Source organism: Paenibacillus sp. CAU 1782 (assembly GCF_054551715.1).
Window position 1 is genome coordinate 1792 of record NZ_JBTOLL010000011.1, and the last position, 57671, is coordinate 59462.

The following is a 57671-nucleotide window of genomic DNA, read 5'->3' on the forward strand; positions in this document are numbered from 1 at the left end:
CACCACCCCCCCCCCCGAAGCGGTGTGGCCGAGCAGCAGCGCATCCGGCCTCACCGCTTCAATTGCTGCGCCCAGCATGGAGGCATATGCCTCGGGCGTATAAGCCTCCAGGGCAGGATCGTCGGCGATATGCACGACGTCCGCGCCCCTCGCGGCGAGCGCGGCGGCGTCCTCCGCCGCTCCGCCGGAAGCGGCAATGACGGCGTGCACGGTGCCGTCATCTCCCGCGAGGCGTCTGGCTGCGCCGAGCGCCTCGAATGCCACGCGGCGCAGGGCTCCGTCGCGCCGCTCCGCATAAACCAATATCGTTCGTGCCATTGCATACAGCTCCTTTCTGTCCTGTCGGTGCTACTGCAACCGCCTAAGCTCCCCCGATATACACCACAAAAACAAATCCATTTCCAGTTTTCTCCCAGCATATTGTACAGACAGTACGAACCTATTTTTTCTCCAAAGCCTCTTCCAACACATCATGCAGCTCGCGCGCAAGCTCTTGTGCCTGCTCTTCGGGCGAGCCGGTCAGCCTTTTCCCGGCGGCGCGTGGAGGCGGGGGGGATAGTTTTGTCCGGTATGTCCTCGCAGACGGGACAGAGAAGACATCCGCTGCAGTTGGAGCTTCGGAATTCCCTTCAGGCGTTGCTCTTTGAACATAAGCGTCGCTTAACGGCTGATAAGGCTTCAACTCTGATGGTTCAATGACGATTAAAGGTTTGCGTTTGGCCTTCATAATGCCGGGCAGAGATGGGTAGCGAGGTTCATTCAGGCCTTGCTGCGCGGTAATGCACGCGGGAAGCGGCAGCGATACCGTTTCCAGATCGCCCTCCACATCCCTTACGGCAAGGGCGTGGAGACGTTCGTCTCCCGGTTGAATTCCGAGCTCCGCCGCACTGCCGATGGACAGCTTTACAACAGCGCCGGCATGCGGCAGGCCCAGCAATTCCGCTGTTTGGAGCGCTACGCTGCCAGAGCCTGTATCGACGGCAAAAAGCCCCGCCAACAGCAAATCCGGCTGAAGGGGAGCGATTGCGGCTGCAAGAACCTCTCCAATAGCGCCGCTATCGTCGGGAATACCGTCCGAGCTGACGCGAATCGCTTGATCCGCCCCCATCGCAAGCGCGAGCCGCAGCGCTTCATGGGTCCGCTCGGTTCCGCAAGTAACGGCGATAACCTCTCCTCCAAGCTGCTCCTTCCACCGCAAGGCTTCCTCCAACGCGTATTCATCATAGGGATTGATGACCAGCTTGACATCTTCTTCCCGAATTCCATCCTCCGTAAAATAAATTTTTTCCTCCGTATCAAAGGTTTGCTTCAGCAGCACCACCCATTTCATAGAAGTCCCTCCCTCCAAAATGCAAAGAATCACATGGCACCAGGAGCCAATGGCGGGTACCCGCCAATGCTACCATATGATGCCGGAGTCCCCGTTATACCTGGTGGATAACGCTTTCATGACGCATGCGGGCAGGATGGCGCTCATATACTTGAATAGTCTTCCGCTCAAGGAGAATGTGATGAAATCAACAGAGACGGCAAGGGGGAGAGATGAATGGCGAGGGACCCGATCTTCTGGTTTTGGGCAAAATGGTTCCTGTTTACCGCTCTTGTTCTGTCGGCGTTATGGTTATTTGCGGCAGTTGTCCGCCTTCGCATTACTTATATAAAGCTAGGCGTGCCGGTTCCGTTTCGGCGTTGGAGGCCGCTGGTAGGCCGCGCGGGAAAGGGCGAAACTGACGCGCAGAAGACAGGAACAGACACGAGAAAATCCGCAACCGTCCCGCAAAAAACTGGAGCCGGGACGGGAAAAGCCGCAACCGTCCCGCAAAAAACTGGGGCCGGGGCGGGAAAATCCGCAACCGTCCCGCAAAAAACTGGGGCCGGGGCGGGAAAAGCCGCAACCGTCCCGCAAAAAACCGGGGCCGGGGCGGGAAAAGCCGCAACCATCCCGCAAAAAACTGGAGCCGGGGCGGGAAAAGCCGCAACCGTCCCGGAACAAGCAGGAACCGATGCGAAAAAGAACGCAACGGGCCTTGCGAAGCGGCAAGCAAAGCGTGCGGAGAGCGGCTTTGCGCGGGAGGTATTGGGGCACTCAAAGCTGTTGAATGATGTTCGCAGCGGCGTGATGCACCTTATTTATTTTTATGGCTTTATTATGCTTCAATTTGGAGCCGTCGACCTGATTTGGAAAGGGTTGAACGGGGGGGCGAATCTTCCCATTCCCTTATATGGCTGGTTTGCCTGGTCGCAGGAATGGACTGTCACGCTGGTGCTGCTGGCAGTTTTGTACGGCGCGTACCGTCGCTACGGGGAGAAGCTGCCTCGTCTGAAGCGGGACTGGAAACCGTCGCTTGTGCTTTGGTTTATCGGAGGGCTGATGCTGACAGTTCTCCTCGCTTTAGCCTTTGAACGGCTGGCAGCGGACCATGCAGAATCGTCTTCCCAAACAATGCTGGCAGCCGACCATGCAGAAGCGTCTGCCCAATCGCACCTAACGTCTGAGCAATTTGAATTGGCCTCGGAGCAGCCGGCAGTGCTGGGCGACCATGCCATACTAGCCTCCGGCCAGCCAGCAATACCGTCCGGTTCGCCTGAGCCGCCGTCCGTCAAGACCGAGCTGGTAGGCGCGCAATATGCGCCGGTCAGCGCTCCGCTTGCTGCATTGCTGGAGAAGGCGGGAGTGATTCCAGGAAGTTGGGCGGCGCATGCCGGCTATGAGCTGTTTTGGTGGCTGCATTTGCTTGTGCTGTTGGCTTTTTTGGTGTACGTTCCGCAATCCAAGCATTTTCATTTGATGACGGCGCCGGTCAATTTGTGGTTCCGCCGTTCCGGTCCAAGAGGCAGACTGGCGCCGCTGGATCTGGAAAATGAGGAAGCGGAGTCATTTGGAGCGGGCGACATTTGGCATTTTACGCAAAAGCAGCTGTTGGATCTCTATGCTTGCGTGGAATGCGGCCGATGCACCAATGTGTGCCCGGCGTCCAATACCGGAAAATTGCTTTCGCCCATGCACCTGATCGTCAAGCTGAGAGATCATTTGACGGAGAAGGGAGCGGCCGTTACATCGACCTCGCCATGGCTGCCAAGCGGCTTGCGCAGGGGGAGGCTGCCCCCGCCGCATGGCATGGGACCCGTATTGCCCGTGAAGGAGTCGCCATCTCTTGAAGGCGGGAGCGGCGCGAAAAAAAAACTACTGTATACCGGGGCTATCCACGGGACGATGGAAATGCAGGCGGCAGCCTGGCTGCCTAGGGAAAAGGCGGAGGCGGAGTCGCTGGAGCTTGTGGGAGACATCATGACGGAGGAGGAAATCTGGTCTTGCACCACTTGCGGCAACTGCGAGGAGCAATGTCCCGTGGGCAACGAGCATATCGACAAGATCATTGATCTCCGGCGGCATTTGGTGCTGATGGAGGGCCGGCTTCCCGCCGACAGCCAACGTGCCTTGCAGAATATCGAGCGGCAGGGCAATCCCTGGGGTTTGCCGCGCGGTGAGCGCCAAAGCTGGATCGAGGATTGCAAGCTGCGAACCGGGGTTGCCGTGCAGACGATGAAGGAGTGCCGGGAGCGCGGACATAAGCCGGAGCTCCTGTTATGGGCTGGAACGATGGCTGCTTATGACAATCGCAGCCGGCGCGTGCTTTTTGACCTGGTAAGGCTTCTGGCGGAAGCCGGATTGGATTTTGCCGTATTGGGGGGCGAGGAGCGCAACTCAGGGGATACCGCAAGGCGGATGGGCAACGAAATGTTGTTTCAGGAGCTCTGCCGCGAAAATATCGCGACGCTTCAGAAGTATGGTGTGCGCCATATCGTCACTCCTTGCGCCCACACTTACAATACGTTGCAAAACGAATACCCCGATTTTGGCCTGGGGCCGGAAGTGGAGGTCGAGCATCATACGGAACTTCTGGCCAGGCTGCTGGCGGAGGGCCGTCTGAAGCCATCCCATCAAGTGGACGAAGTGGCCACCGTGCATGATTCCTGTTATCTGGGACGCCACAACGGGATTTATGAAGCGCCGCGCGAACTGCTGAGGGCCATCCCCGGCATCAAAATAAAGGAAATGGAGCGCTCAGGGCCAAACGGCATGTGCTGCGGTGCCGGAGGCGGGATGATGTGGATGGAGGAGCGAAGCGGGACGCGTGTCAATTATGCCCGGACCGCGCAAGCGCTTCAGGTAAAGCCGACCGTTATCAGTTCGTCGTGTCCCTACTGCCTGACGATGATGGAGGATGGCCTGAAGGCAATGCCGGAGGGGGATGGAACGGCGGCCCGGGATGTGGCGGAGCTGCTGGCGCAAAGCGTTTTTGGCAGAGAGTGACAATCATTGCGTGTTCAAAAATCCGGTTATTCATTAAGCGAAGGGAAGGTGGTCCCAAACGATGCCGCTGCAAGCTACTGATTCCAAACGTGCGGGAGCGGTCAACACCGCGGCCGTCATCGGCGCAGGCGTTATGGGAGCGGGCATAGCCGCCCATCTCGCCAATGCGGGAATGCGGGTTCTGCTGCTGGATGTTCTTCCTCAGGGTAGAAGCGAAGGAAAAGACGGGGTGGCAAATCCTCAGCACCAGCCAGGAGGCGCGCGAGAAACTGGCGGGCAAGACAGCCGCCAAGACAACCGCCAAGACAACCGCAAAGACGGTCGCCAGGGTAATGGTCAAGATAGCCGCCAAGGCAAAATCCAGGACCGGAATGCGCTTGCGGCTGCCGCGATAGCGGGCATGGCAAAGGCGGCTCCGCCAATGCTGTATGACCCTGCATGGGTTTCCCGCTTAACACCGGGCAACCTGAGCGATCATGCCGCCGCGCTTGGAGACGTCGACTGGATCGTGGAGGCGGTGACGGAGAGGCTCGACATCAAGCGCAGCGTGCTGGAGCTGATCGACAACCACCGGCGGCCCGGCTCCATTGTCAGCACGAATACGTCCGGTTTGTCCGTTGCGGCTATGGCGGAGGGAAGAAGTCAAGAATTTCGTCGCCATTTTGCCGCGGTTCATTTCTTTAATCCGCCTCGCTACATGAAGCTGGTGGAGGTTGTGCCGACAGCCGATACAGACCCTTCCGTGGTGGAGCTGCTGACCGAGCTTTGCGAAAAACGGCTTGGGAAAGGAGTTGTCGTTGCCCGGGATACCCCAAATTTCATTGCCAACCGGATCGGAGCTTACGGCATGCTGACGACGCTGCGCGATACGGAGCGGTTTGGTCTGACGATCGAGGAAGCGGACGCGTTGACCGGTCCGTTGATGGGCAGGCCGCGTACGGCGACCTTCCGCATGCTGGATATGATCGGGCTGGATACGCTGCTCCACGTGGTGGATAATGTCCGGCAGCGCGCCGAGAGCCAGCGGGATCTTGAGCTGTTTGTCCGCCCTCCGCTTCTGGAGGCGCTTGTGGCAAAGGGCAGGCTTGGCGCCAAAAGCGGCGAAGGCTTTTACCGGAAGCTGAGGGAAGGCGACGGGCGCAGCCTGATTCAATCGCTTTCTCTGGACACGCTGGAGTACAGGCCGCAGCTGTCCGTGTCATCTCCGGCTCTGGACGCGGCAAAAGCGGTCAAGGGAACCGGCAACAAGCTGAAGGCGCTGCTGGCTGCCGGAGGTCGCGAAGCCGACTTTGTCTGGTCGACGCTGAAATCTCTCCTGCTTTATTCGGCGGAGATGCCGGGTGTTATTGCCGATTCCATCTCCGATATCGACCGGGCGATGCGATGGGGCTTTAATTGGGAGCTGGGTCCTTTTGAGCTGTGGGACGCAATCGGTCTGCCGGAATCCGCCGCAAAAATGACGGAGGAAGGCGAGACTTTGCCGGGATGGGTGGAGTCGTGGCTGGCAAGCGGCCGGACGTCCTTTTACGAGACGGGCATGGGCAAACGGTACTATGCGGCGGAAGGCGGCAAGCTGGCCGAGGAGCGGGAGGATGGCGATACGTTGTCCCTTGCGCCGCTGAAGGCAAGCGGAAAAACAATTTGGAGCGGCCAGGGAGCAAGTCTTGTCGATTTGGGCGACGACGTGGCGTGCCTGGAATTCCATTCGCCGAACAACGCCATCGGGGGCGATATTTTGTCCGCCATTCGGCATGCGGCAACGGAGGTTTCGCGCAATTGGCGGGGTTTGGTCATTGCCAATGAAGGCCGGAATTTTTCGGTAGGCGCCAATTTGATGCTGCTGTTGATGGAGGCGCAAAACGGCGATTGGGAAGAAGTGGAGGATATGATCCGACACTTTCAAGGAAGCATGCTGCAACTGAAGCAGCTGGATCGCCCCGTCGTCGCCGCGCCTCATCGGATGACTCTTGGCGGCGGAGTGGAGGCATGTCTTCCGGCGGATATAATCGTGATGCCTCCGGAAACGTATTTTGGGCTGGTGGAGACCGGGGTTGGCCTGATTCCCGCTGGCGGGGGCTGCAAGGAAGCGGCGGCGCTGGCGGCGCTCCGAGCGGAATGGCCCGCAACGCAGGCCGGGTCAGGGAATCCTGCGGCAAGCGCGGACGTATCTTACGCTCTGGCCAGGCTGCAGCCCCAATTGACGGCGCTTTTTGAAACCATTGCCATGGCCAAATCCTCTGGAAGCGCCCATGAAGCCGTAAAGCTGGGACTGCTGCGTCCGCAGGACAGAATCATCAGGCGTCAGGATACCCGTATCGCGGAAGCCAAGCGGGCGGTGCTGGAGTTGGACCGCAGAGGCTATTCGGTGCCGGGTGAAGAACGGATTCCTGTGGCGGGCAGGGAAGGAAAAGCGCTGCTGTCTCTTGCGGTCCGTTCGCTAAGGCTGGGAGGGCAGATCAGCAGCCACGACGCGCTGATCGGAAACAAGCTGGCTCATGTGCTTAGCGGCGGCGATGTTGCTCCCGGCACGACCGTGAGTCCGCAGTATTTGCTCGATCTGGAATGCGAAGCGTTCCTCAGCCTGTGCGGAGAACGGAAAACGCAGGACAGGATGAGTCACATGCTGGCAACGGGGAAGCCGCTTCGCAACTGACCGGCTGGGTTAGGTACGGAAAGGGGGAAGGGACATGACTGAAGTAAACGGCTCGCCGTTTCATGAGCATGACCGGGATGCGGTCCTTGTAGCCGCCGTGCGCACGCCGGTGGGCAAAGCCTTCAAGGGCAGCCTGGCGGGGGTTCGCGCCGAGGACTTGGGCAAAACCGCGCTTGACGGCGCGTTGGCGCGGCTGCCGGGGTTAAAGCTGGCGGATGTGGAGGATGTGATTATCGGCTGCGCGATGCCGGAAGGGGAGCAGGGGCTTAATCTGGCTCGTGTTATCTCGCTGTATGCCGGCTTGCCGCCATCAACTCCAGCCGTAACGGTCAACCGCTTCTGCGCTTCCGGTCTGCAGTCCATTGCTTACGCGGCGGACCGGATTACGGCGGGTGGCGCCGACGTGGTGGTGGCGGGAGGCGTGGAGAGCATGAGCCATGTGCCGATGACCGGCTTTCGAATGTCTCCGCATGCCGGCATTGCGGATACCATGCCTGAAATTTATATGGGCATGGGACATACGGCCGAGGAGGTTGCCCGCAAATTCGGCGTGTCGAGGGAGCGTCAGGATGAATTTGCGGCGGCCAGCCATGCCAAAGCAGCGGCGGCGCTTTCCGAAGGGCGCTTCAAGGGCGAGGTCGTTCCCGTCACGGCAAGGCGCTGGGGAAGTCATGATTCCGGCAGGCCATGGGAGAGCAGCTTTATTTTCGATACCGATGAAGGGGTGCGCCGCGATACCGATATGGCGGCATTGTCCAGACTGCGGCCGGCTTTCGCCAGAGAGGGGACGGTTACGGCGGGCAACGCCTCGCAGATGAGCGACGGTGCGGCCATGACCGTTCTGATGAGCCGGGCCAAAGCCCGCGAGCTCGGGATTACGCCGCTGGCCGTGTTTCGCGGGTTCGGCGCCGCGGGCGTTGCGCCGGAGCTTATGGGAATCGGCCCGCTGGAAGCGGTGCCCAAGGCGTTGAAGCATGCTGGCTTGGAGCTGGGGCAAGTGGATTTGTTTGAACTGAATGAAGCGTTCGCCGCGCAATGCATTCCCGTCATAGACGGGCTCGGCATTGATCCCGCGCGGGTCAACGTCAACGGCGGCGCAATTGCGCTAGGCCACCCGCTTGGCTGTACCGGAACCAGATTGTCCGTATCGCTGGTGCACGAGCTTGCCCGCAGGGGAGGCGGTATCGGAATCGTGACCATGTGCGTGGGCGGAGGCATGGGAGCCGCTGGCGTGTTCGAAGTTTATGCGGAGGAGGGGGAGCCATGACCGCAAAAAAAGGATCCTGGAGCGGCCGGTTTGTCGTGGAGGATATGGCGCCTGAATGGATCACGGCGCCGGAGGATTTCACAGAGGAACAGCACATGCTGGAGGATGCGGCGCGGCAGTTTCTGGAGGGCGAGCTGCTGCCGAATGACGCGGATCTGGAGGCTCTGGACTACGAGCTGACGGTCGGCCTCATGCGAAAAGCCGGTGAGCTTGGGCTTTTGGGAGCCGATGTTCCGGAGCAGTATGGAGGGCTGGGGCTGGATAAGGTCAGCACAACGCTGCTTGCGGAAACGTTGGCCCGGGCGTCGTCTTTTGCCCTGTCGGTGGGGGCGCACGTGGGCATAGGCACGCTTCCCATTGTGTTCTACGGCACGGAGGAACAGAAAAAACGCTATTTGCCCGATCTGGCGTCCGGCGCCAAAATAGCGGCCTATTGCTTGACGGAACCCTCCTCCGGCTCCGATGCGCTTGGGGCGAAAAGCACGGCGAGGCTGTCCGCGGACGGCAAGTCCTATCTATTAAACGGCTCCAAGCTGTATATCACCAATGCGGGATTTGCCGATCTTTTTATCGTATACGCCAAAGTGGACGGCAAACAGTTTACCGCATTTATTGTGGAGCGCGGGACGCCGGGTCTTAGCGTGGGACCGGAGGAAACCAAAATGGGCATCAAGGGCTCATCGACCTGCCCCCTTTATTTTGAGGAAATGGCGGTTCCCGTGGCCAATGTGCTGGGAGAGGTGGGCAAAGGCCATCTGATTGCCTTCCATATTCTGAATATCGGGCGATTTAAGCTCGGCGCCGGTTGTCTGGGGTCCGCCAAGGAAACGATCCAGCTTTCGGCAGCCTACGCCAATACTCGCGAACAATTCGGACGTCCAATCTCCTCATATCCCCTCATTGCCGCCAAGCTGGCGGATATGAACATTGGCGCCTATATACTGGAAAGCATGGTGTACCGGATTGCAGGCTGGATCGACGAACAGCTTGGAAGCATCGGCGAGGATGCCCGCAATCATGTCCACCCCCCTGTACATGAAGGCGACCGCAAGGATACAACGCTGGAAACTTCCCGCAGGGAAGCGGGAAGCGCCGACGCGCTTGCGGCAAAAGCAATTGGCGAATATGCGCTGGAATGCTCTATCGTGAAGGTTTTTGCTTCTGAAACGCTGGATGCGATTGTGGATGAAGGCGTCCAGATTCACGGCGGTTACGGCTATATCAAGGAATACAAAGTTGAGCGGCTGTACCGCGATTCCAGAATTAACCGGATTTTTGAAGGCACCAACGAAATTAACCGTTTGCTTATACCCGGGATGCTGCTAAAGAAAGCGGCAAAAGGCGAGCTTCCGCTGCTGGAGAAAGCAAAGGGACTTCAGGGTGAAGTGCTGGGGCCGGTGATGGCGCCTTCTTTTGACGCCCCGCTCGATAAAGAATCCTATCTTGTATCGCAAGCCAAAAAAGTGTTCCTTCTTGTTGGCGGTCTGGCTGTGCAAAAATATGACCTGCGGTTGGAAGAAGAGCAGGAGGTGCTGGGCATATTAGCCGACCTGATGATTTGCATTTTTGCGATGGAGAGCGGCCTGCTCCGGGCGAAGAAGGCGCTGGCGTCGCAGGAGGCGGCGAGCCGGTCAAGTCTCGCGGTTCTGATGGTGGAAACCTTCGTCCAGGAGACTGCCGACAAGGTCCATGGTCTTGCCAAAACTGCGCTGGTTGCCCTGGAGCGGGGGGATGGCCTGCAGCTTCAGCTATCCATCTTGAGGAAGCTGCTGCGTGCGCCGGCGACGGAAATCATCGGCCGAAAACGCAAAATTGCGGCGAAGGTGATTGAAACCGAACATTATGTTAGGTAAAGGGGGAGCCCAGTATTGGAACAGCATGATGAAACGGAACGTACTGTCCACTCCGCAGGCCATGCCGATCCCGTCTCTTCGTCTACGCAAGGCGAGGAGGCGGGACCGCCTTCCGCAAAATCGCCGGAGAAGCCCTGGCTGAAGCATTACCCGGAGGAGGTTCCTCCAACGCTAGATTACCCTGATATCAATCTCACGCAATTTTTGCTGGATGCCGCAGAGTCGTATCCCGACAAAATCGCGGTTCATTTTATGGGCAAAAACGTCACTTATCGCAAGCTGAAGGAAGATGCGGTTGCTTTGGCCGGAGGACTCGTCTCGCTTGGCATTGCTAAGGGGGATCGCGTCGCGATCATGCTGCCGAATTGCCCCCAGGCGGTGACGGCCTTCTATGGCGTTTTGCTGGCAGGGGCGATCGTGGTCCAGACCAATCCGTTGTATGTGGAGCGGGAGCTTCAGGAGCAGTTGAAGGATAGCGGGGCTGTCGCGATCATTACGCTGGATTTGCTGTATCCCAGATTGGCCCGCGCTCGCGGAGAACGGCCGAGGGAAGGTCCGCTGCCCGCTTTGGGTCATGTTATAGTAACTTCAATAAAGGACGGCCTTCCTTTTCCGCTAAACCTTCTGTATCCTCTCAAGCAGCGGAAAGAGGGATTCCGCAGCAAGATTCTCTATGGGACCGATGGCGTTCAGAGCTACAGGGAACTGATTGCCGCTGGACGCAGATCGGAGCCGGAGCTTCTGCCGGAGCTTGGCGCGGGCGATGAGCTTGCCGCTCTGCAATACACGGGAGGAACGACGGGCACTCCCAAAGGCGTCATGTTGTCACATGCCAATCTGGTGGCCAACACGCTGCAAACAACGGCATGGTGCTACAAGCAGAAGCCGGGCGAAGAGATTTATTTGGCGGCGCTGCCGCTGTTTCATGTGTTTGGTTTAACGGTATTAATGAATATGTCAGTGCGCAATGGCGGAAAAATGGTGCTGCTTCCCCGGTTTGAGCCGGATAAGGTGCTTGAAGCAATCCAGAAGCAAAAACCGACAATCTTTCCCGGCGCGCCTACCATGTATGTTGCCCTTATTAATCGAAAGGATGCGGAGCAATTCGACCTGTCCTCCATTCAAGTATGCATAAGCGGCTCTGCGGCTTTGCCTCTGGAGGTTCAAGACAGCTTTGAGTCGCTGACGGGCGGACGTTTGATCGAAGGATACGGTTTGACCGAAGCCTCTCCCGTTACGCATGCCAACCCCATCTGGGGAAGGCGCAAAATCGGCACGATCGGCCTTCCGTTTCCCGATACGGAAGCCGCCATTATGAATCCCGTTACGGGAGAACGTCTTCCTCCGGGAGAGCTGGGAGAATTGATCGTCAAAGGCCCGCAGGTCATGAAGGGCTATTGGGGCCGTCCGGCTGAAAGCGAAGGAGCGTTCAGCGATGGCTGGCTGCGGACGGGCGATTATGCATCGATGGACGAAGACGGATATTTTGCGATCAAAGACCGCCTTAAAGACGTCATTATCGCTGGAGGCTACAATATCTATCCGCGCGAGGTGGAGGAGGTTTTGTTCGAGCATCCAGCGGTGAAGGAAGCCGCTGTGGCGGGCATGAAGGACCAATACCGGGGCGAAAGCGTCAAAGCGTTTATTGTGCTGAAGGATGGCTGGCAAGTATCGGCGTCCCAGCTGGACCGATGGTGCAGGGATCGGCTTGCCGCTTATAAGGTGCCACACCGATATATTTTTAAAGAGTCGCTCCCCAAAACGATGATCGGCAAGGTGCTGCGGCGCAAGCTTACCGAGGATGAGGAGGGATAATTGCAGGGCGGCAAGCCCATTTCCGAACGCCATAAAGAAAGCGCTACCGAAATGTTCACTTTCATAATTGAAATCAAACTGTTATAATAGTAAGAAAAATGAAAACATTGTGACTCATTGGCCATGGAGTTGCCGTACCGAGCGGGGGGTTCTTGCGGTGTCAGAGCCGCATGCGTTCTCGGATCATGCTGTTTAGGACGACCATCCATCGTATAAGGGAGGAGATTTCATGGCGAAGCATAGCCAGAATGAAGTCAAGGAAAGCCTGAAGGAACTGACGAGGATTTTTCAGCCCAAGGACCCGCGCAAATTTGTGAAGGATTATATTCGCAAATACCGAATTACTGGCGGATACGAAGATGAATTAACCTCTCTCGTGGAGGATGAACTCGGCAGGCTTAACTCCTCGGTGGGATGAATCATAATGAATATAGGCTTTGCCCGCGTCCGCGAACGCCGGCAGAGCCTTTTTGTTTGCCTGCGCTCTGTATCACAAAAAGTCTGCGGCTCGGAGATTTCGGCCCAATGCCATATTCGCCGCTGACCATGCCGCCAGACTTGCTGCGTAATGGAAGGTGAACTTTTTGAATAACCTTCAAAAAGTCCATTGCAATAGGCAAATAAATACACTATACTTCACAATAGTGATAATGAGAATTGATATCATATAAGGAGACGTTATGGCTAATTCACATCGGATCAATCCCGCTTTAGAGCGCGGAAACCATCAAAAGCTCAAAAGCCGCCCATGGGCAGCAACGCTCATTATTTTCGGAGGTATTGCGGCTTTGATTTTCGGATTAGGGCTGTCGGTTTCATTTGGAGCCGCTGACATCAAGTTTGCGGTCGTGTGGGAAGCGATCTTTCGTTTTAACCCCGACATAACGGATCATCATGTCATATGGGAGCTGCGTCTGCCGCGCGTGCTTGGCGGCGCGATGGTTGGAGCCAGCTTTGCGGTAGCGGGCGCAATTATGCAGGGCATGACCCGAAATCCGCTTGCGGATTCCGGTTTGCTGGGTTTGAATGCTGGCGCTGGCTTCGCGTTGGCGATATGCTTTGCTTTTTTTCCGGGCTTGCCTTTTATGTATATCATTATGTTCTGTTTTCTCGGTGCCGGCGTTGCCGCGGGACTGGTGTACGGCATCGGGGCGTTGGCCAAAGGCGGCCTTACTCCCATGCGTCTGGTTCTGGCAGGCGCCGCCCTCAGCGCGCTGCTTAGCGCGCTGAGCGAAGGGATCTCTTTATTGTTCCGCGTTGGGCAGGATATCGCATTCTGGTACGCGGGCGGTCTTGCGGGAACCAAGTGGCTGCAATTAAAAATCATGCTGCCTTGGATTGCCGCCGCAATTGCCGGCGCAATCGTTTTGTCCCGCTCGGTTACTCTGCTCAGCCTGGGCGAAGATATTGCCAGAGGGCTGGGCCAGCGTACTAAGCTGGTTAAGCTGGCATGTGCCATCATTGTATTGATTCTCGCGGGGTCCGCGGTTTCCGTGGTGGGAGCTGTCGGTTTCGTCGGTTTGATCATTCCCCATCTGACGCGCAAGCTGGTGGGTGTGGATTATCGCTGGATCATTCCTTGCTCTGCCGTGCTCGGCAGCCTCCTGGTCGTGTTCGCCGACCTCGCGGCGCGGATGGTAAATCCGCCTGAGGAAACACCGGTAGGCGCTTTGATCGCGCTGATCGGCGTTCCGTTTTTCCTCTATCTGGCGCGTAAGGAAAGGAGGGAGCTGTAGAAATGTCGATGGTTACGGCTTCTCAGGTGGAACGGCGCAAGGTAAAGCGCGGAATTATTGTAGTCGGCATTTTGGCCGTACTTATCGTGATCGTGTTTATTATTAGCATGAATACCGGACATATCCGGCTTTCGCCCCTTGATGTGGTGAAAACGCTGTTCGGATATGGCACGGCAAAACAACATTTGATTCTATATGAGTTCCGTTTGCCCCGCATCGTCATTGCGGTGCTGATCGGCGCGGGACTTTCCGTATCAGGCGCTATCATGCAAGGCATATCCCGTAACGCGCTGGCTGATCCCGGCATTCTCGGCATTAATGCGGGCGCCGGTCTGATGGTTATGCTGTTTATCTTTTATTTTCCGACAACGACTGCGGCTCCTGCATTTTTGCTGCCGCTGCTTGCGTTGTTTGGAGCCGGCTTAACGGCCGTGCTTATTTTTTCATTGGCTTACAAACGGGGAGAAGGCATCACGCCGACCCGGCTGCTTCTGACCGGTATCGCGGTAGCGGCGGGCATTAGCGCGGCCATGATCGTTTTGACGCTCAAGCTGGACCCTGACAAATATCAATTTGTCGCAACATGGATGGCGGGCAGCATCTGGGGAACGAGCTGGAAATATGTCTATGCGCTGCTCCCGTGGATTGTTGTGCTGCTGCCTTACGTCATGATCAAGGCCCGGATGCTTAACGTCCTTAATCTTGGCGATGCAACGGCAAAAGGGCTGGGAGCCCATGTCAGCAAGGAACAGCTTAAGCTGATCGCTGCTGGCGTAGGTTTGGCTGGCGCTTGCGTTGCGATCAGCGGCTCCATCGGTTTTGTCGGCCTTATTGGTCCCCACTTGGCGAGAAGGCTCGTAGGTTCCAATCACCGGTTTGTTTTGCCTGTATCCGCATTTCTAGGCGCGCTTCTGGTGCTTACGGCGGATTTGCTTGGCCGTTCCGTATTGCAGCCCAAGGAAGTGCCTGTAGGCATCGTGGTTGCGATTATCGGAGCGCCGTATTTCCTTTATTTGTTGGCTAGATCAAAATCCTGATAACGGAGAGGAAGGATAGAATGAGCGAGCAATTAGAGCTGTTTGACGTCACGATTATCGGAGGCGGGCCTGCGGGTCTGTATTCCGCTTTTTATAGCGGTATGAGAGAAATGAAGACAAAGCTGATTGAAGCCCAGGAAGAGCTTGGCGGACGAATGCTGATTTATCCCGAAAAAATCATTTGGGACGTTGGCGGAGTTACGCCAACCCGCTGTGAAAATTTGATTCAGCAGCTGGTGGAGCAGGGCAAAACCTTTGATCCTACCATTGTGCTTGGCCAACAAATCGTTAGCCAGGAGCGTCAGGAAGACGGGACGTTTATTCTAACGTCCAATACCGGAGAGAAGCACCATACGCGTGCCATCGTAATGGCCTGCGGCTACGGCATCCGCAAGATGGCGAAGCTGGAGATCGAAGGCGCCGACCGCTACGAGGTTTCGAACCTTTATTACACAGTTCAAGATCTGGAGACCTTCCGGGGCAAACATGTCCTGATCTCCGGCGGAGGCGACTCCGCGGTGGATTGGGCCAATGAGTTGGAGCCGCTGGCAGCCAGCGTTACGGTTGTTCACAGGCGCGACGCTTTTGGCGGTCTGGAGCGTAATGTAACCCGCATGAAGGAGTCTTCGGTGCGCGTTCTGACGCCTTATGCGGTTCAAGCGTTGAACAGCAACGACGGAACCAAAATCGACAAGGTCACGATTCAGCATGTTGAGACGGAGGAGCAGCTTCAACTGGAAGTGGATGCCGTCATTGTTAATCATGGAATGAGAAGCGATTTTGGCCCCATCAGGGATTGGGGAATCGACATGGGCGAATGGAAGGCAAACGTTACCCATAAGATGGAGACGAACATACCGGGCATCTTTGGCGCAGGAGACTTCGTTGGTTTCGAAGGCAAGGTTGGTTTGATTGCCGGCACATTCACCGATGCTGTATTGGCTATGAATAGCGTTAAGGTTTATTTGGACCCTGAAGCCGTTCCTTACGCATACGTATCCTCCCACAATGACCGCTTCAAAGAGAAAAACAAAGAGCTCGAAGAGCTGCAGAAGGTATAGGTTTTATATTTGCGAAGCCCGGATTCATCATTGGAATCCGGGTTTTTTGCATGAATACCGGGCATGAGTTCCTCCTTCGCCGAATAGGGTAGCATATACCCCCAAATTCTGCTTTTGGGCATGAAGACGAAGGAGGCTTGCAAACATGTCGGTGGAGCTTAAGACAAGAGAGCATATCAGGGGAATACGAAAGGCAGGCCGTATTGTTGCGGCTTGCCATAAAGCATTGTCCAAACGTTTGGCGCCCGGTGTGACTACGCTTGAGATCGACCGATTCGTAGAACGCTTTATGCTGGATAGAGGGGCGCAGCCCGCACAAAAAGGCTATAAGGGTTACCCTTATGCGATTTGCGCGTCAGTGAACGATGTGGTTTGCCATGGCTTCCCCGATGCCGAACCGCTGGAGGCCGGCGATGTCGTTACCATTGACATGGTAGCAGATTTGAACGGATGGAAGGCGGATTCCGCCTGGAGCTATAGCATTGGCAAAATGACCGCTTCCACGGAAAAGCTGTTGAAAGCCGCCAAAGAAGCTATGCTGGAAGGGATCAAAAAAGCTGTGCCGGGCAATCATGTAGGGGATATTGGCCACGCGGTGCAAACCAGGGCAGAACGCCATGGCCTAAACGTAGTACCCATGTTCGTGGGGCATGGCATCGGGCGCAAGATGCATGAATACCCGGAGGTGGAACATATGGGACCACCGGGCCAAGGCGTAGTTCTCGAAGAAGGCATGGTCATTACGATTGAACCCATTGTGACGACTGGCCGCCCTGATATCCTTATCGGGCGGGACGGGTGGACAGCTCGAACGGTAGATGGCGGATGGGCAGCACAGTTCGAGCACACCATCGCGGTGACCAAAGATGGCCCCATTGTGCTTACCCGCTGGGATTAAACCAGCTGTTCTACGGAAATGAGCCTTCGAAACCACTACGGGAGTGGAACGAAGGCTCTTTAACATTTTGACTCTGTGGTTACTTTCTCAGGGCAAAAATATATGATTTTTGGCTCCAATAGCTAAGCAGAAAAAGCGAAACCTCCGTAATGATTTTGGCAATGGGCAGCGGGATACCGGCCTTTTCGTAGAGCATTAGCAGCAGCAAATAGTTCAAGCAGGCGATCAGCACCGCCAGCGCAGCGTACCGAGGAAAGGCGATGCCATGGCGAATGCCGCTGCCTTTGGCAAAAACAACATTGCGATTAAGCGAATAATTCAGTAAAGCGCTGATACAGCGCGCTCCCCAAACGGCTAATAGAAGGCTGGAGCTGAAACTATGCAAAAGCAGAACCAACACGAAGTCGACAGCTCCCGAGATGAGGGAGGAGCCGCTAAACTTCAGAAACGGGAGATATACGCTTGCCGAGTCCGCTAACGGGCGAAAATGCGAGGACTCGTTGTTGTTCAAATAGACGGTGTCAATGGTAATTTCCTTGATGGCATACCCGTATTTGGCCGCAGCAAGCAATACGTTCATTTCATATTCGAAGCGTTCTCCCGGGATTGCAAGCAAAAATTCCAGCATATCCGCGGAATAACCACGAAGCCCCGTTTGTGTATCATGCACTTTGACGCCGGTGCTGCGGGCATAAACAAAGCGGGTTGCCGCATTGCCAAAACGGCTTCGGAGCGGAACCTTGCCGCTAAAACGGCGGCCTCCCAACACCATGGAGCGGCTATCGCGCTCCACGCTGGACCCCACTCTCATAATGTCCTTGGGCAGATGTTGTCCGTCGCTGTCCGCGCACACCACTTCTCCGCTTGCTCCAATTTCCTTCAGATAAGCAAAACCTGTTTTGAGCGCACATCCCTTGCCGCGATTGGTCTCATGGGTCAACACGATGCAGCCCATCCAGGAAGCGGCCTGAAACAGCTCCCTATAACGGACGCCGCTGCCATCGTCCACCACAATAATGTTGGGCGGCCTGTCGGCTTCTTTTAAACGCGCAATCAATCCAATCAACCGTTCATCCGGCTCGTAAGCCGGTATCAATACGTGCATGCCTGCCCGCCTCCTGTCGTCTTGTTTGCCTTAAGCCTCTTATTCAGCCACATAGAGAATGTCGCTGACGCCGCGTTCCTTTTCTTTACCGGAGGGCTGATTCACCACTCTGCCGTTAAAATACATGGTCGAGGAGCCTCCGCCGTCCAGATTGTAGGCTTCCGAAGCGCCAAGCTCGACAAAAAGATCGGCAAATTCATTCAGCGTCATGCCCCGGCTATAACCTCGGCTTCGTCCGTCAACGACAACAAACAGGTAATGGCCAGGCTCGATCATGCCAAAGCCCGTTCTTGGATTGGCATTTTCAATGGAGCGGTTGCCAAAGTTGGAATCAATCGTGACTTTGTCCAAACCGTCCTCGGCTTTGCCATCCAATACAAGAGCGGGGCCAAAGGAGTACGTGTGCAAGACCTGGCGGGCAAGCAAATCCTGGGACGAAACCTCATTTTCATTGTAGAGCTCAATCGAACCATCGCCGAAAATAGCCATTGCGTCTCTGGCAGGTTCGTCCCGGTATAAGGTGCCATTGCGAATGATGACTCCGTCGTCGCGGAAGCCGTAATAATCTCCGTTAATGGCAAATAATGCGCCGTTGTTTTCCGCGATGGTCGAGGTTGTTTCGATAATATTGCGTCCAAAGCTATTTTTGGCAAAAGCGGCTCGCAGGCTGGATAAGTCCGACAGCTTTACATCTGCCACATAATAGGTGATTTGATCATCTCCCGTACCTTCCTGTACTTGGCGAATCGCTATGCTGATATCGTCGCTGGCATAATTCCAGTCATCCTGAACAATGGAGCCGCTGGATGTTCCCGTATCTTTTTGTCCGGGGTTTTGGTTCCCGGAGCCGGAGCTTTCAGCCGTGTTTGGCGTAGAGTTCTGTGCACCTGTGGATGCGCCTTCAGTTGCTCCGTTTTCCCCGGCTGCGGCACTTCCTCCCGTGGAATTGTCGCCACTAGCGGCAGCACTTCCTTCTGCGGAATTGTCTCCGCCGGTAGGAGAACTTCCTCCTGCGGAACTGTCCGCGCCGGAAACAAAGGAGGGAGGCGTCACGACAAGCTCGACATGTTCGATCAGATAACGGTCGGCGAGCAGGTAGAGTACGGCCGCAACCGCCAGCAGCACACCTCCCAGCGATAGCAGGAGCTTTTTCTTGAGTCCTCGTTTTTTGATGGCCATCGCCTCCTTGTCATATAACAAACCGCTTGCTAGAAGCTTATTCGTTATTGTGACGGGGGAAGGTTAAGGCTGTCTGAAGGCTGACTGAATGTTTGCTGAGGATAGCTAAAGCGTTTAAGTAAGGCCAAAAGTAGAAGATGGAGTACTAGTTCATCATAGCGAGCGAATGTAAATAGAGGGGGAAGTGATAACGAGTGTGTCGTCATCGAGTAGCTATGGAGTGAGGAAGGGTGAATAGCGGAAAGATGACGCGTTTAGCAACAGGAATGAGGTCAAAATGCAGAAGAGGAGGACGGATGCCGCGCCGGCTGGTGTCTGCCGGCGATTGCTACATGTTCCGTCCGTTTCTGCTTTTCTAGAATCTGGCAACCTTATCACTGGGCAGCAGCCGTTGCCGCCCTTTGCGAACGATCGGCCCCGGGGGCATGACGCTGGAAGACATAATGCGTCAGCAGCAGTCCCGTCATGCCCATAATGAAAAAGATGAGAGCCATATAACCGGAATGAAGCACAGCTCCCAGACTGACGGCAATAGCGCCGAAAGCTCCCGCGAATTGACTCAGCAGACCATAGACGGCCAGATAAGAGCTTCGCGCTTGATCATCTACTATTTCAGCCAGATAGGCTTGTCTGATTGGCGTAAATATCAGCTCTCCGATTGTCGCCCCCAGAATGGACACGAGGAGAAGCCATACCGAATTGCTGTAGCCGACAATTGCGTAGCCGACTGTATACAGGAGAACGCCTGTGTACAAGATTCGCGTAGGCTTGAATCGGCGGACAAAAGAGGCTGCCCAAATGGCAAAAACGACAATAACGATGGTATTTTCAATCTGAAGCAAACTGGTCATGCGGATACCGGTTAATTGAAAAGAGTAGTTTTCCAGCAGCTGAAGCTGCCGGGGGGCAAACTCGGCTTGCAGGCGGACGCTGACATAATTGTACAAGTGGACTTCCAGCGAACGAATTAACATGCCGCCTATACTATACACAATAAACAGCTTGTCCTTCGCCACAACCCTGTAATGGAGAGCCATTTTGCGAAGAGGCCCGCGCCCGTCGCGTTTTCTTCTATTAGCTGCAACCGGGAAATGGGTCTCCCGAACAAAAAACAAGGTTAATACAAGCGTTGCCAGGCTGGCCGCAACCATTGCCCCCAGCAGTTCCATTCGGTGAGTTGCGAACAAAAAGCCGCCGATTGGCGCGCCAATCGAGATCGAAAGATTGATCGCCCAGAAGTTTATGCTGTAAATAAAAGCACGATTTTCCTTGGTGCTGACGTCAATAAGCATGGCTTCTGCTGCAGGGTTGAACAAGCCGTTCCCGATGCTGATCAGCAGCAGCATGGAAAACGTCAGCCAGGTAGAATCCAGATAGGGAGAGCTGGCAAGCATCATGATGAGCACCGCGGCAAAGCGCAGAATCTGGGCGCAAGCCATCACCTTTTTTCTCCCGTACAGATCCGCCATATAGCCGCCGTACAAGCTTGCCGCAATTTGCAGCAGCAGATTGGCGAGCAGCAGCAGCCCTGCCAGTCCCGCCCCAAGCCTCTGCGTAAAATAGATCGCCATAAACGGCAAAACCATCGCTTCAACGCATCGGGTCAAAAATGAGGTTAATATCCGAATCTTAATATTGCGGTCCAACTGCTTGAACATGGAGTCGTCTCCCTTCCTGTTGTGTAGCCTTTATTTTAGCTGGGAAAACGAGAATAAAAAGGGTAAGATTGAAAATGTAATTTCACCTTTTATACCGGGCAGCTTAAAACTACCTTTTTAAAGGATGGGTATGAGATGAAGCATCGCGAGCATTACATAGAGCTGCTGCTGGCACACCCCGGTCAACAGCATTCGGGGGCCAGTATTCCCATTACCATTCAGAAACTGACAGCCGTGTTGAATTGTACGGCCAGGAATGTAAAGCTTGTGCTGCGCAGACTGGCGGAAGACGGGTATATGGAATGGAGGGCGGGCGTTGGACGAGGCCATATCTCGCATATGGCCGTTGTGCGGGGGCTTGAGGAAGTGCTAACGGAGTATGTAGGCGAATTGCTGGAAAAAGGAAGAATGAAAGAAGCGCTGGACTGGGCCACAAGGCAAGGGATGAATCCGCCGTTTCGCGGCAGACTGCGACTCATGCTTGAAAAACAGATGGGCTTTCAGTTGAAACAGACGGGAACCTCGGAGCTGGATGTGCTGCGGGTAACGGTTGCCCGGAAGCTCGGCATCTTTGACCCGGCTTTTTCGTATACCGCTACCGAGGTGTTTTTGCTGGAACAAATATATAGCCGTCTGGTCGATTTTGATTCCGTCGGCCAGCGTTTTCTTCCCTCGCTTGCGCATGCATGGGAAAGCAATGAGGATTATACGGTATGGACCTTTTATTTGCGAAAAGGCGTACGCTTCCACCACGGTCTTATCTTTACGGCAGAGGATGTGCGGCATACGCTGGAACGTCTTCGGGAGGTCCGGTCGCCGTCATGCTGGCAATACGAAGATATTGCCGAAGCGGAGGTCGCCGGCGAATATTGCCTGGTATTGCGTTTGAAGAAACCCAATCCGTTTCTCCTTCACTTTTTCAGTTGTGCCACCATGTCGATTATTCCGCATGATGAAGGATTTTCCGAGCAAAAAATGTTAGGTACGGGCGCCTTCAAGGTGGCGGAAAATGCTGCGCAGGTGCTTAGGCTGGAAGCTTTCGACGATTATTTCCGCGAAAGAGCCTGGCTGGATATTATAGAAATTTGGCATATCCCCTCGGATAGTCCGGGTGATAGGCAGTTTTCCTTGCCTCATTCGGAGTCGGTTGCGGGCGAGACTGATACTGACGCTAAACGGGATATGGATTCCATGTTGGACGGCTGCCGGTATTTGATTTTTAACTTTAATCAGCCTGGCATTCAGCATAACCCCGGCTTCCGCCAAGCGATGCGCTTGCTGCTCAACAGGAAGCTGCTAGTCACCGAGCTAGGAGACCCCCGCTCCATGCCGGCCAACAGCTTCCTTGTTGCCAGAAGCAAAAAAGAAGCCCATGAAAGCAACCTGTTTGCAGAAAGAGAGAAGCATCATCGCGAGAACGATTCGTTGCCTGATGCAAGGGATCTGCTGGAGAGTGACTCATTGTCTGAGGCAAGAGAGGATTTGCTGGAAGGCAACTCTTTAAGCGAAGCGGGGTCGCTTTTGCGGGAAAGCGGTTATGCCGGCGAAACGATTAGCCTGTATTATCACGGTCGTCCCGTCGAGCTTCAGGACATGTTGTGGCTTCGCCGGCGAGCGTTGGCGATAGGTCTGCAATTGGAGCTGAAGCCTTATAGCTTTGCCCAATATACGACGCAAAGACTTGGGCAGCACGCGCAAATGATGTTGGCTACGGAGGTGCTGGAAAAGGATACCGAACTGGGCCTTCTGCGGTTATTTTTTAATGAGGACAGCAACTTTCATCACTTTTTCAACGAGGAGCAGTTGGGGGAACTGCGCAGTATTTTGGCATCATATGTTAGTGTAGAATCATTGGACGAACGAGCCAAAATCATTGACGAGGCCGAGGGGCTTCTGCGCCGGGACAATTGGCTGCTGTATCTCTATCACACGCAATTCCGGACACGGCTGCCTCATGCGCTGCAAGGGCTGGCGCATGACTCGTTCGGCTGGCTTGATTTTTCCAAGCTATGGATCAAACCTTAGGCTATATACGCTGTCGAGCCACCAACCCATAAAGACCTGGGGCTGTCCCAAAAGCCGATCCGCGTATCTGATTCAATTAAAAACGCTAATGGACATCCGTGTCCGTTAGCGCTTATTTTTTAACTTTTTGCGTTTGTAACGGACATTGATGTCCGTTACAGTGAAAATTATCCAATAATTACCCATTTTGGGGCTCTAACGGACAAGGATGTCCGTTAGAATTTCAAAATCTGCGTTTTACGCGTCTAACGGACTTCCGTGTCCGTTAGAGCGTTTGACTTTTTGGACAGCCCCAGGTCTTTTTTTGCCACAAATGAAATAGGCCGCCCTGTTTAAGGCAGGAATGAAAAATTAGTCAGTTCTTCATACGTAAAAGCTTGCTTCAGCATTCCTTTATCCAAGCTCCAATCAACAATGCTTTTTACCTGCTCTTCGCTAATGGAGCCGGCATGCTGGAAGCTGTTTTTCAAGCTGGCGAGATAGAGTCCGATTTGCTCCGGGAACTGGTAATCGCTCAAGATGCCGACATACTCCGAAGCATCGGTCTCGTTCATGTAGTCCACGGCGCGATTGTATGCTTTGTAAAAGGCCGCGATGTCGCCTGGACGTTCGTCTACCATTTTGGCTGTGAATTGCAGCGTTCCGCCTTTAATGCCGGCTTCTCGCGATCCCGCCAGCAGATGGGCGCCTTGCTGAACAAGCATGCCCGCTTGGGGTTCCGTAAATACAACGCCGTCCACTTGGTCCGACAATAGCGCTTCCGCCCGTCCGGAGAAGGAAGGGATTTCGACGATGGTGTAGCTATAACCCTTTTGATCGGCAAAATGGTCCATAATGTACTCCAGCAGGAAATTCGGCACCAGCGATACTTTTTTGTCCGCCAAGCCTTCAATGGAGGTGATGCCGGAGCCGGGGGAGGATAAGATTTTGAAATCCTCGCTAATATCGGAGGTGATGACCATATCGATGCCGTTTTGTTTAAAGGCGGCTTCCGTCATGACGTCGCCGATTGTGGCGTCAAGTTCTCCTGCCTGTACGGCCACGTTGCGGTCGTTGGGGGAGGCAAACGCCTTGATGGACATGTCCGCGCCTTCTTCTTTCAAATAGCCCAACTCGTGGGCGAGAATAATCGGAATCGCGCCTTCGGCCGGCAGTATGCCGATCGTAAAGGTTTTGCCTGTTGGTTCGTTGGACAAGGCGGGTTTGTTGTCCGAGCCGCTATTGCCGGCACATGCGCCCGTCAGCAGCAGCACGGCTATCAGAGCTGTCGCAAGCCATTTCTGTTTCATGATGTCTACCTTCTTCCTGTATTATAAAATGCGCGCAAAAGCGTCCAAATCCATAAAGTACGGAACAACGTTCCGCTTCAGCCGGAGCGGGTCGGTGCCCCGATCATTCAGGCCTTGCTCCGTCGTAAACGCCAGCGTAAAGCCGGATTGCTTCAAAACCTCGACATTTCGGCTTTCGTATAGTCCAAAAGGATAGGCGAAAACGTCTCTCGAGTTAAGTTGGGGAAGCTTGTTGCATTCAAGCAGGTCATGCCGGAACTCCTCGTCCGCTGTCAACGTCAGCTTGCTTGCATCCGTTCCCCTTCGCTGATGAAAGTGATGGGTGTGATTGGCGAATTCAAACACATCGGAGATTTCATCCAGTTCATCCGTCGCCAGACAGGTCGATTTAAGGGGATCAAACGGCTTTGGTTCGGCATGAAGCCAGCCGGATACAACAAATGCGACAGCATGAAATCCATATTCCTTCAAAATGGGATAAGCATACGTTTTGAGCGATTGAAAGCAATCGTCAAAGGTCAGCAGCACGGATCGCTCGGGAAGCGATTTTCCCTCGGTGTAATAGCTTTTAATGTCGTCCAGCGTCAAGGTGCTGTATTCCCTTTCTTGCAGATAGGCCATCTGAGCCATGAAGGCTTCGGCCGTTGTGAACAGCGGCGGGGGAAGCACATCCTCGTAGTCCTGACGCACGTCGATGGCGGAAGGATGTTTGGGATTAAATTCATCGGATAGCCGCAGCTCATGATACATTAAAGTTGAAAAGCTCATCGTTGTCCTCCTAGCCATGGGCCATTTCGCAGGTAAGTGTATGATTGATGTCATTCTAACATAGCGTCAAATCAAGGTTCGTGATAATTGTCACAAGATGAATTGTTGCTTTCATTCTGGATTGTTCACTATGTAGACCTGTGTTATCATTACTCGAAAATAGACGGGTTTGGGACAACATACGTTCACGAGGATGCCGCAAGGCTTGTTTTGCTATCAGAAGCGGGTCGCAGGGGTGAAGTCAGTTCAGTGGAAATGAGGGAGGGCATGTCTGCTTTTGTAGAGCTTAGGGAGATCGGTGTCCATTTGGGGGGCAGGGAAATTTTTGCGGGAATGAACGCCAAGCTGGAGCGGGGCGTTTCCTATGCGCTGATCGGAAAGTCGGGTGTGGGAAAAAGCACGCTGCTAAATCTGATTGCGGGATTTTTAATCCCGGATTCGGGCGTTTTGACGGTTGGCGGGAAACCCGTGAACGGTCCGAGGCGCGGAACGGCGTTTCTGCAGCAGGAATTGGGACTGTTTCCATGGCAAACTGTCAGGGAAGCCGTCAGTATGCCGTTAAGACTGGCCGGCGCGACAAACAAGGGAGAAATCGAGGCAAAAACGGAGGGGCTGCTGGCGGAGCTAGGACTTGAAAACGTTGAGGGTTCTTATCCCGATCAACTGAGCGGCGGCCAACGGCAGCGGGCTGCGCTGGCCAGGACGTTGATTGGAGAACCGGACTTTCTGCTGATGGACGAGCCTACTTCTTCGCTTGATACCGTAACGAAGGAAAGCATTCAACTGCTGGTGCAGGAGCAACAGCGCAAACGGGGCGCAACACTGCTGTTTGTGACGCATGATATCGAAGAAGCTGTGCTGCTCGGCGATGAAATTCTCCTGCTGGAGAGCGGAGGAGGGCTTGCCAGAAGGAAAACGCCGGTTTTTGAGGGCGGGTTGGCTCGTGAAGATATCCGCTTTTATGAAACCTGCATCGAGCTTCGCCAATGGATGAATGCTTCGGACGAGAGTCGGGCAGAGCATTCTGATACGGCAGGGCCAAAGGAAGAAAGCAATCGCAGGGGCAAAAAAAGTGACAGCGGCACGGAGGAGCAGTTATGAAGGTGGTTCGGAGGTTTGTCGGAGCACAACTGGTTGGTTTTATCAGTTTCCTTATCCTGTGGCAGTTGATAGGTCTTGCGCTTGATACCCATGTCATTCCTACCCCCGCGGAAACGATAAAATATATGCTGGCAGAATCCGGGGACCTGGTTTTGCATGCGGGAGGAAGTCTATTGCGGGTTTTGACGGCAATTGCCGTATCGCTTGCAATCGCGGTGCCGACAGGATTGCTCTTGGGCGGAAACAAATGGTTCAGAACGTTGGTATCCCCGTTTGTTTATTTCATTTACCCTATACCCAAAGTGGCGTTTTTGCCGGTATTTATGCTGCTGTTTGGTTTAGGCAACGTATCCAAAATTATATTGATGATCTGGATTATCATGTTCCAAATCATGTTGTCGGTGCGGGACGGGGTAGACAGCATTCCCAAGCTTTATTTCCAGGTCATGAAGGGGTTCCGGGCCGGATCATGGCATACGTACCGCTACCTGGTGCTGCCTGCCGTATTGCCCCATATGTTCACTGGCCTGCGAATCAGCATCGGCATTTCGCTGGCATCGCTGTTTTTTGCTGAAAATTACGCAACGACCTACGGCATTGGTTATTACATATTAAGCGCCTGGACCAAAATGAACTACCCGGAAATGTTCGGCGGCATATTGACTCTGGGCATTGTCGGCTTGCTGCTGTTCAAGGGGCTGGATGCGCTGCAAACCAAATGTACGCCATGGAAGGCGGAAAGGCGCTAACAAAAGCTGACCTTGACTCCGCCAACCATGGCGTTTTTTTGCTTTTTATAGATGTCGCGGCCGAAAGGATCGCGATTTGTGACCAAAGCGCAGGGATAGACGGTTTAAGCTTCCGCTGTGGGCCTGCCGCCTTTATCCGGCTGCGTTTTCATCTTGCGATAATCAGCTGGCGTTACGCCAAAGCTTTTTTTGAACATGCGGTGGAAATAAGAGCTGCTGGTATATCCGCATTGCGGCGCAATATCGACAACGGGCATATCGCTTTGCTCCAGATATTGCTTTGCCGCTTCCATTCTCACCTGATTAATGGCATCAACTATCGGCGTCAGCGCGTACTGTTTATACAGGCGGCTGAGATAGATTGGCGACATGCCCATCTCCTCCGCAATACTGTTAAGGCTTAAAGCAGGATCGGCATAACGTTCGCCAATCATTTTGTTGATCCGAACCATGAGCTCCTCATGTCTGGACGAGCGCTTAACGGACAATTTTTCCTGCAATACATCGAACAGGCTGAAGAAGGCCTCCTCGATTTCCCCCAGTGTTTCAACCTGATCCAGCGACGGCAGGTGCAAATAATTGACTCCATCCATTTCGAGATTGTTGTTCTTCTGAATCGTTGCCAGATGGTTGTTGACGGTCATGGACAAATGAGCGCTTGTCATCCGCACAACGTGGAAAGGATACCCCGCCGTTTCCTTCAAAATATCGGACAGCAACCGCTTGGCTTCGTCGCTTTTTCCAGTCATGAGGGCATCGGTCAATTTCTTTTCCCGTTCCAGAGGAAAGACATAGTCATTGGTTTTGAGGGCCGTCACAGACTCGGCGTCAACGAGACAGCCATATCCGTAAAACAGCCTGTGCATCGATGCTTCACGCACTTCCTTGTAAAGAAGGGGGAGCTGCTCTGCGCCTTCGCCTTCGCGGCTGTACGTTATGGATAACCCCAGCTTGAGAAAATCCGATGCGGATTGCTGGATCTGGTTCAACAATTCCTTCAGAAGAGCGGGGTCGTCGGTCGCCGGCGCATCTTCCAGCGGACTTAACAGCAGCACCACGCTATCCTCCTCCATATCTACCGTTTCCGCCTTGAAGTAACGGGCGCTAATCTCCCCGCTAATATTCATGATAGCAAAGCGGTAAGGAAGCAGGTCATCGCCCCTTGTTTCCTTCAAAGCCGCAAAACGGTCAATGCGAATCAGCACAACCCGGTATCCGGCTTGAAAATCGAATGTAATGCCGCTTTGCGCCATTCTCTGCATCTGTCCCGGCGTCTGCAGTTTTTTCGAGCCTTGCATTAATCCTCGCAGCCAGTTTTGACGGATTGTATACGAGGTGTTTCTTCTTTCGTTTTCCAGCATGTTCATTTGGCTTTCCATTAGACGGATTGGCTTGTAAAGCATCCGGGAAAGCAGCCAGGATACAAGAAGTCCTCCTGCAAGAATGCTTACGGCAATCCAGATTGTCCTGTTCACAATAGAGGTAGACCCAGCCGAAATTTCGCTATAGGGTGTAACGCGGACATATTGCCATTCCAGCGAATCCGGCGCGGTGTAGGAAATAAACGATTTTCGTCCTTGAAAATCCGCCACGAAATAGCCGGACGGCTGATTGTCCACCTCGCGCTCCAGCAAGGCCAGATCGTTTGCGGCTAATTGCGCCGGTTCAAGCGTGTCGCCCGACAATAATTGATTCTGGTTGTCCATAATATAGGATTTTGCGCCTTTGGCATTGGCGGTTGCGCCAATATCTCTGTTTATCCATGCGGCGGAAATATTGATAATAACGGCGGAATTGATCTGGTTGCTTTTCCCGATTGCATCATAGCCCAGATACGTATAGGCCCGTGTTGTCCGCTCGCCCTCCAAGAGCTCGGTCGTATAGGTGCGCGGAATCGGAGTAAAGGGACGATAACTCTGGAATTGGTCCAGAATTTCCAAAACTCCCTGATCCGCAAGCTCGGATCGGCTTAATGTGCCGCCTTGCCCCTGGCGCGTGGCCGTGTAGAACAGATCGCTCGTTGAATTGTATACGTAAATCGATTCGATATACGGCATGGAATTCAAATAGTTGTCCAGCTCGTTCATCGCGATCCTGACATCATAATAAGTAGGTTCGGGATAAAGCATCAGCTTCGATATCGCGAATGTCCGGTAAATCTGGAAGGAAAGCGACTGAGCGTTTTCCGTCATGCTGATAACTTCCTTGCTGGTTTGCGCCAGATTGCTGGCATCGGACTGATACGTTTTGCGCAGATCGAGCTGCATATAGGCAAAGAAGTAAAAGAGCGACGATACCAACAGTGTCAGCGCGATGCACAAGGACGTCGTAAAGAGCAGCTTCCCGTAAAGCTTGCCATTGCTCTTCCATGAAAAAGCTGACATTGTAACCCCCCTTTGACCAAACTGGCAGCGAACAGATTTTTACCTGCGCGCCATTTTCGAAAGCGTTTTCTTTTTGTGGTTTTATTATACGGCGCGAGTGAGGTTCAAAACAATGAATTAAATGGAGATTGGTGAACCGGACCCCAAAAGGCACAGTGAACAATTTAAACTTTAATGAACTTTGTCGCTGCGAGTGCCCGTCCCGCGGGCTTTTTTTGGAGCTCCGCCGTTTTGCACAAAGATATAAATTGTTCAATTCGATTTTCTTCTTTTTGTTCACTAACCTTGATATTGTGCTCTTTCGCATATCCGCTCCCCGGTCGTACACTTAAGGCAGTTCAAGCGGCCGATGCGGCGGCTCGGACCAAACACTTGAGCATCACACTCGAGCATCATACTTGCAATCGCATGTATGGACAGCCGCATCAAATTAAATTACGCACGCATCGAAGGGAGAATGCAACACATGCAAAGGAAGAGTGGGTTACTGAAGGAACTGGTGGTAAACCGGCTGCTGTTTCTGATGCTCTTGCCGACCGTTTTATTTTTTCTGATCAATTCGTACACCCCTATGGTGGGTATCTACTACGCCTTCACCCGATTCGATTTCAACACAAGCCTCTTCAATAGCCAATTTGTCGGGTTGCAGAATTTCGAGTTTTTATGGAAATCGGGAATTTTGACGCGGCTGACTATTAATACGATTGGTTACAATATAGCGTTTATTCTACTGGGCAATGTACTGGCGATTGCGCTTGCGATCCTGCTAAGCGAACTGAGAGTCAAATGGTTCAAGAAGCTGACACAGTCCATTATGTTCCTTCCTTACTTCGTATCCTTCGTTATCTTGAGCGTTATCGTCTACAACGTATTTAACTTTGAAAGCGGATTTCTGAACTCCTTTTTGGCAAAACTCGGTTCTGAGCCGCTTGATGTTTACAACATTCCGTGGGTGTGGATTTTCCTGATCATTATATTCTACCTGTGGAAAAACCTTGGTTACAGCATGGTTATCTACCTGGCTTCCATTACAGGCATCAGCGACGAATATTATGAAGCGGCCAAAATTGACGGCGCCAACATCTTCCAACGGATCTGGTACATTACCGTGCCTATGCTGAAAACAACCTTTGTCATGCTCCTGCTGTTTGCGCTTGGAAGCATCATGAAGGGCCAATTCGACCTCTTCTATCAGCTGATCGGAAACAATGGCGTTTTGTACAACACGACGGATATTCTGGATACCTACGTGTATCGCTCGCTGAAAGTAACCTTCGATATCGGGATGTCGACTGCGGCCGGCCTGTATCAGTCCCTGTTCGGATTTATCCTGATCATGACGGTTAATACCATTATCAAAAAAATCAACGACGAATACGCCTTGTTCTAATAGCGGGAGAAAGCGGGAGGTTTTAAAGGATGAAAATAAAAGAAGACGGCTATATGAAGTGGTTCCGGCTGATTGCATTCGTTGTCATTTTGGTCGCCAGCGTAGCGTGCCTGTTTCCTTTTTTGCTAATCATATCAGCATCGCTGACGCAAAACGAAGCCATTATCCGGGATGGCTACAACCTGATTCCTACTGTATTTTCGCTTGAGGGCTATAAAACCGTGTTCCGGTTTCCGGAGCAGGTATTGAGAGCTTACGGCGTTACGGTTTTTGTTACGATCGTAGGTACAGGACTTGGCTTGTTCTTTATGACGATGGCCGGTTACGTCCTGCAGCGCAGAGATTTTAAATATCGCAACTTCTTTTCCTTCATGATTTATTTCACGACCTTGTTTGGCGGCGGTCTGGTTCCATGGTACATCATGATGACCAAATACCTGGGTCTGACCGATACGTATAGAGTGTTGATTTTCCCGGGGCTGATGACGCCATTCCTGATCATTCTGATGAAAAACTTCATCCGCTCCGCTGTTCCGGACGAGGTTGTAGAGTCCGCAAAAATCGACGGCGCCAACGACTTCCTGATCTATAGCCGGATCGTGCTCCATCTATCCATGCCCGGCATTGCTACGGTTGGTTTGTTCCTGGCTCTGCAATATTGGAACGACTGGTTCACATCGTCGTTGTTCATCAACGATACCAGCATGTATCAACTGCAATACTATCTGTACAATGTCATCAACGCGATGAGCTTTGTTATGTCGATGGGGGCGGGAACGGGCATATCTCTCGGAGAAATGCCGACGGAATCCACCAAGATGGCCATGGCGATCATCGTTACAGGTCCAATCCTGTTCCTGTATCCGTTCGTTCAGCGTTATTTTGTCAAAGGCTTGACGATTGGCGCGGTTAAAGGTTAGAACCGAATGGGGCACGGTCATGGCAAGCTTATCGGGCGAATGCGCGGCACGGCCCCCAGCGGCTAACATAGAGGCAAGCACTATAAAAAGGGAGGATTTTCAAAGATGAAGAAATCAGCAAAGGCTTTATCCGTACTGCTATCCTTTGTTCTCGTAGCCGTATTGCTTGCGGCATGTTCGGGCAATGGCGGAACAGCAACACCTTCCAATTCACCAAAGCCGTCAGAAACAGCATCAGGCGAAGGCAGCGGTACCGATGGAGAAGGCGCAAAACCCGGCATCGACATTTCCAAGCCGGTTGAGCTCCAATTCTATATGCTTGGCGATGCGCCGAAGGATCTGCCGGCCATCCAGGATGAAATCAACAAAATGGCTAAAGAAGACCTCAACGCAACGGTTAAATTCAACTATACATCGTGGACTGACTGGGATCAAAAATACAAATTGCTGCTTGGCTCCGGCCAACAGGTCGACCTGATCTTCACGGCTGAGTGGACTCAATATCAATCCTACGCAAAACGCGGCGCGTTCCAGCCGCTTGACGAGCTGCTGCCAGTAGCTGCTCCAGAGCTGTACAAATTCGTTCCGCAGGATATGTGGGAAGCGGTTAAAATCGACGGGAAAATCTACACGGCTCCAGCAACCTACAAAGAGTATGTAACCAACGGCTTCGTATGGCGCGAAGACCTGCGCGAGAAATACAATCTGCCTAAACCGGTTGATATCGAAACCTTCGAGCAATATCTGGAAGGCATCAAACAAAATGAACCAAACATGGTACCGCTTGCAATGGGCGCTGACATGAAAGGCACGTTGTTCGACACGTACAGAAGCATTGCCGCAAAACCGATCGGAGCTACGCCTTACGGTATCGACATTAACTATGACACGCCAACAGAGGTTGTTAGCTACTGGGGCTCCGACGAGCATCTGCAAGATTTGCTCCGCATGAAAAAATGGCAAGACAACGGCTACATGGTGAAAAACGTTCTTTCAGTTAAAGACGTTATTCAAGAGCAATTGACCAGCGGCAAAGCAGCAGCTTTGCTGGGCGACAACCCAACTCGCTTTAATGATTCCGTTATCAAGCTGCAAGCGACTCACCCGGATTGGAAGCTGGGTTACTATCCGTACCCTCTGACCACAGGCCTGGCTACACCGGTTCACCCGATCCACAACGGCTTTGCCGTGCCTGTAAGCAGCAAAAACGCTGAGCGCGCATTGGCGTTCTACGAAAAAATGGTTACGGACAAACGCTACAACCTGCTGACACAATACGGTGTTGAAGGCAAAAACTACGAAGTGGTTGACGGCTACTACACAATGATCGGCGACGCTAACTCCAACGGCTTCCCGCGTGAATCTATGAATGGCTGGGCATGGCGTAACCCTGAGTACATGCTGTTCGACAAAAACTATGACGGCGTGAAAGCGATCTTCGACGAGCTGGACAAAATCCAGGTTCCTGACAAGTTTACTGGCTTCGCTGAAGACTACACGACCTACCAGGTAGAAAGAGCGGCGCTTGAGCAAGTAGAGAAGCAATATCTGTTCCCTCTGATTGCAGGCGTTGTTAAGGATGTTGAAGGCGGTCTGAAAACGTTCATGGAAAAAGCGAACCAAGCTGGCCTTGAAAAAATTCAGACGGAGTACAAAAATCAATGGCTTCAATATGTACAAGAGCAAGGCATTAAGTAACAGTCAAGCAATTAGTGGAGCAATTTAAACCAATGCGGTTTCATTGGCGTCAGCAGGACGCCGGTGAAACCGCATTTTTTCGGTTTGAGTTTCCCCGATGATGCCACATGGGAGCCTCACTATGTTAAAATAATTTCGTAAGGGCATTCACTACTTTTCATAAAAAAAGGAGCTGGAATGTAAGATGTCAGAAAAGAACGTAAAATGGGGCGTTTTTGGTCCGGGCTGGATCTCGTCCAAATTTGTTAAGGACCTTAAGTTTGCCAAAGGAGCGGAATTGATCGCGGTTGGCGGCAGACGATTGGAGAAAGCCGAGGAGTTTGCGAAAACCTACAACATTCCGCGGGCGTACGGGTCGGCCGAAGAGCTGGCGCAGGATCCCGATGTAGATATTGTTTACGTAGGCACGCTTCACACTGTACATAAAGAAAACACACTGGCGCTGCTAAGAGGCGGGAAATCGGTTCTTTGCGAGAAGCCGTTTACGATGAATGAAGGCGAAGCGATAGAGCTGATTCAGACTGCGCGGGAGAATGGCGTGTTTCTGATGGAAGCCATGTGGACGCGTTATTTGCCGCCGATTGTAAAGGTCAGGGAGTGGCTGGCACAAGGAGCGATTGGCGAGGTTCGCATGCTGAAAGCGGATTTTGGCTTTAACATCGGCTGGAATCCCGGCAGCCGCCTTCTGGACCCTGCTCAAGGAGGAGGGGCGCTGCTGGATGCGGGTATTTATCCGGTATCCTTCGCTTCCATGGTGTTCGGCGAACGTCCGGAGAGCATTTCAAGCGTTGCTTCCATCGGAAAAACGGGAGTGGACGAGCAGTTCTCGCTGTTGTTCGGATATTCAGGAGGCCGCAGCGCTGTGCTGAATGGAGCCGTACAGCTTGGAATGGTTAATGACGCTTATATTTATGGCACCGAGGGTCATATCCATATTCCAAACTTCCTGTTTGGCAAATCCGCAACCTTGTTTGCAAAGGATAAGGAGCCGGAGCATTTTGCCGATGACCGCGAAGCGGAGGGTTATGCTTTCGAGGCGGAAGAGGCCATGGCTTGCTTGCGCGAAGGAAAGCTGGAGTCTGGCATAATGCCCCTTGCGGAGACGCAGGCTATTATGGGAACGCTTGACGAGATCCGCAAGCAATGGGGTTTGGTATACAGCGCGGACAAGTAAGAAAAGGGATGAATAACCTAGAATGAATACAATGGCATTGCTGTCCTCATGGACTGAAAGCGATCTGAGGGCATGGCTGGAGCACTTCCGTTCCTTGGGGCCGCTTCCCGGCATCCTGCTTACGTTTATGAAATCATTTGTGCCGCCGCTGCCCACGATGGTTATCATCGGGTTAAATGCCGCTGTTTACGGCCTTTGGCAGGGGTTTCTTTACTCCTGGATCGGAATTGTTAGCGGATGTATCACGACCTTTATGCTGGTGCGCAAGGCCTCGAATTTGCGTTACGTGCAGAGATGGCGGCAAAAGCCCAAGGTGCAGAGGGCTCTGCTGTGGGCCCGGCGCAACGCTTTCAGCTATGTGTTTGTGCTGAGCCTGTTTCCGATGGGGCCGTTTGTGGCAGTCAATGTTGCGGCCGCCGTGTCCGGCATGACAGTGCGCTCTTATCTTGCGGCGCTTCTGCCGGGCAAGGCGATCATGATTTTTTACGTTTCCTATATCGGATACGATCTGGAGCGGTTTGCCCGGCGTCCATGGGAAATCGCATTTGTTGTGCTGTTTGTTGCAGCCTCCTGGTGGGCCAGCCGCAAGGTTGAAGCCCATTTTTCAAGGCCCGGGCAAATGGGCGAGGGTGAGGAAAGCAGCCGATAGGCGACGGGATGGCGAAAGCTGCACGGACAAAAGAAGCATAAAGCAGAGCAGGCCGATGACATGGCTTGCTCTTTCCTGTATTTCCCTATCATTCGACAGCGCCGCGCAAAAAAAGTATAATAGAGATTGCAAAGCTATCAATGATAATGGTGGTGGACCACATTTCTTACGTATTAGCCTTTTTCATTTCGTTTATCGTTGTATACCTGCTGATACCTCCCTTTAGCAAGCTGGCCTTCAAGCTGGATTTTGTGGACAAGCCCCGCAAGGATGTGGAGAGGAAGCTGCATAGAGAGCCCATTCCTCTAACGGCAAGTTATGCGATTTTTATTGGTTTTTTTGCATCGTATCTAATCGTATCCAGAGAAATCAACTGGGAGACCGCAGCCCTGTTTGCAGGCGGCGTTATGCTGCTTGTTATTGGAACCATTGACGACTGGTATAAAACAAAAGGCAAAGATTTTCCGGCGCTGCCCAAGCTGATCGTGCAGGTGTTGGCTGCGGTGCTGGTATATGCATCAGGCGTTGTTTTTGAAGGATTCGTTAATCCTTTCTCCGGAGACTACATAGAGCTTCCCGTCATATTGCAGTTTGTGCTGACCATTTTGTGGATTTTCGGCGTTACGACGGTTATCAATTTTTCGGATGGCCTGGACGGACTGGCAGGCGGCCTGTCGGCAATCTCGGCAGCTACGCTGTTTGTTGTTGCGCTTGCGATGAGCCAATCCAATTCAGCGATTATGGCAATCATACTGGTAGGCGTAACACTTGCTTACCTGCGCTATAACAAACCTCCGGCAAAAGTATTTATGGGCGATGCGGGCGCAACCTTCCTTGGATTTGTGCTTGCGGTAATCGCTTTGGACGGCGCGTTCAAGCAAGCGACGGTATTGTCGTTGTTTATCCCCATTTTGGCGCTTGGCGTTCCCATCTTTGATAATCTGTTCGTGGTGGTCAAGCGGTTTATTCAAGGCAAGTCCATTTACCAGGCGGATGCCAGCCAGGTCCATTACCGGCTGCTGCGCGCAGGCCTGAACCATAAGCAAGCGTTAATGTTCCTCATTTTGCTGAGCACCTGTCTTGGCCTGTCCTCTATCATTTTGATGCTGGTGCAGGGCGTATAAGGAGTAACGCAAACCGCAGCGAAGAGCCGTTTTTAATGGCGCTTCGCTGTTTTTATTGCCGATTTTAGCCGGATTGCCCCTTTAGCAATCGGGAAATGGAATCCAGCGCCATCCAGCGGGACAAGGCATCGCCAAAATTCCATTTGTCCGCTTCGATGAGATAAACGCGTTTGCGTTTGACTGCATCCAGTGTATTCCAAAAAGGAGTGCGAATCAGCTCATGAGTTGCCGCCCGGGAAACCGGATTCCGGCTCAGCAGCAAAAAGATGCGGTCTCCCGCATACAATGGAATTTCCCCTTCGGAAATTTCGCGAAAGCCTTCTTCGTCAGCCAGCATTTGCGCCACCAGAGGCGGCGCCTGAAAGCCGGCTGGATGATAAAGACCAGGCGCAAATCCGGCGCTTCCCATCACAAACAACCGCTTGCCATGCTCATAGAACAGCACAGCCGCCGTTTCGCCGGCAACGCCATCGCTCCCTAGTCCGCGCCACATCATCTCTTCGCGGCTGCGATAACGCTGCAGCCATAGCTCCGCATCGCGCTGCTTGTTCAGCAGCTTGCCCAGTGTCTGCATCCGGTTGTCCAGTGTTGCGAAGGAGTTGAAGGAAACCGTTGGCGCAATCGCAGACACCATATTGTATTTCTGCTCATCGGAGTTGGCAAACAAAATCAGATCGGGCAACCCCTTCTTCAGCATAGCGCTTTGAAGAAAATGCTTTCCGCCAATCATACTGCCGTCCCTGCTATCAGGATTCGCATTGAGCCATCCGTCGAGCAAACCGGCGGCGGGCAGTCCCAGCGCGTTCAAATCGCCGCACACTTCCTTGTGGCATATGATGGATTCCGGATAGGCGGGAATAACGATTTCATGGCCAGTCCAATCTACCACCCGCTGCTTCTTTCGGGCAGCATCTCCATATTGTCTTGGAGTAACCCCGGTCATTTGCCTGAAACGCCGTATAAAATAATATTCGTCCGAAAATCCGACTTCGGCGGCTACATCCCGCAGCGGACGGTTGCTGCTTGCGAGGTATTGCTTGGAGCGGGTAATGCGCAGCTCCGTCAAATATTCGTTTGGTTTTTTGCCGGTAATTTCCTTGAACAATGAACGGTATTGCCATTGAGGCAATGAAGCTTGCTCCGCCAGCGACGCAATCGTCAGCGGCTCCATATAATGCTGCTCCATATAAGCGATCGTGCCGCTCACTGCATGCATGGCATCGGCTTCCGGGCCAGCCGCGGCTCCGTTTTCGAACACATGCAGCAGCAGTTCATGAAAATAAAGCTGCCCCCTAAGAAAGGACAAACCGTCTTTTGCGGCAGTCTCGGAGGCGGGGCTTTCGCCTGCTTTTTGATCCCCGCCATCAGCCTTGACGGGGCAAGTCTCCAGCAGGGATTGAGCCAGCTGCTGGAGACGAGAGGGGGGACTCGCAACCGTATGCCAGCCAGGAGGAAACAGAGAGTGTAGGGAAGTAGAAGCGAGGCCGTTAGAACCCGCATATTCAACGCTGTCAATGTCGCTATTGCCCCCGATAACGTCTATGCTGTTGCCGCGGTCATTGCTGCGGTAGGCATGGAACGAAATACCGTAATAAACCAGGCGGCTGCCTGGGCTGCAATAGATGTGGGAGGAGGTTCCCGGTCCCAAGCAAAAGCAGCTTCCCGGCCCTATTTTGAAGTATTCGCCGTCCTGATCCAAACTTCCGTCGCCTTCTATACAAAGCAGAAGCTCATGGGCTTCGTTCAACGCTTTATGCTGCAGCCAGCTTTCGCTGCGGGAGTGCAGGCGTATACTATTGAAGCGAAATAATGAGGAAGCTGCCGCAATATGGGAATTTTGACGACTCATATCCATGAGGTTGCCTCCTAATGAAAATAATTATCAATATAATTTTAATGCAAGAAAAGAAGCCTTTCAACAAAGGTTATTCACCTTGGCTGAAAAGCTTCATTTGTGCTTTCGGAAATTAGAGCTGCTTGTTTGTAATCAGCTCCGGCATTTTTTGCAGCAGCCATTCGCGCGTTGAGGCATCGCTGCTGGAGTGGCGAATATCAAGGGTGTATACTTTGCCTGCTTTTACAGCGGGCAGATTGAGCCAGATATTGCTCTTCATCATGGCTTCCGTTGATTTCACCGCATCATCCATTGTTGAAACAGGGTTCAGGACAAAAATCAAATCTCCGGCAAGCGCAGGCAACACTTCCATGGACAGCTCCTCAAAGCCTTTGTCCTCATCAATCATTTTTTGAATGTGAGGCGTCGGGGCCAGGTCAAGATCATCAATCAACACTTGCGACAAACCTGCGCGCGCCATCGCGAACAGTCGGTCGCCGGGATAATAAGTCAGGACGGAGATCGTTTCATCGCCTGTAACGCCGACTTTTTTCAACTCTTCCTTAATGCTCGCCGTCAATGTATCATAGCTGGCGAGCCAAGCTTCCGCCTCGCTGCTTCTGCCTAAAATATCGCCCAAGAGCAGCATTCTTTCTTTTATTGGAGCGAAAGTATCGAAGACGAGCGTAGGCGCTATTTTGGAGAGCTGTTCGTATTCGTTGGCATCCATGCTGGCCGTGATAATCAGGTCCGGCTGCAGCTCCAGCAACGTTTCCAGACTAATAGGAAAACCGACGTCAACAACATCTTTAAATTCGTCTTCATAAATATGCTCATCCACAAAGCTGAACGTTGTTCCGATTGGTTTGATGCCCAGCTTCAGCATGTCGCCCACTGTTTCTCCCCAAAATACAACGCGTTCGGCCTTAACCGGAATTTCGGCTGTATTTCCTTGGCTATCCGTCATGCTCCTCGTAGTGGAAGCAGGCTCCGTCGATTCCGCGGGCGCCGCGCTTTCTTGCGAGGCTGTTGCTTGAGGCGATGCCGATGCATTGCCGCCAGTTGTGCTTCCCGCGTTTCCGCATGCGGCTGCCAATACGGTTGTCAACAGCAGAATAGCGGCCAAGCCCCATATGCGTTTTACTGATTTCATGTGAAAATACCCCTCCGTCAATCATTTCTTTTTATGATAATGATTTTCATTATCTAGAAAAACATGATAGGACATAAAGAACCTTTGGGCAATGGACAAAAAATGGGGCAGTATTTATTTTTGTCCATTAGTTGTTTTTAGATAATAAATTTGTTATCGTGTTGACAGAAGAGGTGATTGCGAATGGACAAATCGGCATTATTTTACCGGATGGTAGCATTTGTTGCAGCGGTTCATCGCATCGAGGTTGAACTGGGCAAAGACATTAACCTGGACGGCATTACGCCGGTTCAATACGACATTTTGGAATATATCGCCGTTGAGCAGCCGGTTACGCTAAGCGGAATTAGCGATTGCATGGGCATGTCGATGCCTAATGCGAGCAGGGAGCTGAAAAAGCTTGCCGAAATGGGCTTGTGCCGCAAATATACGGATGAAGTGGATCGGCGCAAGCAGCACATTACTTTATCTTCGGCGGGAGAAGAAAGAATGAAGACGATTTTTGCCCAGATGGAAACTCGGCTGGTGGATAGATTGGGCGACATTTCTTCATCGGAGATGCAAGATATCGTCAAAGCGATGGATACGCTTCAAAACCTTGTATTTGATGATCGGAGCAAATCCGGTTCATGAATAGATGAATGAAGACGGTTGGTCCGGAGCACCCTGATTTCAAGGTGTCCGGGCTTTTTGGCGTTCCGGAAAGCTCCGCCCATGAAGCCCCTGAAGGCGTCTTGAAATTCGGAGGGAGCGGGAGTTATAATTATTAAATAGCTGAACTATTTATAACTAAAGTTTTAAGCGGGAGGATGAATGACATGATCAAATTGTTTCGCTTGCTCAAACCCTACCGCGCTGCCATTGGCTTGGTGATGGTGCTGATTCTGCTGCAATCGCTGGCAGAGCTGTATCTTCCAACCCTGATGGCCGACATTGTCAACAAAGGAGTTATAGAGGGCAACAAGGCCTATATTTGGCGGATGGGCGGATTTATGCTTGGCGTGACGATTGTTGGAACGCTGGTTTCCGTACTTGCCAGTTTGTATGCCTCCCGTATTTCCTCCAGCTTTGGCCGATTGGTGCGAAGCAAGGTATTCTCCCATGTAGAAGGGTTTTCGCTGCAGGAATTTGACAAGATCGGCACGGCATCGCTAATTACGAGAACAACGAATGACATTAATCAGGTGCAGCAAGTGCTGATGATGATGCTCCGGATGATGGTAATGGCTCCAATGATGTGTATCGGGGGCATCATTATGGCGCTCTACAAGGATGCCAGGCTAACGCTTGTGCTTCTGGTGGCGCTGCCGGTGCTTGCGCTCGCCATCTGGCTGATTACAGCCAAAGGCATGCCTTATTTCAAGGCAATCCAGAAAAAGCTGGACCGGATCAACCTTGTGCTCCGCGAGAATTTAACCGGTATCCGGGTTATCCGCTCGTTCAATCGGACTGAGCACGAAAGAGAACGTTTTGTCAGCGCAAACGGCGATTTGATGGAAACCGCCATTAAAGTGAATCGCATTATTGCGGTCATGATGCCGCTTATGATGCTGATTATGAACTTGTCCACCATTGCCATCGTTTGGTTCGGCGGCATTCGGATCGGCAGCGGCGCTATGGGCGTTGGCGATTTGATGGCGTTTATCCAATATGCGATGCAGATTATGTTTTCGCTCCTGATGTTCTCCATGATGTTTGTTATGGTACCGCGCGCCTCCGCATCCGCGCAGCGTATTAATGAGGTAATCGATATGGAGCCATCCGTTGTTGATCCATCGGAAACGCAAAAAAGGGGCGGGGGCGTCAAGCAAGGAACGGTGGAATTCAGAAACGTATCCTTCAATTATCCCGGCGCTGAGCGTCCTGCTCTTAGCGATATTTCGTTCACGGCCAAACCTGGCGAAGTGACGGCGATTATCGGCGGGACCGGTTCCGGTAAGTCGACCTTGCTTGGTTTGATTCCGCGTTTTTTTGACGTCGCTGGAGGTACGGTGTCCATAGATGGCGTGGATGTGAGGAAATGGGGCCAGGAGCCTCTGCGAAGCGGCATATCCTTGGTGCCTCAGAAAGCCGTGTTGTTTACGGGCACGGTATCGGAAAATATCCGGTACGGCAAGGAAGACGCTACGGACGACGAAATCATTGCGGCAGCCAAAACGGCGCAGGCGCTTGATTTTGTATCCGAAATGCCGGAGAAGTTTGATACGATGATTGCGCAAGGCGGGGTCAATGTATCCGGCGGCCAGAAGCAGCGTTTGTCCATTGCGCGGGCTCTTGTGCGCCGGCCTAAAGTGTTTCTGTTCGACGACAGCTTCTCCGCGCTGGACTACAAGACGGATGCGAAGCTAAGGGCCGCATTGAAGGAAGAAACCTCCGATGCCACGGTCATTATCGTGGCGCAGCGCGTCAGCACGGTCATGGATGCGGATCAGATCATTGTTCTGGACGAAGGCAGCATCGCCGGCATCGGCACCCATCGGGAGCTGATGGAGCATTCCTCCGTTTATCGTGAAATTGTTGCATCCCAGCTGTCAGAGGAGGAGATTGCATGAGCGGCGCAGGAAACGGACATGAAAACAAGGGGCCGGAAAACAAAAGTCATTCCGGCGCGCCGCGCCCAGGCGGCTTTGGGCCGGGACCGGGTCCCGGAATGATGGCAATGCCGGGACAAAAGGCCAAAAATTTTAAAGGGTCGTTAAAGCGTCTTTCGGGTTATCTCAAGCCGTTTACTTTAACGCTGATTCTGGTTTTGGCTGCGGCGATTCTGAGCACGTTGTTTTCCATTGTGAGTCCTAAAATATTGGGCAGAGCCACCGATTTGCTGTTTGACGGCATGTTGGCCAAAATAAACGGTGTCCCAGGAGCGTCTATCGACTTTGAAGGCATAGCCTTTATTTTGGCGCTGCTTGCCGGGCTGTATGTCATCAGCGCTCTGTTTGGCTTTACCCAGCAATATTTAATGTCGGGCGTTGCCCAGAAGGTTGTATACCGGCTTCGGAATGACGTAAACGACAAGTTGGGCAGACTTCCGCTGAAGTTTTTTGATTCCCGCTCGCATGGCGATATCCTGAGCCGGGTGGTCAATGATGTGGACAACATCAGCAATACGCTGCAGCAAAGCTTGACGCAGCTGATTACCTCTATTGTTACCCTGATCGGGGTTATTGTCATGATGCTGACGATTAGTCCTTTGCTGACGCTTATTTTGGTGCTTACGCTGCCGCTCAGCTTTATCGTCATCGGATTAATTGCCAAGAGATCGCAGCTGTACTTCAAAAGCCAGCAAGCCGAGCTTGGCGAGCTTAACGGCCACGTCGAAGAAATGTACACGGGACATACGATCGTCAAGGCTTTTGGCCACGAGCGCAAATCGATCCAGCAGTTTGACGAAATCAACGACAGGTTGTACAAATCCAGCTGGAAGGCGCAATTTATTTCCGGCATTATGATGCCTTTGATGAATCTGATCGGCAATATCGGTTATGTGCTGATTTGTGTGGTCGGCGGCATATTGGTGACGCAAAGAGCGATTACCGTCGGCGACATTCAGGCATTTATTCAATACGCTAGACAATTTACGATGCCTATTACCCAAACGGCCAATATCGCCAATATCATTCAATCCACAATCGCTTCCGCGGAGCGGGTGTTCGAATTGCTGGACGAGGAAGAGGAAGGCGCGGAGCCGGCGAAGCCGATTGTTCTGAAGCAAGCTCGCGGCGATGTAGCGTTCCACAATGTCGAGTTTCATTACAAACCGGATGTTCCGCTTATCGAACGGATGAATATCGAGGTGAAAAGCGGTCAAACCGTTGCGATTGTAGGACCTACGGGCGCCGGCAAAACAACGCTGGTGAATCTGCTCATGAGATTCTACGAGGTGACCGACGGCTCCATTACGATCGACGGGCAGCCCATTCAGGGGATGCAGCGCGGTCATTTGCGGAACCATTTCGGCATGGTGCTGCAGGATACTTGGTTATTTAACGGTACGATACGCGACAATATCGGGTACGGAAGGCCGGGCGCTACGGGAACGGAAATCGTCGAAGCCGCAGTGGCTGCGCATGCGGATCATTTTATTCGCACCTTGCCTGAGGGCTATAATACTGTGCTGAATGAAGAAGCATCGAATATTTCGCAGGGACAAAAACAGCTGCTGACCATTGCCAGGGCGATTCTGGCGGACCCGGCGATTCTAATTCTGGACGAAGCGACGAGCAGCGTCGACACTCGGACCGAGGTGCAGATCCAGCAGGCGATGAACCATCTGATGTCGGGCCGAACCAGCTTTGTTATCGCTCACCGGCTGTCGACCATCCGCGACGCGGATCTCATTCTGGTCATGAACAAAGGTTCAGTGATCGAGCAGGGAAGCCACGACGAGCTGTTGGCGCAAGGAGGCTTCTACGCCGATCTGTATAACAGCCAGTTTGCTTCAAAAGCCAATGCAGCGGTATAAGAAGGCAGCGCGTACTGGAAGCTCAGTGGCTAGTAAAAGATAGGATTATTTTTGAGATATGATCCAAATAGGCTGGGCAGAGGACTCATGAAAGGAGTTCCTGGCTCAGCCTTTTCTTTTAGGCGGTGCCAATGAGAGCGGCTGTGCCAGGCAAATAAAAAGCGTTGGACCAAGGGATATTGGACTTCATCCCACGACCCAACGCTATTTTTGCAGCTAAAGCGCATTACGAGATTTGCAGCTTCGAGTCAGCATTTGCCGCAGATTGATTCTGCTCCCTTTCAAGGGAAAAGGAGCTTTGGCGTCCTGTCTCGATGATTTCTCTTGCTCTCTCAACTTCCTTGTCGCTTGGCGTAAGCACGCCTTCCAACGGATAGTCGAGGCCAAGTTCCTCCCATTTGTAAACACCCATTCGGTGGTAGGGGAGAAGCTCGACTTTTTCTACGCCATCCAGTGAACCTACGAAGGCTCCCAATGCATGCAAATCTTCGTAGCTGTCCGTCACGCCTGGAATAAGCACGTGGCGAATCCAGATGGACTTGCCTTTATCGGACAAGTGGCGGGCAAACCGCAAAATCCGTTCATTGGATTGCGAAGTCAATGCGGTGTGACGCTCATTGTTCAGCTGCTTCAAATCAAGCAATACAAGGTCGGTTGCTTCCAGCAGACCCGATGCATCAGCATGAGAAGGCTCGCAGAAGCCGGAGCTGTCCAGCGTTGTGTGAAGACCAAACCGTTTCTTCACCTCGCGGAACAAAGCGGCAACAAAGGGAGCTTGAAGGGTAGGCTCCCCACCGGTTACGGTGAGGCCGCCGCCCGACATTTTGAAATAGTTGACGTAAGGCTCGATTTCGGCAATGACGCTTTCGACCGTCATGACTTTGCCTGTGGAAGTATCCCAGGTATCCGGGTTGTGGCAAAATTGGCAGCGAAGCGCGCAGCCTTGAAGGAACAGGACAAACCGTATGCCGGGTCCGTCAACCGTGCCAAATGTTTCAAGGGAGTGGACACGCCCCTTGGCCTCCGAATCTTGATGTCCTCTTTGATGTACGCCCATAGCGCGTCCCTCCCCTTATTTTTGGAAATGCCTCGAATAGCTGTTTTATTACATGGAGCCGTGGAATGTCCGGTTCATAACCTCAAGCTGTTGCTCGCGAGTCAACTTGATGAAGTTAACCGCATAACCCGAAACCCGTACCGTAAGCTGCGGGTATTGCTCCGGATGATCCATAGCGTCTTGCAGCGTAGCGCGGTCAAACACGTTTACGTTCAGATGATGCGCATTTTGCGACATATAGCCGTCCAGCAGCGAAGTCAAGTTGCGCACGCGTGTTTCTTCTTCACGGCCCAGCGCCTTTCCGACAATGGAGAAGGTGTTGGAGATGCCGTCAAGCGAATGATCGTAAGGCAGCTTCGCAACGCTGGCGAGGGAAGCAAGAGCACCTTTGCGGTCGCGTCCGTGCATTGGGTTGGCGCCTGGCGCAAATGGCTCGCCGGCTTTCCGTCCATCCGGAGTGGAGCCGGTTTTTTTGCCGTACACCACGTTGGATGTAATCGTCAGAACGGATTGCGTGTGAATCGCATCGCGGTAGGTCGGATGTTTTTTGAGCTTCGACATAAAGGTTTCCACTAATTCCACCGCCAGATCATCGACACGGGAATCGTTGTTGCCGTATTGCGGGTATTCGCCTTCGATTTCGAAATCGACAGCAATACCTTCTTCGTTGCGGATCGGACGAACCTTGGCGTATTTGATGGCGCTCAAGGAATCGGCTACTACAGACAAGCCGGCGATGCCGCAAGCCATTGTGCGAATTATTTCACGATCATGCAGAGCAAATTCAATGCGTTCGTAGCAATACTTGTCATGCATGTAGTGGATGACGTTTAGTGTATTGACATACAGCTCTGCCAGCCAATCCATAGTTGCATCATAACGCTCGCGGACGGTGTCGTAATCCAGAACTTCGTCTGTAATCGGCGCGGTAACAGGAGCTACTTGAAGACCGATTTTTTCATCTTTGCCGCCGTTGATTGCGTACAACAGAGCTTTGGCAAGGTTGGCGCGAGCTCCGAAGAATTGCATTTGCTTGCCGACGCGCATTGCGGATACGCAGCATGCGATGGCGTAATCGTCGCCGTATACCGGACGCATGATGTCGTCGTTTTCGTATTGAATGGAGCTGGTTTCAATGGACACTTTTGCACAGAAATCCTTGAAGCCTTGCGGCAATTGAGTGGACCACAGCACGGTCAGGTTTGGCTCTGGAGCCGGTCCAAGGTTGTAAAGAGTATGCAGAATACGGAATGAGCTTTTTGTCACAAGCGGTCGGCCGTCTTCGGCGATGCCGCCAATGGACTCCGTTACCCAGGTAGGGTCGCCGCTGAACAGATCGTTATAGTCAGGTGTACGCAGGAATTTGACGATACGCAGCTTCATGACGAAGTGGTCGTAAATTTCCTGAGCTTGCTCCTCTGTCAGAGTACCTTCCTTCAGATCGCGCTCGAAGTAGATATCCAGGAAAGTGGATGTGCGGCCAAGGCTCATTGCTGCGCCGTTTTGTTCCTTGATCGCGCCAAGATAACCGAAGTACAGCCATTGAACGGCTTCTTTTGCATTTTGAGCAGGAGCGGAAATGTCGAACCCATAAGATGCCGCCATCGTTTTCAGCTCTTGCAGAGCGCGGATTTGCTCGTTGTGCTCTTCGCGTTCGCGGATAACCGCTTCGGACATCGGCGATTTTTCAGTCAGTTTCAGGTCCATCTTTTTCTCTTTGATCAAGCGGTCGATACCGTACAGCGCAACGCGGCGGTAGTCGCCGATGATGCGGCCGCGGCCGTATGCGTCCGGAAGGCCGGTAATAATGCCGGCTTTGCGCGCGTTCCGCATGTCGGCTGTGTAAGCATCGAATACGCCTTGGTTATGCGTTTTGCGGATATCGGTAAACAAACGGACGATTTCTTCAGGCAATTCGAAGCCGTAGGCGACACAGGCATCCTGCACCATACGGATACCGCCGTAAGGCTGAATCGAACGTTTGAACGGAGCATCGGTCTGAACGCCGACGATTTGCTCCAGCTTCTCGTCCAGGTAGCCAGGTCCATGGGAAACGATGGAGGATGGATTCATATCCACGTCCAAAACGCCCCCGCGTTCACGTTCCTTGCGCGTCAGATCGCTAACGACTTCCCACAGTTTGGTTGTGGCTTCAGTTGGCCCGGCCAGGAAGCTGGCGTCTCCCAAGAAGGGAGAAACGTTGGCGATAATGAAGTCGCGAACGTTTACCTTGTCTCCCCATGCTCCCGGGGTGAAACCTCTCCATGCATCATTCGACGGCACCTGTTGTTGCAAAGATTTTTCTGTTGTTGCCATATGAAATCCTCCTATCCATTATTTAAGGTTTATGACTGGAAGTTTCCGTAGAAGGCCCTGCGGTACAAATCGGCAAGCTCGGTTACGAGCGGCAGCCTTGGATTTGCGGTTGTGCATTGATCCTCGAAAGCGCGATCCGCCAAGTAGTCGGCACGGCTTTCAAAAGCATCAACATCAACTCCGGCAACCTGGAAGCTTTCAGGAATGCCAAGACAGCGGTTCAGCTTGCGAATAGCATCCACCAAGCTGCTTACGCCTTCCTGGATTGTGCGGGCCGGAAGGCCCAGAATACGGGCGATTTCCGCATAACGTTCGTCGGCCTTGAAGTAATCGTATTTCGGGAACGATTGAAACTTGGTCGGCCGCTGCGCATTGTAAGCAATGACGTGCGGCAGCAATATAGCGTTTGTGCGACCATGCGCGGTATGGAATTCGGCGCCGAACTTATGGGCAAGACTATGGTTGATGCCCAGAAACGCGTTTGCGAATGCCATGCCTGCGATTGTTGATGCATTGTGCATTTTTTCTCTTGCAACGGGATCAGCAGACTGGAACGACTTCTCCAGGTTCTCGAATACGAGCTGGATTGCCTTGATAGCGAGGCCGTCCGTAAAATCATTAGCTTGGATCGATACGTATGCTTCGATCGCGTGCGTCAACACATCCATGCCGGTATCCGCAACCACGGTTTGCGGCAGGGAGTAGACGTATTCGGGATCAATGATCGCAACGTCCGGAGTAAGCTCGTAATCAGCCAGCGGATACTTGGTGTTGCCGTTGTTTTTGTCGGTAATGACTGCAAACGACGTGACCTCCGAACCTGTGCCGGAAGTTGTCGGGATTGCGACGAACTTCGCTTTTTGCCCCAGGCGCGGGTATTTGTAGATGCGTTTCCGGATATCCAGAAACTTTTGTTTTACTCCGTCGAAGTCGGTGTCCGGATATTCGTAGAACAGCCACATCGCTTTGGCGGCGTCCATCGCCGATCCTCCGCCGAGCGCAATGATGCAATCCGGCTGGAAGCGGTTCATGACGGTCGTACCGCGGTTGACGGTATCTACGGAAGGATCCGGCTCCACATCGGCGAACACTTCGATTTGAACGGGCAGCTTTCTTTTGCGCAGATAATATTCGACCTTTTCGACGTAACCCAGTTTCACCATCATTTCGTCCGTAATAATCAGAACTCTGGAGATGTCCGTCATCTTGGACAGGTATTGCGTTGCGCCTTTTTCAAAATAAACCTTAGGCGGAATCTTAAACCATTGCATATTGACGGTCCTTTCGGCAACCCGCTTGATATTGAGCAAATTGACGGCCGATACGTTGTTGGTCGTGGAGTTGGAGCCGTACGATCCGCAGCCCAGCGTCAGGGATGGCAAATTGGTATTGTAAATATCACCGATGGCGCCGTGCGTCGAAGGCGAGTTGACGATAACGCGTCCGGTTTGCAGCCGTGTTGCAAATTGCTGAATCGTGTCCTGATCCTTGGAATGGATAACCGACGAGTGGCCCATTCCTCCGAAAGAAACGATTTCCGCGGCCCGCTCGATGCCTTGCTCCGCGTTTTTCACTTTGTAGCAGGCAAGCACGGGACTTAATTTTTCGGCTGACAGCGGGTATTTTTCTCCCACGCCGTCCAGCTCGGCAACAAGCATCCGGGTGTCAGGAGCAACCTTGATGCCGGCCAATTCAGCAATCTTTACGGCGGATTGGCCAACGATTACGGCGTTAACGGCACATTTTTCGGGATTGATAACCAACTTGGATACAGCTTCGATCTCATCTTTGCTCAGGAAGTGGCAGCCTAGCACGCTCATCATCTTTTTGACCGAATCATAGATCACTTCCTCCAAAATAACCGCTTGCTCCGACGCGCAAATCATGCCGTTGTCGAAGGTCTTGGACAAAATAAGATCGGTAACGGCTTGCTTCAGATTCGCGGTTCTGTCAATAAAGCATGGCACGTTGCCGGGTCCGACGCCCAGTGCGGGCTTTCCTGTGCTGTAAGCAGCCTTGACCATAGCGGAGCCGCCTGTTGCCAGGACGAGCGCAACATCAGGGTGATTCATCAGCAGTCCGGTCGCTTCCGTGGAAGGCTGGTCGATCCATTGAATGCAATGCGCCGGCGCTCCGGCCTGAACAGCAGCTTCCAGTAGTACCCGCGCGGCTTCGGTGCTGGAGTTCTGCGCCGAAGGGTGGAATCCGAAAATAATCGGGTTGCGCGTTTTGATGGCGATCAGCGCTTTGAACATCGTAGTGGATGTCGGATTGGTAACGGGTGTTACTCCGGCAATGACGCCAACCGGCTCGGCAATCATCTTGTAGTTCTCATAAGCGTTGTGTTCGATGACACCAACGGTTTTGTTGTATTTGATACTGTGGTAGATATATTCCGTAGCGAAGATGTTTTTTGTAATTTTATCCTCATAAACACCGCGTCCGGTTTCCTCTACGGCCAGCTTTGCCAAATACATATGTTTGTCCAAGCCGGCGAGCGCCATCTTCTGTACGATGACATCAACTTGCTCTTGCGTCAGTGACATAAATTGCTCTTGCGCTTTTTTAGCCCTTGCTACCAGAGTGTCGACCATGCCTTTTGCGCTCTGCTGTTTCTGGACCGCGGTTTCTTTGACAGCCATTCTAGATTCCACTCCTTCGTGCGTAATTAGGATTTGTAATCTATCGTAAGCCTTTTGCGATCCATCCACTGTGTAAAAAGTCACTGGCCTAAAATAAACATCTCTGCTTGTACGCGTCATATTCGATATCGGCCATGCCGCCAGGCATGTTTCGTAATGGAGAGCGGACTTTTTGAACTACCTATTTTATATCCGGCAAATTTCTTTAGGGCATGCCGGACAATCAGGACAGCCGGCCATAACTCTGAGCGCTTCCAGATCCAGAATCTTCAGCATTCCGCCGGGTACAGCCTCTACGATGCCGTCGGTTCTCATGCTGCTCAGCATCCGGTTTACGCTCTCGCGGGTCGTGCCGACCAGATCGGCCATTTCGCTGTTGGTAAGCTTGATGTCGAGCAGGATGCCATCCGGCTTCATTACGCCGAAGCTGTTGCTCAGCCGAACCAGGATCGAAGCCAAAGCGCCGTTTTTGCCTCCCAGCAGCAAATCGCGAAGCTTCGATTCCGTCTTGCGCTGCATAAGACTCATCCACATGGCGAATCGGTACGAGAAGTCTCCGCTTTTACTCATTAGAAGCTCGAGCTGCAGCCGCGATACGACGCCTACTTCAACCTCGTCCATAGCCTCTGCGCTGTAGCGGTGGCTGGTGTCCCAAGCGTCGATATCGGCCAGAAGATCGCCGGCTTGCATGATCGAAATCAGCAGGTCCTTGCCGTCTCCCGTCGACTTGCGTAGCTTGATGCGGCCCTTGCGAACCCAGTAGACCGATACCGCGTCATCGCCTTCCCAGAAGAGATGGCCGCCGCTCGCGATTTTTTTCACATGCATCACGCTGGCAAGCTGGTCGAGCTGTCCTTCCGTGAATAACGAACCATTTCCGTTCTGAACCAGCCTGTCGCCTCTGGTCTCATTGCTTTCCGTTTCCGTTGCAAAATATATGCTCATTGTAAGTCCCCCTCGTCGGCGCTTCCTTGATATCTTTATAATACCCGCATCGTGCGAAAGATCATATCAGGGTATCTCCTGAATCTGATAGGGGGAAAATCCTGAAAAAGCTGTGAGGGTGATCACAAAAAAATAATTCAGGGAATTCCCTGACATACAATGAACAAGAAAAGCTTTACAATAGGCTTACGATCAAGAAGCGGGTGGATAAAGCTTCCCTGCATAGGGAACCTACAATAATAATGTACGCTAAAGCGAGATTCTGGAGAAAGGCGAGGAGGGAGCAAAATGAATACAATGAACGCCGAACTTGCTTCCAGCTTGGAAAGGATTATGCAGGACACCCATAGTGACTTCGCCGGACTCGGCCTGATCGACAAGGCAGCGCGCAAGCTGCGCTGGCACAGCGCTTCGGGGAGCATAAGCGGACGCACCCTCCTTGTGGAGCAGAAGCTGGCTGCAGGGTTGTCGGGGATGGCGATCCGTTCCGGCCGGCCGGCGCGTTCCGGTCCGGTGACAACCGATGCGGATGTGTTCAAGCTGGGGGAAACGGTCATGCTCGGAGAAAGACTTCGTTCCGCGGCGACGCTTCCGCTTGAATGGAATGGCGGCATTCATGGCGTATTGCTGCTGGGCAGAAGGTCAGACAATGCATACAGCCCGGAACAGATCGACTCGGCCTGGCAAGCAGCCAAGCAAATATCGGGGGCGGAATCAACGGCTTAACAACGGGACGCATTAAGCAACCCGATACGGGGTCAAGGAAGCGGCGGAGCTTTCTTGGCCTTTTTTTATTTTGAACCGTTACAGCGGGCTTTGATTTTGAGTTATTTTTCACAAATATGAAAACGTAACGGAATTGAAGCTGAGAAAGGTGCCGTATTCTGGTATAATAAGCAAAAACGGTACATCCGGGGATGGCTGGGGAGTGAAAGTATGATCAAGTTGTTAATATGCGACGATCATGCGGTAGTGCGATCGGGGCTCCATATGCTGCTGCATGGCAAGCAGGGAATCGAGGTCGTTGGCGAAGCGTCGGAAGGCGACGAGGCTATCCGCATGGCGCAGGAGCTTGAGCCCGATGTGGTGCTGATGGACCTTAGCATGCCGCATGGGAAGGACGGGATGACGGCGACGACGGAGCTGAAGAAGCTAATGCCGAACGTTTCCGTTCTCATTCTGACCATGTTCGACGACGATGAATATTTGTTCCGCGCGATTCAGATCGGAGCATCCGGCTATATATTGAAAAACGCTCCGCATGAGGAGCTAATGTCCGCGATCCTGTCGGTGGCCAGCGGCAATGCCTACTTGTACCCAACGGCAACCAAACGCCTCATGAGCGAATACCTCGTTAAGGTAAAACAAGGCGGGGAAGCAGCGGGTCCGTATGAAGCGTTGTCCGACCGGGAGAAAGAAATTCTGGGCTGGATTGCAAAAGGGTACTCCAACAAGGAAATTGCCGACAGCCTGGTTATTAGCGTAAAAACGGTAGAATCCCATAAAAGCAACCTGATGGAGAAGCTGGGGCTGAAAACAAGGCCGGAGCTAATCAAATTCGCATTGAAAAAGGGGCTGCTGAATTTTGAATAACAACAGCATCAAACGTTATCGCGAAGTGATCGGCGAAGACGTCGATTATCTGCTCTCGACGCTGGCGGGGCATGTGGATGATGCGGACTTGCGTGTGCGAATGAACCAGTCGCTCAAGCAATTGGCCGACGTCAAGTTTGCGCTTGATGAGTCCTCGATCGTCGCTATAACGGATGCGCGGGGAACCATTCAGTATGTAAATGACAAGTTCTGCGAAATATCCAAATATGAACGGGAAGAGCTGCTTGGACAGGATCACCGGATTATCAATTCCGGTTATCATGGAAAAGGATTTTTCGGCGATCTGTGGCGGACGATATCTTCGGGCGAAGTCTGGAAGGGCGAAATCAAAAACCGCGCTAAGGACGGCAGCTACTACTGGGTCAGCACAACCATCGTTCCTTTTATTGACGATAGCGGCAAGCCGTATCAGCATCTGGCTATCCGCAACGAAATCACCCAGCGCAAGGCAGCGGAGCAGGAATTAAAGGAAATGATGGTCAGAGTAATGGAGATTCAGGAGGAGGAGCGCAAGCGCTTCTCGCGAGAGCTTCATGACGGCATTGGCCAAAGTCTCTTTTCGCTTCTGATCAAGCTGGACCGGCTAATTATGGAACGCGATGAAATCGCGGAGCTGAGGGAGCTGCGCGAGGATGTGTCCGGAATGATGGAGGATGTTCGCGGACTAGCCTGGGAGCTGCGGCCTGCGGTGCTGGATGATTTGGGAGTGGTGCCGGCAATCCGTACCTACGTCGACAACTATTCGCAGCATTTCGGTATCGGAATTGATTTGGAGTGCGGCCTCAAGAGCCGGCTTGGCGTCATGAAGGAGACGGCAATTTACCGAGTGATCCAAGAAGCGCTCACCAATGTCGCCAAATATGCGGATGTTATGGAAGCGGCCGTTACTTTGAAAGAAAGCGAGGAAGAGGTTGAGGTTCGGGTAACGGATCAAGGCCACGGCTTTAATCCGTCGTTGATCGTTCGAAGCGTTGGTTTGTTCAGCATGGAGGAGCGTGCCAACAGCGTAGGCGGAAGGCTGGAGGTCCACTCCAACCCGGGCCAAGGCACGGAAATCATTTTTTACGTCCCTAAAAACTAACCCTGGATAAGTTCAACTAATAACCGGCAGAAGCGGACCAGAGTGTGAAAGGTTCCGGAGAAAAGCATATGCTTGCGAAGCAACGTTACAACTGCGATCAGAGGAACTTTCACGCGGCGGTCTGAACTCCTGCCAACCCTATTTAGTTGAACTTATATGCCTCAGCCTGAATCCGACCATTATTGGTTGATTCAGGTTATTTTGCGTGAGCCAGATCACATATTTCATTGATTTAGGGAAATGAGTAATGAAAATCGGGGGATTCCCTGATGATTTTTACACTCTGCAGCGCGCTAAGATAAAGGTAGATAGACCAGAGATGGGATAGGAGGCGTACTGTTATGACAGCAACCAGGGAACGACTTGTACTGATTGGAAATGGCATGGCGGGCATCAACACGATCGAGCATATTTTGAAACTGGCCAAATCGCGTTTTGAGATTACTGTATTCGGCAGCGAACCTTATCCGAACTACAACCGGATTATGTTATCGTACGTGCTGGAGGGCAGCAAAACAATTGACGACATCATCCTGAACAATTGGTCGTGGTATGAAGAAAACGACATCAAGCTCCATACCGGCACGGCTGTTACCCGAATCGATACGAAGGAACGCATTGTTTATGCGGAAAACGGAATCAGCCAGGCTTATGACAAGCTTATTATCGCTACCGGCTCCAATCCGATCGTGTTGCCTGTACCCGGCAAAGAGAAGGAAGGCGTTATCGGCTTCCGCGATATCGGCGATTGCAGCGCAATGATTCACGCATCCAAGACTTACGGCAAGGCAGCTGTTATCGGAGGCGGATTGCTTGGGCTTGAAGCAGCCAAAGGTCTTGTCAATCTGGGGATGAAAGCAACCGTCATCCACCTGATGCCGGACTTGATGGAGCGCCAACTTGACCCAACCGCGTCGGCGATGCTGAAGGCGGAGCTGGAGCGTCAAGGCATTGAATTCAAGATGGAAGCGCAGACCGCAGAGCTGCTAGGCGGCGAACGGGTGCAAGGCGTGCGCTTCAAGGATGGATCGGAGCTGGAAGCGGACATCGTGGTTATGGCGGTCGGCATTCGTCCTAACACGACGCTGGCTGCTGAAGCGGGATTGCAAGTAAACCGCGGTATCGTCGTTGATGATTATATGCAAACATCGGAGCCTGGCGTTTATGCAGTAGGGGAATGTAACGAGCATCGCGGAATCCCTTACGGTTTGGTTGCGCCGTTGTTCGAGCAAGGCCAGATATTGGCCAAACATCTGGCAGGCGTCGAGACGCAGCCGTATGAAGGTTCGGTCTTATCCACCAAGCTGAAAATATCCGGCGTTGACGTTTTCTCCGCAGGCCGCTTTACCGACAGCCCCGAGCTCAAAGTATTGCGCAAGCAGGATGAATGGAAAAACGTCTACAAAAAGCTTTTGCTGGAAGACGGCAAGGTCGTTGGCGGCGTATTGTTCGGCGACGTAACGGATTCCGCCGTGGTACAGCAATGGATCAAAAACGGAGTGACATTGACCGAAGAGCTATATTCCGAGTTTATGGGCACGTCCGGCGGTTCGGCGCAATCCCCTCTTGACCGGGTGGCGGCTATGTCGAACGATGAAATCGTATGTGGCTGCAATGGCGTATCCAAAGGACGGATTCTGGACGTTATCAAGAGCGACGGTTTGACCACAGTGGATGAAATCAAAAGCTGTACCGGAGCGGGACGCTCTTGCGGTGGCTGTATCCCGACGGTAAGCAACTTGCTCCAACTTGCGCTGGGTGACAGCTATGCGGGGGCGGCACAAAAAACAGGCATTTGCGGATGCACGACGCTGAGCCGGGATGAGATCGTGGCGGCGATTCGTGAGAAACGTCTTACGACCACTCGTGAAATAATGCACGTACTTGAATGGAATCAAACAGAAGGCTGCTCCAAATGCCGGCCGGCGCTTAACTATTTCCTCAACATGGTTTGGCCGAACGAGCATGAGGACGAAAAGGATTCCCGTTTTGTCAACGAACGCCTGAACGCCAACATCCAGAAAGACGGCACTTACACCGTTATTCCTCGCATGTACGGCGGCGTTACGACTCCGCAGGAATTACAGCGCATCGCCGATGTTGCGGTCAAATACGACGTGCCAATGGTGAAAGTAACCGGCGGTCAACGGATCGATCTGGTTGGGGTCAAAAAAGAAGATTTGCCTGATGTATGGCAAGAGCTGGATATGCCTTCCGGTTATGGCTATGCCAAAGCACTGCGTACAGTGAAAACCTGTGTCGGCTCGCTTTATTGCCGTTTTGGTACCCAGGACTCCGTAGGCATGGGCATCCGGTTGGAAAAGATGTTCGAACGACTGGATATGCCGGCCAAGCTGAAAATGGCCGTTAACGGATGTCCGCGCAACTGCGCCGAATCCTGCACGAAGGACATTGGTTTTGTCGGCAATGACGGCGGCTGGGAAATTTATGTTGGCGGCAACGGCGGCATCAAACCCCGCATAGCAGAGCTGCTGTGCAAAGTGAAAACCGATGACGAATTGGTTGAAATCACTGCAGCCTACGTTCAGCTGTACCGTGAAACGGCGAACTATCTGGAGCGGACCTCCGACTGGATCGAACGGCTTGGCCTGGATTGGGTGAAAGCGAGCATTCTGGATGACCACGACAACCGGAATGGGTTGACAGCGAGAATTTACGAAGCGCTTGAAGGCGTCAAGGATCCATGGAAACGCGTGGTTGAAGATAAGGAAGAGCGCGAAAGCTACTACGGAAACACTACGTTGGCAACCAAATAAGAAGGGAGCGGAAAAATCATGGCACACACAGAGGTACAAGGCACCGCGTTGCGTTACGTCAGCGTCGGCAAGCTGGAACAATTCCCGGTACGGGTTGGGCGCGCGGTTAAGGTGGAGGATCAGGAAATCGCCATCTTCCGGACAACGGATAACGCGGTATATGCCCTGCATAACGTAAATCCCCACAGGAAGGGCGGTCCGCTCTCCGAAGGAATTGTATCCGGCCATAAACTGTACGATCCGCTTTACGATACCAAAATCGACCTGGCTACAGGAGCCGTGTATGCACCGGATACGGGGCAAGCGACAACCTATCCGGCTCTGGTCGAAAATGATGAAATTTTGGTGGGACTGCCCGCATAACGATAGGGAGGAAGCCGCATATGTTCAAGGAGACATTGGAGACGGTCGTCAAATCTGCATTAGCTCGAAAAGCATTGTTTGACTCCAGCAAGCTTCGATATATGATAGCCGCGGCACTGGCAGGCGCATATGTCGGCATCGGCATTATTTTGATCTTTACGATAGGAGGGACCTTGGCGGCAGCCAAATCCCCCTTCTCGGGAATGATCATGGGTTTGTCCTTCGGCATAGCGCTGACGCTGGTGATCTTTGCCGGCGCGGAGCTATTCACCGGAAATAATATGTTTTTTACAGTCAGCAGCTTGTCGAAAGCAACGAGATGGCGGGATGCAATAAATAACTGGGTGTGGTGCTTTGCCGGCAACTTGATTGGCGCCATGGCTCTATGCCTGATTATTTACAAGACGGAGCTATTCGGCAGCATACCGCCTGATCATCTGCTGTTTGCGACCGCCGCCAAAAAAATGAATCTGGATGTTGTCTCCTTGTTTTTCCGCGGTATCATGTGTAACTGGCTGGTATGTCTGGCGATATGGACATCCTTGCGCGCGAAGGAGGATACAGCCAAGCTGATCCTTATCTTCTGGATGCTGTTTGCGTTTATCGCCTCCGGCTACGAGCACAGCATCGCCAATATGACAGTTCTGGGCTTGGCGCTTTTGCTGCCGAACCATCCCGAAACCATTACAATCGCCGGCTGGTTCCATAATATGATTCCGGTAACGCTGGGCAACATGGTTGGCGGAGGTATTTTTGTAGGAGCGCTATATTGGTTTATTTCTCCGATAAAAAGCAAGTTTACGGTCCAGCAGCCGGCTCCCCAGCCGATCGTTGCGCCCGGAACGGTGGAATTAAATAAACAAAGCTGAGGAGTTTGTCACATTTTGTTCTCAAATGGCTCATATTTACGGCAAATCGTGAGATAGTTCACAGCAGGAGAGAGGCAGCGATGTTTATAATGTTGGCATAACATCGTTGCCTTGACTCGGTGTTTAAAGGAGGAAAAAATAATGTACGGAAAGAAGGCGTTGTTGACCGTTTCTCAGAACTCCGCCCGACCGACAGGATTTATGTACGCCGTAGAACGATTGCAGGAAGAGCGAGAAGGCTTGATGAACGAGATGAAGTCCATCTATATCGACGCTTTGGAAGTTGGACGGAATGCGGGCTGCGATAACGTGTTTCATCTGCTGGCCGACTTGAGAGGACGAACAGAAGCCTTTGTAAGCAGCCTTGATAAGTATCTGGAATGGGAAGATGAAGATTTATTCCCGCTGGTAGACGATTATTTTCACAAAAGACCGGGACCATCCATTACGCCATCCTACTGGGGGCTGGAGAAAGACCGCGAGATGGGCATGCTGTTCATTCAGTCTTTCCTGGACTTGAAGGTGAAAGAGCATAACGAGGAAAGTCATACAAAAATTAAACATGCGACTTCTCACATGGCGCAGGCTTGCCTGATTATGCAAGAGTATTTCCGACTGGAAGCAGAGCTGCTGTTTCCGCTGGCTGACGAAATCCTTACCGACATTGACTATTTCTACTCATAAGAGGAGTCCTTATATATCGCTCTGGA

Annotated in this window: 42 protein-coding genes and 1 pseudogene; 29 read left to right on the forward strand and 14 right to left on the reverse strand. The window is 52.7% G+C overall.

Translation table 11 applies throughout. The features are described 5' to 3' along the window. Window positions 1-318 (reverse strand): annotated as a pseudogene (locus tag ACX93W_RS19160) (electron transfer flavoprotein subunit alpha/FixB family protein); the annotation flags it as partial. 121 nt (window positions 319-439) lie between these two features. Next, window positions 440-1330: an electron transfer flavoprotein subunit beta/FixA family protein gene (locus ACX93W_RS19165; RefSeq protein WP_459393986.1), complete on the reverse strand. Its 891-nt coding sequence runs from the start codon at window positions 1328-1330 to the stop codon at window positions 440-442. A gap of 216 nt (window positions 1331-1546) precedes the next feature. Here ACX93W_RS19165 and ACX93W_RS19170 point away from each other — a divergent pair, with 216 nt between their 5' ends. The 10 genes from ACX93W_RS19170 to map all read left to right on the forward strand — a co-directional run bounded on the left by ACX93W_RS19170 (window position 1547) and on the right by map (window position 16635). Then, window positions 1547-4315: a (Fe-S)-binding protein gene (locus ACX93W_RS19170; protein WP_459393987.1), complete on the forward strand. Its 2769-nt coding sequence runs from the start codon at window positions 1547-1549 to the stop codon at window positions 4313-4315. Window positions 4316-4376: 61 nt separating this feature from the next. Further along, window positions 4377-6968, forward strand: coding sequence for a 3-hydroxyacyl-CoA dehydrogenase/enoyl-CoA hydratase family protein (locus ACX93W_RS19175; protein ID WP_459393988.1), 2592 nt, complete (start codon window positions 4377-4379; stop codon window positions 6966-6968). Window positions 6969-7002: 34 nt separating this feature from the next. Next, window positions 7003-8235 carry a thiolase family protein gene (locus ACX93W_RS19180; protein ID WP_459393989.1) on the forward strand — a complete coding sequence of 411 codons (1233 nt, stop codon included), beginning with the start codon at window positions 7003-7005 and terminating at the stop codon, window positions 8233-8235. Beyond that, window positions 8232-10088, forward strand: coding sequence for an acyl-CoA dehydrogenase family protein (locus ACX93W_RS19185; protein ID WP_459393990.1), 1857 nt, complete (start codon window positions 8232-8234; stop codon window positions 10086-10088). The genes ACX93W_RS19180 and ACX93W_RS19185 overlap by 4 nt, the downstream gene beginning before the upstream one ends. A gap of 138 nt (window positions 10089-10226) precedes the next feature. Then, window positions 10227-11903: a long-chain-fatty-acid--CoA ligase gene (locus tag ACX93W_RS19190; protein ID WP_459394089.1), complete on the forward strand. Its 1677-nt coding sequence runs from the start codon at window positions 10227-10229 to the stop codon at window positions 11901-11903. A 229-nt stretch (window positions 11904-12132) separates the two neighbouring features. Further along, entirely contained in the window at window positions 12133-12321 is a 189-nt protein-coding gene (locus tag ACX93W_RS19195) for a hypothetical protein (protein ID WP_068687297.1), read from the forward strand. Between the two features lie 262 nt (window positions 12322-12583). Then, window positions 12584-13639 (forward strand): FecCD family ABC transporter permease, encoded by a 1056-nt coding sequence (locus ACX93W_RS19200; RefSeq protein WP_459393991.1) that lies wholly within the window; start codon window positions 12584-12586, stop codon window positions 13637-13639. Window positions 13640-13641: 2 nt separating this feature from the next. Beyond that, window positions 13642-14676: a FecCD family ABC transporter permease gene (locus ACX93W_RS19205; RefSeq protein ID WP_459393992.1), complete on the forward strand. Its 1035-nt coding sequence runs from the start codon at window positions 13642-13644 to the stop codon at window positions 14674-14676. A gap of 20 nt (window positions 14677-14696) precedes the next feature. Further along, on the forward strand, window positions 14697-15737 hold the full coding sequence (locus tag ACX93W_RS19210; protein ID WP_459393993.1) for an NAD(P)/FAD-dependent oxidoreductase: 1041 nt from the start codon (window positions 14697-14699) through the stop codon (window positions 15735-15737). Window positions 15738-15882: 145 nt separating this feature from the next. Continuing rightward, window positions 15883-16635, forward strand: a complete 753-nt coding sequence (gene map, locus ACX93W_RS19215; RefSeq protein WP_459393994.1) for a type I methionyl aminopeptidase — start codon at window positions 15883-15885, stop codon at window positions 16633-16635. A gap of 79 nt (window positions 16636-16714) precedes the next feature. Here map and ACX93W_RS19220 read toward each other — a convergent pair whose 3' ends face one another. The 3 genes from ACX93W_RS19220 to ACX93W_RS19230 all read right to left on the reverse strand — a co-directional run bounded on the left by ACX93W_RS19220 (window position 16715) and on the right by ACX93W_RS19230 (window position 20577). Further along, on the reverse strand, window positions 16715-17740 hold the full coding sequence (locus ACX93W_RS19220) for a glycosyltransferase (RefSeq protein ID WP_459393995.1): 1026 nt from the start codon (window positions 17738-17740) through the stop codon (window positions 16715-16717). A 39-nt stretch (window positions 17741-17779) separates the two neighbouring features. After that, complete coding sequence (locus tag ACX93W_RS19225) at window positions 17780-18919, reverse strand: phosphodiester glycosidase family protein (RefSeq protein WP_459393996.1); 1140 nt, start codon at window positions 18917-18919, stop codon at window positions 17780-17782. 374 nt (window positions 18920-19293) lie between these two features. Further along, on the reverse strand, window positions 19294-20577 hold the full coding sequence (locus ACX93W_RS19230) for an MDR family MFS transporter (protein ID WP_459393997.1): 1284 nt from the start codon (window positions 20575-20577) through the stop codon (window positions 19294-19296). A gap of 135 nt (window positions 20578-20712) precedes the next feature. Between ACX93W_RS19230 and ACX93W_RS19235 the strand changes: the two genes are divergently transcribed. Beyond that, complete coding sequence (locus ACX93W_RS19235) at window positions 20713-22602, forward strand: ABC transporter substrate-binding protein (protein ID WP_459393998.1); 1890 nt, start codon at window positions 20713-20715, stop codon at window positions 22600-22602. A gap of 332 nt (window positions 22603-22934) precedes the next feature. Here ACX93W_RS19235 and ACX93W_RS19240 read toward each other — a convergent pair whose 3' ends face one another. After that, window positions 22935-23891, reverse strand: a complete 957-nt coding sequence (locus ACX93W_RS19240; RefSeq protein WP_459393999.1) for an ABC transporter substrate-binding protein — start codon at window positions 23889-23891, stop codon at window positions 22935-22937. A 21-nt stretch (window positions 23892-23912) separates the two neighbouring features. Further along, window positions 23913-24659: a polysaccharide deacetylase family protein gene (locus ACX93W_RS19245; RefSeq protein WP_459394000.1), complete on the reverse strand. Its 747-nt coding sequence runs from the start codon at window positions 24657-24659 to the stop codon at window positions 23913-23915. 267 nt (window positions 24660-24926) lie between these two features. Between ACX93W_RS19245 and ACX93W_RS19250 the strand changes: the two genes are divergently transcribed. Both ACX93W_RS19250 and ACX93W_RS19255 read left to right on the forward strand, forming a co-directional pair. Next, window positions 24927-25760, forward strand: a complete 834-nt coding sequence (locus ACX93W_RS19250; RefSeq protein ID WP_459394001.1) for an ABC transporter ATP-binding protein — start codon at window positions 24927-24929, stop codon at window positions 25758-25760. After that, the gene (locus ACX93W_RS19255; protein WP_459394002.1) at window positions 25757-26509 is read left to right on the forward strand and encodes an ABC transporter permease; all 753 of its coding nucleotides are present in this window, start codon (window positions 25757-25759) and stop codon (window positions 26507-26509) included. The genes ACX93W_RS19250 and ACX93W_RS19255 overlap by 4 nt, the downstream gene beginning before the upstream one ends. A 104-nt stretch (window positions 26510-26613) precedes the next feature. Here the strand turns inward: ACX93W_RS19255 and ACX93W_RS19260 are convergent, their stop codons facing one another. After that, entirely contained in the window at window positions 26614-28893 is a 2280-nt protein-coding gene (locus ACX93W_RS19260; protein ID WP_459394003.1) for a helix-turn-helix domain-containing protein, read from the reverse strand. Window positions 28894-29359: 466 nt separating this feature from the next. Here ACX93W_RS19260 and ACX93W_RS19265 point away from each other — a divergent pair, with 466 nt between their 5' ends. From ACX93W_RS19265 to ACX93W_RS19290, 6 genes are all read left to right on the forward strand, one after another. Beyond that, window positions 29360-30283, forward strand: a complete 924-nt coding sequence (locus ACX93W_RS19265; protein ID WP_459394004.1) for an ABC transporter permease — start codon at window positions 29360-29362, stop codon at window positions 30281-30283. A gap of 29 nt (window positions 30284-30312) precedes the next feature. Then, window positions 30313-31203 carry a carbohydrate ABC transporter permease gene (locus ACX93W_RS19270; RefSeq protein ID WP_459394005.1) on the forward strand — a complete coding sequence of 297 codons (891 nt, stop codon included), beginning with the start codon at window positions 30313-30315 and terminating at the stop codon, window positions 31201-31203. Window positions 31204-31308: 105 nt separating this feature from the next. Beyond that, on the forward strand, window positions 31309-32901 hold the full coding sequence (locus ACX93W_RS19275; protein WP_459394006.1) for an extracellular solute-binding protein: 1593 nt from the start codon (window positions 31309-31311) through the stop codon (window positions 32899-32901). Between the two features lie 184 nt (window positions 32902-33085). Then, the gene (locus tag ACX93W_RS19280; RefSeq protein ID WP_459394007.1) at window positions 33086-34075 is read left to right on the forward strand and encodes a Gfo/Idh/MocA family protein; all 990 of its coding nucleotides are present in this window, start codon (window positions 33086-33088) and stop codon (window positions 34073-34075) included. 22 nt (window positions 34076-34097) lie between these two features. Further along, a complete protein-coding gene (locus ACX93W_RS19285; RefSeq protein WP_459394008.1) occupies window positions 34098-34724 on the forward strand; it encodes a TVP38/TMEM64 family protein in 627 nt (208 codons plus the stop codon). Between the two features lie 146 nt (window positions 34725-34870). Further along, window positions 34871-35848: an MraY family glycosyltransferase gene (locus tag ACX93W_RS19290; protein WP_459394090.1), complete on the forward strand. Its 978-nt coding sequence runs from the start codon at window positions 34871-34873 to the stop codon at window positions 35846-35848. Window positions 35849-35912: 64 nt separating this feature from the next. Here ACX93W_RS19290 and ACX93W_RS19295 read toward each other — a convergent pair whose 3' ends face one another. Together ACX93W_RS19295 and ACX93W_RS19300 are read right to left on the reverse strand one after the other, a co-directional pair. Beyond that, window positions 35913-37703, reverse strand: coding sequence for a helix-turn-helix domain-containing protein (locus tag ACX93W_RS19295; RefSeq protein WP_459394009.1), 1791 nt, complete (start codon window positions 37701-37703; stop codon window positions 35913-35915). A 112-nt stretch (window positions 37704-37815) separates the two neighbouring features. After that, window positions 37816-38835, reverse strand: coding sequence for an ABC transporter substrate-binding protein (locus ACX93W_RS19300; RefSeq protein ID WP_459394010.1), 1020 nt, complete (start codon window positions 38833-38835; stop codon window positions 37816-37818). A 183-nt stretch (window positions 38836-39018) separates the two neighbouring features. Here ACX93W_RS19300 and ACX93W_RS19305 point away from each other — a divergent pair, with 183 nt between their 5' ends. The 3 genes from ACX93W_RS19305 (at window position 39019) to ACX93W_RS19315 (ending at window position 43297) form a co-directional block, all read left to right on the forward strand. Continuing rightward, complete coding sequence (locus ACX93W_RS19305) at window positions 39019-39468, forward strand: MarR family winged helix-turn-helix transcriptional regulator (protein WP_459394011.1); 450 nt, start codon at window positions 39019-39021, stop codon at window positions 39466-39468. A 185-nt stretch (window positions 39469-39653) separates the two neighbouring features. Next, window positions 39654-41387, forward strand: a complete 1734-nt coding sequence (locus ACX93W_RS19310) for an ABC transporter ATP-binding protein (RefSeq protein ID WP_459394012.1) — start codon at window positions 39654-39656, stop codon at window positions 41385-41387. After that, a complete protein-coding gene (locus ACX93W_RS19315; RefSeq protein WP_459394013.1) occupies window positions 41384-43297 on the forward strand; it encodes an ABC transporter ATP-binding protein in 1914 nt (637 codons plus the stop codon). Before ACX93W_RS19310 ends, ACX93W_RS19315 begins: the two co-directional genes overlap by 4 nt. A gap of 226 nt (window positions 43298-43523) precedes the next feature. Here the strand turns inward: ACX93W_RS19315 and pflA are convergent, their stop codons facing one another. From pflA to ACX93W_RS19335, 4 genes are all read right to left on the reverse strand, one after another. After that, complete coding sequence (gene pflA / locus ACX93W_RS19320) at window positions 43524-44354, reverse strand: pyruvate formate-lyase-activating protein (RefSeq protein ID WP_459394014.1); 831 nt, start codon at window positions 44352-44354, stop codon at window positions 43524-43526. Between the two features lie 48 nt (window positions 44355-44402). Then, window positions 44403-46670, reverse strand: a complete 2268-nt coding sequence (gene pflB, locus ACX93W_RS19325; RefSeq protein ID WP_459394015.1) for a formate C-acetyltransferase — start codon at window positions 46668-46670, stop codon at window positions 44403-44405. A 29-nt stretch (window positions 46671-46699) separates the two neighbouring features. Next, window positions 46700-49312 carry a bifunctional acetaldehyde-CoA/alcohol dehydrogenase gene (adhE, locus tag ACX93W_RS19330; RefSeq protein ID WP_459394016.1) on the reverse strand — a complete coding sequence of 871 codons (2613 nt, stop codon included), beginning with the start codon at window positions 49310-49312 and terminating at the stop codon, window positions 46700-46702. A gap of 186 nt (window positions 49313-49498) precedes the next feature. Continuing rightward, window positions 49499-50257, reverse strand: coding sequence for a Crp/Fnr family transcriptional regulator (locus tag ACX93W_RS19335; protein WP_459394017.1), 759 nt, complete (start codon window positions 50255-50257; stop codon window positions 49499-49501). Window positions 50258-50545: 288 nt separating this feature from the next. On the opposite strand from ACX93W_RS19335, the gene ACX93W_RS19340 reads away from it, so the two are divergent. The 7 genes from ACX93W_RS19340 to ACX93W_RS19370 all read left to right on the forward strand — a co-directional run bounded on the left by ACX93W_RS19340 (window position 50546) and on the right by ACX93W_RS19370 (window position 57645). Next, a complete protein-coding gene (locus ACX93W_RS19340) occupies window positions 50546-50983 on the forward strand; it encodes a GAF domain-containing protein (RefSeq protein ID WP_459394018.1) in 438 nt (145 codons plus the stop codon). A 210-nt stretch (window positions 50984-51193) separates the two neighbouring features. Beyond that, window positions 51194-51850 (forward strand): response regulator transcription factor, encoded by a 657-nt coding sequence (locus ACX93W_RS19345; RefSeq protein WP_459394019.1) that lies wholly within the window; start codon window positions 51194-51196, stop codon window positions 51848-51850. Then, entirely contained in the window at window positions 51843-52952 is a 1110-nt protein-coding gene (locus ACX93W_RS19350) for a PAS domain-containing sensor histidine kinase (protein ID WP_459394020.1), read from the forward strand. Before ACX93W_RS19345 ends, ACX93W_RS19350 begins: the two co-directional genes overlap by 8 nt. Window positions 52953-53293: 341 nt before the next feature. Beyond that, entirely contained in the window at window positions 53294-55729 is a 2436-nt protein-coding gene (gene nirB / locus ACX93W_RS19355) for a nitrite reductase large subunit NirB (RefSeq protein WP_459394021.1), read from the forward strand. Between the two features lie 18 nt (window positions 55730-55747). Beyond that, window positions 55748-56092, forward strand: a complete 345-nt coding sequence (gene nirD, locus ACX93W_RS19360) for a nitrite reductase small subunit NirD (RefSeq protein WP_459394022.1) — start codon at window positions 55748-55750, stop codon at window positions 56090-56092. A 20-nt stretch (window positions 56093-56112) separates the two neighbouring features. Beyond that, the gene (locus ACX93W_RS19365; protein ID WP_459394023.1) at window positions 56113-56961 is read left to right on the forward strand and encodes a formate/nitrite transporter family protein; all 849 of its coding nucleotides are present in this window, start codon (window positions 56113-56115) and stop codon (window positions 56959-56961) included. A gap of 141 nt (window positions 56962-57102) precedes the next feature. Next, window positions 57103-57645 (forward strand): hypothetical protein, encoded by a 543-nt coding sequence (locus ACX93W_RS19370; RefSeq protein ID WP_459394024.1) that lies wholly within the window; start codon window positions 57103-57105, stop codon window positions 57643-57645. Window positions 57646-57671 lie beyond the last annotated feature (26 nt).

What these genes read in the sequence shown, in the direction of transcription:
- ACX93W_RS19165 (WP_459393986.1), bottom strand. Translation starts at nt 1,330, where the DNA reads ATGAAATGGGTGGTGCTGCTGAAGCAAACCTTTGATACGGAGGAAAAA.
- ACX93W_RS19170 (WP_459393987.1), top strand. Translation starts at nt 1,547, where the DNA reads ATGGCGAGGGACCCGATCTTCTGGTTTTGGGCAAAATGGTTCCTGTTT.
- ACX93W_RS19175 (WP_459393988.1), top strand. Translation starts at nt 4,377, where the DNA reads ATGCCGCTGCAAGCTACTGATTCCAAACGTGCGGGAGCGGTCAACACC.
- ACX93W_RS19180 (WP_459393989.1), top strand. Translation starts at nt 7,003, where the DNA reads ATGACTGAAGTAAACGGCTCGCCGTTTCATGAGCATGACCGGGATGCG.
- ACX93W_RS19185 (WP_459393990.1), top strand. Translation starts at nt 8,232, where the DNA reads ATGACCGCAAAAAAAGGATCCTGGAGCGGCCGGTTTGTCGTGGAGGAT.
- ACX93W_RS19195 (WP_068687297.1), top strand. Translation starts at nt 12,133, where the DNA reads ATGGCGAAGCATAGCCAGAATGAAGTCAAGGAAAGCCTGAAGGAACTG.
- ACX93W_RS19200 (WP_459393991.1), top strand. Translation starts at nt 12,584, where the DNA reads ATGGCTAATTCACATCGGATCAATCCCGCTTTAGAGCGCGGAAACCAT.
- ACX93W_RS19205 (WP_459393992.1), top strand. Translation starts at nt 13,642, where the DNA reads ATGTCGATGGTTACGGCTTCTCAGGTGGAACGGCGCAAGGTAAAGCGC.
- ACX93W_RS19210 (WP_459393993.1), top strand. Translation starts at nt 14,697, where the DNA reads ATGAGCGAGCAATTAGAGCTGTTTGACGTCACGATTATCGGAGGCGGG.
- map (WP_459393994.1), top strand. Translation starts at nt 15,883, where the DNA reads ATGTCGGTGGAGCTTAAGACAAGAGAGCATATCAGGGGAATACGAAAG.
- ACX93W_RS19220 (WP_459393995.1), bottom strand. Translation starts at nt 17,740, where the DNA reads ATGCACGTATTGATACCGGCTTACGAGCCGGATGAACGGTTGATTGGA.
- ACX93W_RS19225 (WP_459393996.1), bottom strand. Translation starts at nt 18,919, where the DNA reads ATGGCCATCAAAAAACGAGGACTCAAGAAAAAGCTCCTGCTATCGCTG.
- ACX93W_RS19230 (WP_459393997.1), bottom strand. Translation starts at nt 20,577, where the DNA reads ATGTTCAAGCAGTTGGACCGCAATATTAAGATTCGGATATTAACCTCA.
- ACX93W_RS19235 (WP_459393998.1), top strand. Translation starts at nt 20,713, where the DNA reads ATGAAGCATCGCGAGCATTACATAGAGCTGCTGCTGGCACACCCCGGT.
- ACX93W_RS19240 (WP_459393999.1), bottom strand. Translation starts at nt 23,891, where the DNA reads ATGAAACAGAAATGGCTTGCGACAGCTCTGATAGCCGTGCTGCTGCTG.
- ACX93W_RS19245 (WP_459394000.1), bottom strand. Translation starts at nt 24,659, where the DNA reads ATGAGCTTTTCAACTTTAATGTATCATGAGCTGCGGCTATCCGATGAA.
- ACX93W_RS19250 (WP_459394001.1), top strand. Translation starts at nt 24,927, where the DNA reads ATGTCTGCTTTTGTAGAGCTTAGGGAGATCGGTGTCCATTTGGGGGGC.
- ACX93W_RS19255 (WP_459394002.1), top strand. Translation starts at nt 25,757, where the DNA reads ATGAAGGTGGTTCGGAGGTTTGTCGGAGCACAACTGGTTGGTTTTATC.
- ACX93W_RS19260 (WP_459394003.1), bottom strand. Translation starts at nt 28,893, where the DNA reads ATGTCAGCTTTTTCATGGAAGAGCAATGGCAAGCTTTACGGGAAGCTG.
- ACX93W_RS19265 (WP_459394004.1), top strand. Translation starts at nt 29,360, where the DNA reads ATGCAAAGGAAGAGTGGGTTACTGAAGGAACTGGTGGTAAACCGGCTG.
- ACX93W_RS19270 (WP_459394005.1), top strand. Translation starts at nt 30,313, where the DNA reads ATGAAAATAAAAGAAGACGGCTATATGAAGTGGTTCCGGCTGATTGCA.
- ACX93W_RS19275 (WP_459394006.1), top strand. Translation starts at nt 31,309, where the DNA reads ATGAAGAAATCAGCAAAGGCTTTATCCGTACTGCTATCCTTTGTTCTC.
- ACX93W_RS19280 (WP_459394007.1), top strand. Translation starts at nt 33,086, where the DNA reads ATGTCAGAAAAGAACGTAAAATGGGGCGTTTTTGGTCCGGGCTGGATC.
- ACX93W_RS19285 (WP_459394008.1), top strand. Translation starts at nt 34,098, where the DNA reads ATGAATACAATGGCATTGCTGTCCTCATGGACTGAAAGCGATCTGAGG.
- ACX93W_RS19290 (WP_459394090.1), top strand. Translation starts at nt 34,871, where the DNA reads ATGGTGGTGGACCACATTTCTTACGTATTAGCCTTTTTCATTTCGTTT.
- ACX93W_RS19295 (WP_459394009.1), bottom strand. Translation starts at nt 37,703, where the DNA reads ATGGATATGAGTCGTCAAAATTCCCATATTGCGGCAGCTTCCTCATTA.
- ACX93W_RS19300 (WP_459394010.1), bottom strand. Translation starts at nt 38,835, where the DNA reads ATGAAATCAGTAAAACGCATATGGGGCTTGGCCGCTATTCTGCTGTTG.
- ACX93W_RS19305 (WP_459394011.1), top strand. Translation starts at nt 39,019, where the DNA reads ATGGACAAATCGGCATTATTTTACCGGATGGTAGCATTTGTTGCAGCG.
- ACX93W_RS19310 (WP_459394012.1), top strand. Translation starts at nt 39,654, where the DNA reads ATGATCAAATTGTTTCGCTTGCTCAAACCCTACCGCGCTGCCATTGGC.
- ACX93W_RS19315 (WP_459394013.1), top strand. Translation starts at nt 41,384, where the DNA reads ATGAGCGGCGCAGGAAACGGACATGAAAACAAGGGGCCGGAAAACAAA.
- pflA (WP_459394014.1), bottom strand. Translation starts at nt 44,354, where the DNA reads ATGGGCGTACATCAAAGAGGACATCAAGATTCGGAGGCCAAGGGGCGT.
- pflB (WP_459394015.1), bottom strand. Translation starts at nt 46,670, where the DNA reads ATGGCAACAACAGAAAAATCTTTGCAACAACAGGTGCCGTCGAATGAT.
- adhE (WP_459394016.1), bottom strand. Translation starts at nt 49,312, where the DNA reads ATGGCTGTCAAAGAAACCGCGGTCCAGAAACAGCAGAGCGCAAAAGGC.
- ACX93W_RS19335 (WP_459394017.1), bottom strand. Translation starts at nt 50,257, where the DNA reads ATGAGCATATATTTTGCAACGGAAACGGAAAGCAATGAGACCAGAGGC.
- ACX93W_RS19340 (WP_459394018.1), top strand. Translation starts at nt 50,546, where the DNA reads ATGAATACAATGAACGCCGAACTTGCTTCCAGCTTGGAAAGGATTATG.
- ACX93W_RS19345 (WP_459394019.1), top strand. Translation starts at nt 51,194, where the DNA reads ATGATCAAGTTGTTAATATGCGACGATCATGCGGTAGTGCGATCGGGG.
- nirB (WP_459394021.1), top strand. Translation starts at nt 53,294, where the DNA reads ATGACAGCAACCAGGGAACGACTTGTACTGATTGGAAATGGCATGGCG.
- nirD (WP_459394022.1), top strand. Translation starts at nt 55,748, where the DNA reads ATGGCACACACAGAGGTACAAGGCACCGCGTTGCGTTACGTCAGCGTC.
- ACX93W_RS19365 (WP_459394023.1), top strand. Translation starts at nt 56,113, where the DNA reads ATGTTCAAGGAGACATTGGAGACGGTCGTCAAATCTGCATTAGCTCGA.
- ACX93W_RS19370 (WP_459394024.1), top strand. Translation starts at nt 57,103, where the DNA reads ATGTACGGAAAGAAGGCGTTGTTGACCGTTTCTCAGAACTCCGCCCGA.